Genomic DNA, 57,671 nt, shown 5'->3' on the forward strand with positions numbered 1-57,671 from the left:
CAGCGGCTGGCGCCCAAGTCGTGGTGAATTACGCCAGCTCCCCGGATGCCGCCGAAGCGGTCGTTGCTGAGATCACTGCTGCCGGGGGCGAAGCCTGGAGCCATCGGGCCGATGTAGCCGATGAAGAGCAGGTCGACGCCATGGTCAAAGCGGTGCTTGATAAGGGCGGCCGGCTCGACGTGTTGGTCAACAACGCCGGCATCACCCGCGACGGCCTGCTGATGCGGATGAAAACCGCCGACTGGCAGAGCGTGATCAACCTCAATCTCACCGGCGTGTTCCTATGCACCCGCGCTGTGAGCCGGGCCATGCTCAAGGCCCGCAGCGGCCGCATCATCAACATCACCTCAGTGGTGGCCCTGATGGGCAATCCAGGCCAGGCCAACTACAGCGCCGCCAAGGCCGGGGTGATCGGCCTCACCCGCAGCAATGCGGCCGAATTTGCAGCCCGGGGGGTCACCGTCAATGCCGTTGCCCCGGGCTTCATTGAGAGCGACATGACCGCCGAATTAGACAAGACACCAATCCTGGCTGCCATTCCCCTGGGAAGGATGGGAAGCGCCGCCGAGGTGGCCGGTGCAGTGCGCTTTCTAGCCGCCGACCCGGCTGCCGCCTACATCACCGGCCAGGTGCTGCAGGTGGATGGCGGCATGGTGATGCGTTAAGAGCTTGTGAGCGGCTGAGCCAACTCTTCGCGCAGTCGGCGAATCCGCTGCAGCAGGCGCAGGCGGCGACTGCGGGCGGTGATTGTCAAGAACAGCCTCACCGGCACATAAACCAAGGCCATCAACACCCCGGCCGCCGCCACGAGCACAAACACCATGGCGTTAGCAGGGGAGCCCGGATCCAGCGAAATAGCTTGGTCCGCGCTCTCCAGTGCTGTTTGCAGCAAGTCCTCCATTGCTGAACCCTATCGAGCCTGGAGCGAATCAGTAGCCCAGAGAAGCAGCTTGATTCGGCTTTCCCCACCCCGCTCCGTTGGCCTGGCGGTGGTCCGCTGTGGGACCCTGGCACCACTGAGTGTCCACCGTTTTCATGGCCAAGCTGATCAGCTTTTCGGATGCCTCCCGTAGTGCCCTCGAACGGGGTGTAAATGCCCTGGCCAATGCGGTGAAGGTCACCATTGGGCCCCGCGGCCGCAACGTGGTGCTGGAAAAGAAATTCGGCGCGCCCGAGATCGTTAATGACGGCGTCACCATCGCCCGGGAGATCGAACTTGAAGATCCCTTCGAAAACGTTGGCGCCAAGCTGATGCAGCAGGTGGCCAGCAAGACCAAGGACACCGCCGGCGACGGCACCACCACTGCCACCCTGCTTGCCCAGGCACTGGTCCGCGAAGGCCTCAGAAACGTGGCTGCCGGCGCCAGCCCGATCGGGTTACGCCGCGGCATGGAAAAGGCCACAGCCCAGATCGTGGCGGGCATCGCCGAGAGGGCCCAGCCCGTCGCCGGTGAAGCGATTCGCCAGGTAGCCGAGGTGAGCTCCGGCAACGACGAAGAGATCGGCCGGATGATCGCCGAAGCCATGGACAAGGTGAGCGCTGACGGCGTCATCACCGTTGAGGAGTCCACCTCCTTGGCCACCGAACTGGAGATCACCGAGGGCATGGCCTTCGACCGGGGCTACAGCTCCCCCTACTTCGTCACCGACCAGGAAAGGCGCGAATGCGTCTTTGAAAATGCCCTGATCCTGATCACCGACCGCAAAATCAGCACCATCACCGACCTGGTGCCCGTGCTGGAGGCGGTTTCCAAGGGCGGCAGGCCCCTGCTGATCCTGGCTGAAGAAGTGGAGGGCGAAGCTCTCGCCACCCTGGTGGTCAACAAAAATCGGGGCGTATTGCAGGTTGCAGCAGTGCGGGCCCCTGGCTTCGGGGATCGCCGCAAGGCCATGCTTGGCGACATCGCCGTCCTCACTGGCGCCACGGTCGTGAGCGAAGACCAGGCCATGACCCTGGACAAGACCGGCCTAGCCGAGCTGGGTCAGGCCCGCCGCATCACCATCACCAAGGACAGCACAACGATCGTGGCCAGCGGTGAGCACCAGACAGCGGTAGCTGATCGGGTGGCCGCGATCAAGCGCGAGCTCGACAACACCGACTCCGATTACGACCGCGAAAAACTGCAGGAGCGGATCGCCAAACTGGCCGGAGGGGTTGCCGTGATCAAGGTGGGTGCTCCCACCGAAACCGAACTCAAGAACCGCAAACTGCGCATCGAAGACGCCCTCAACGCCACCCGCGCTGCGGTGGAGGAGGGAATCATTGCTGGTGGCGGCTGCACCCTGTTGGAGCTGGCCGAAGGGCTGAGCAGCCTGGCGGCTAGCTGCCAGGGCGATGAGCGCACCGGCGTCGAGATCGTCAAGCGGGCCTTAGCCGAGCCCGTGCGCCAGATCGCCCACAACTCGGGCGCCGATGGCGCCGTGGTGGCAGCTGAGATCCTGCGGCTGGGCAAGGGCTACAACGCCCTAACCGGCGTCTACGAAGACCTCCTGGCCGCTGGCATTCTCGATGCGGCCAAGGTGGTGCGCCTAGCCCTTCAAGACGCGGTTTCGATCGCCTCCATGCTGATCACCACCGAGGTTGTGATCGCCGATAAGCCCGAACCCGAAGCAGCCCCAGCCGGCGGCGACATGGGAGGAATGGGCGGCATGGGAGGTATGGGCGGCATGGGCATGCCCGGGATGATGTGATCCCAGGCCGCTCAGCCGGCCAGCACATCCCGTACATAGGCAGCAACCTGCAAATCGACCCCGGTGATTGCCGTGCCCACAACCACGGCATCAGCGCCGAGGTCCAGGGCTTGGCGGGCCTGCTGGGGGCTTGATATGCCGCCCTCGCAGATCAGACTCACCTCGTTGGGTAATTGCTGCCGCAGCAGGGGCAATAGATCCCAGGCTGGTGGCTTCTGGCCTGAGGTTGACTCCGTATAGCCATAAAGGGTCGTGCCGACCCAGCTGCAACCCAGCTCGGCGGCACGCAGACCATTGGCAACGCTGTCCACATCCGCCATCAGCACAGCACCAAGCTCCCGCTGGGCGCGGGCGATCAGACCCTCTAAATTTTCACCCCCGGGGCGATAGCGCTCGGTGGCATCAAGCGCCACCACATCGGCACCAGCAGCCCAAACCGCACGAATCTCCTCCCACCCCGGGGTGATGTACACCGAGCTGTCTGGGTAGCTGCGCTTCCATAGGCCCACGATCAGGGCCGTTGGGCAGCGCTGACGAACAGCGCCGATATGCTCTGGGCTTTCCAGACGCACCCCAGAGGCGCCATTGCGCAAACTGGCATCAGCCATGGCGGCGATCACATCGGGATCGCGCATCGCAGATCCCTCGGGGGCCTGCACCGACACAATCAAACCGGAGGGTTTCACTCAGCTGGCCAGGGGAAGGTCAAAGCCATCGAGCTCTTCAGCATCCGGCAGCCAGGCCCGCAGGGAAGCGTGGGCGAAGGGCGCAGGAGCGGCATTGCTCGCTGCCGGAGCCAGAGCATCCTGCACAAGGGCCAGCACAGCCGGTTGCACAACTAGTTGCACAGTCGTTTGCAGAGTCGGTTGCACGCTCGGCTGAAGGTTGGTTTCCAGGCCAGCCTGGGAGCGCAGCCACTCAGCCGCCCCTACTCCCTGGCCGGCGCTCAGGGGGCCGGCGATCAGGGCTTCGAGGGCCGCTAGCCCCCGGCGGTGCGCCCACTGCTGCACCAGACGCTGGGCCATGGCCTGGTCCCGTTCTGCAACCGCAGCCAGCAAGCGGTCCCCTAGGTCGGGACGGTCGGACGGGGGGAATCTGGAGGGCTGCGTCACGAAAGGACTCGCTAGGTGAGCTTGCGATCCAAAAGCGGCCGAATCAGCAGGAACAACCCGGCGGCCAGCAAGGCGAGCACCCCTAGGCAGGTGGCGCTGTTGAGCTGGCCGTAGGGGGCCTCCAGCACCACTGCGGTGAGAGAGACCTGTCCCGCATAGGCGGCACGAATCGGTTCTATCGCGAAGGTAAGTGGATTAAGGGCCGCTAGCCAGCCCAGCCAGGCCGGCATGAACGACAAGGGAGCGAGAGCGGTGCTGGCAAACAGCAGGGGCAGGTTGGCCACAAAGATCACCGCAATCAGCTCAATGTGGCCTGGCAGCGCAAAAGCAAGCCCCAAACTCAAGGCCGTCACTGCAAAAACCAACAACAGCAAGGTGACCAATACCAGCAGCAACCCAGCGCCACCAGGCCAGCCGTAACCCAGCAAAGCGGCAGTGCCCATGATCGCCAGGCTCTGCACCAAGCTCAACGTGGTGATGTAGAGCACCGAGGCGAACACGATCGAGCTGCGCGAGCGCAGCGGCGCCACCAGCAACCGGTTTAGGAAGCCGAATTCGCGGTCAAACATCAACGGCAGGCCGGCGTTGAGGGCAGCACTGAAGGCCGTGAACACGATCACACCTGCGCCAAGGAAGCGGCCGTAGCTGATGCCGCCAGGCAGCAGGCCCGCGGGAGCCTTGGCAAACAGGGCCCCAAACAACACCAGCCAGATCAGGGGCTGCAGCACCCCCGCCACCAAGGTGGAAGGCCGGCGCTGCAGCTGTACGAACAAACGACGGGTGAGGGCCAGGGTTTCTTGACTGATCTCGGCCAAGGCGGAAGCCTCGGGTTGGGGTCCTGGAAGGGTTGTGGTCATCACATGCTCGCTTTGCGTTCAGCCTTGGGATCACGGCTGCCGGCCACCGCCAGCTCCGCGTCCATCAGGGTGCGGCCGGTGGCCTGGAGATAGACATCATCGAGGCTGGGGCGGCTCTGGGCGAGGGCGAAAACCGGCAGGTCGGCTGCCGCCAATTGGCGGCGCAGCTGCTCGACCACCCCGTCGTGCTCAATCACCAGATTCAGGGAGTAGCCCTGGGCCCGGTTCACCACCACCTGGCGTACCCCGGCGCAATCGTGCAGCAAGCTGCGCACCCGCTCAGCTTCCTCGGCATCACTGAATTCGCGCACCCTCAAGGTCACCCGATCGCCACCCAAGGCGGCCTTGAGCGCAGCAGGAGCGCCCTCGGCGATGACCTTGCCAGCCTCGATGATCGCCAGATGGTCAGCCAGGGCATCCACTTCCTCTAAGTAGTGGCTGCTAAGCAGCACGGTTGTGCCGGCATCGCGCAGCTGGCGCAACACGGACCAGATCGCAGCGCGACTCTCGATATCAAGGCCAACGGTGGGCTCATCGAGCACCAGCACCTGGGGGCTGTGCAGCAGGCCCGCGGCCAGATCGAGCCGGCGCCGCATCCCGCCCGAGTAGCTACCGCAACGCCGATCAATCCAGTCGGCCATGCCGAGTAGCTCGATCAGCTCGTCCATGCGCCGGTTTCGCGCAGCTGGAACCAGGTGATAAAGATCGCCCTGCAGCTGCAGCAGTTCGCGGCCGGTGAGGATCTTGTCGATTGCCACCTCCTGGGCCACGTAGCCCAACAAGCGACGCACCGCCCGGGGATCGGCCAGGGCATCAATGCCACCTACCCGCACGCTGCCGCTGTCAGGGGCCAGCAGGGTGCAAAGGATGCGCAAGGCGGTCGTCTTACCGGCACCGTTAGGGCCAAGCAGGCCATAGAGGCTGCCGGCCGGCACTTGCAGGGAAAGGTTGTCGAGGGCAACGACGGCAGTTGCCGCCTTCTTGCCCCCGTAGCGCTTGCAGAGCTGCTGCAGTTCGATCACCGACTCAAGCTGCTCCAATCAGCCGACCAATGTAGGCAAGGCAGCAAAGGGGACGTTGAACAGTTGGGGGCCCAGCAGGGCTGCCTGCGGTAGGCGGGCCAACAAAAGCAACGCACAGATGCCGAATAAATAGAAAATCGACCAGCGGAACATGGCCTTGGCCCGTTGGGGTTCGTCGGGCTGGCTGCGTAGCTGGGAGCTCAACTGCAGCAGGCGGGCGTTGAAAGGCAGCACCATCAAGCCATAGAGCAAGCCACCGGTGGGCAGTGCCACGATGCCAAGCAGGCTCAAGCCAACGGTGGCCCAGGCGTAGTGGCTGATGGCCCGAGTGGTGACCGTCACTCCCTTGACCACCGGCAGCATCGGGATGCCCACGGAGCGGTAATCGTCCTTGAGCAGCAGGGCAAGGGCCCAGAAGTGGGCTGGCGTCCACAACATCACCAGGGCAAACAACCACCAGGAAGCCCAGCCAAGGGAGCCGGTGGCAGCGGCAGCTCCCACCAAGGGCGGAATAGCCCCGGCCACCCCGCCAACCACGATGTTCTGACTGGTGCGCGGCTTGAGCAGGGCTGTGTAGAGCAGCACGTAGCTGCAGAGGCCCAGCAAGGAGAGGCTGGCAGCCAGAGGATTAACGCCAATAACCAGCACCACCACCGACAGGATCGTGAGGCCAATGGCTAGGGCAAAGGCCTGGCGCTGGGCCAGGCGACCAGAGGGAAGGGCCCGGCGGCTGGTGCGCTGCATGCGGCCATCGAGATCCTGTTCCCAAAGGCAATTGAGCACACCAGCTGCAGCCGAAGCCAGGCTGCCCCCCACCAGGGTGCAGATGATCGTGCTGGTAGAGGGTGCCTCGCCAGAGCTCAGTGCCATGCCACCTAGGGTGGTAGCGAGCAGCAGCGGTATGAGGCGGGGCTTGGCAACTTCAAGCCAAGCCGGCAATTTCACCGAGGGGCGTATCGCCGGGGCAACGGCGATTGGAGCTGTGATCGTTGCACTAACCATGAGCCACCTCGGAAGACATTGGAGACATGGGCAAGGTCTGGCCTGAGTTGCCAAGGGAGCGGGCAAGCACCGCTGCGAGTAAACCGACCAGCAGGGCTGCCAGCAGTTGGTGAGCGATCGTTACCAGCGGCGCCTGCAGCTGGAGCTTCAAGGTCCAAATGCCCAGGCTCACCTGGGCCAGGACCAAAACGGCCGCTCCCTGGGCGAGGCCGGGCAGCTGCCCCTGACCTGGGGGCAAAAGCAGGGCTGCTGCTGCTAATGCCAACACGGCAAGAGCTGCTGGCATGGCGAGCTGGCGGTGAGCAAGCAGCCAGCGGCAGCCATTGCCAGCACTAAAACACTGATCTGCCGCCCATTGGCTGGCCATGGTTCCACCCAGCAGGCACTGGGCGAACACCAGCACCAGGGCCAAGCTCGCCAGCAGCTGCCACCAAAGCGGAGGGCTGATCGAGGCCCTATTGGCCATGGCCAGGCGTTGGTAGAGGCCGCTTGTGAGGGCAACAAGCAGCAAGGCCGTGGCGAGATGGGCCGTAACTAAGGGAGCCGCCAGAAGCTGGGTGACGGTGAGAGCCCCCAGGGCGCCTTGAACCAGCACCAGAAAGAGCCCTCCGGTAGCCAGCCAGGGCAACCAGGCGGGCAGGCGCCGCCGCCAGAAAAAACTCGCTGCCGCAAGCACCAGCAGGGCCACTCCCACAACGAAAGCGTCAAGGCGGTGAAACCACTCCAAAAAAACCTGCAGGTTCATCTGACGACCTGGCAGGAGTCGGCCGTAGCAAAGGGGCCAGTCAGGGCAGGCCAGGCCCGCCTCCATCACCCTGGTGGCACCGCCGATGCCAACCAACGCCACCAAGGCCACCACTAGGTGGGAAGCAAGTAGGGCAAGCTTCTGGATCAGGACAGGGTCTGGCCTGCTGCGAACGCTTGGGGCTAGGGGTGGCTGGAGATTTGTCGTCACGGCAACGACCATCCCGGAGTCCAGAGAAGCTAACCAAGTTGTTCAAAACGAGCGACTCTTAATTGCCCAGATCACGAAGTGAAAACATCAGCCCTGCTTGCCAGAGGCTGAGGCGTTGATTTGCCAACTAAGACAAAGATCGACCCACACATCGCAGCAAGTGCCCATAGGGTGGCTGGAAGCTCAAACAGCATCGTGCCAATTCGCACCGCCCTAGCTGTGCTCACGGCTACCACAGCCCTTGTGCTGACAGGGTTGTGGGTTGGCAACAACGTCAACATGCTGCCGCTGGGTGCCAGCAGCAACGCCTCAACCTACGACGACCTATTTAAGGTTTTATTCAGCATTGGCACCGTGCTGTTTCTTGGCATCGTGATCCTGCTGGCCTACAGCTTGTTTCGATTTAGGCGCCGCAGCGGCGATTTCAGTGATGGCCTGGCAATAGAGGGAAATCTGCCCCTAGAGATCGTCTGGACGGCAATCCCTGCCGTGGTTGTTTTGTTTGTCGGGCTATACAGCTACGACATTTATGAGCGGATGGGCGGTATGGCCACGCTCAACGATCACATGGCTATGGATCACGGGGCCATGCAACAGGTAAGTGTCAAGGAAGGGGATTCAGCTGGCCGGGTTTGGGGGGGGATTGGCGTAGCCGGCATTGACGCAGCACCCGCTGGTCCGGTTTTACCTGTTGAGGTAACGGCTATGCAATTTGCCTTTATTTTTCACTATCCAGGCTCAGACATAACCAGCGGCGAACTGCATGTGCCCACCGGTCAACAGGTGGAGTTGCGCATGGAAGCCCGTGATGTAATCCATGCTTTCTGGGTGCCCCAATTCCGGCTCAAGCAGGATGTAATTCCAGGCCAGCCAACCGTGCTCTCCTTTACCGCCACTCGGGCTGGCACCTATCCGATCATCTGCGCCGAGCTCTGCGGTCCTTACCACGGCGGCATGCGCTCCAACGTTGTAGTGCACGAGCCCGATGCCTACGACACCTGGTTGCAACAGAACACTCCCAACCGCACCACCACCTGAGGAACCGCCATGACTCTCGCCAACCCAAGCGATTTCGACGGCAACCTGCAACCCCAGGGGTGGCTGCGCTACTTCAGTTTCAGCCTCGATCACAAGGTCATCGGGCTGCAGTATTTGGTTTGTGGCTTCATCTTCTATTTGATCGGCGGTGCCCTAGCTGGGGTTATCCGCACGGAACTGATCAGTCCAATTTCCGATTTCGTCAGCCGTGAGACCTACAACGAGGTGCTCACCCTGCATGGCACGGTGATGATCTTCCTTTGGATCGTGCCAGTCGTAAATGGCGCCTTCGGCAATTATCTGATTCCCTTTTATGTGGGGGCCAGAGACATGGCTTTCCCCCGTCTCAACGCTGTGGCCTTCTGGCTGATTCCCCCCGCGGGCATTCTGCTTATCAGTAGTTATTTTATCGCCGGAGCAGCTGCCCAATCCGGCTGGACCGCCTATCCGCCCCTAAGTCTCACCACCCCAGCCGCAGGCCAAGTGGTGTGGATATTGAGCGTGCTTCTGCTTGGTGGCAGCTCGATTTTTGGCGGCATCAACTTCATTGCCACAATCCTCAAGCTGCGGCGCCCTGGCCTGAAGCTGATGATGCTGCCCATGTATTGCTGGGCAATGCTTGGCACCAGCGTCCTAGTTGTGCTGTCAACTCCGGTTCTGGCAGGCACCCTAATTCTGCTCAGCTTCGACATCATTGCCCACACCGGATTTTTCAATCCAACGATGGGCGGAAACGTAGTTGTTTATCAACACCTTTTTTGGTTCTATTCCCACCCCGCTGTCTATATTATGGTGCTGCCAGCCTTCGGGCTTGTCAGTGAAATCCTGCCCATCCACGCCCGCAAACCTCTATTTGGTTACACCACGATGGTGTATTCGATCATGGCGATCGTTTTCCTAGGACTGATCGTTTGGGCTCACCACATGTTCACAAGTGGCACGCCACCCTGGATGCGCCTATTTTTCACGATTGCTACCTCCTTTATCGCCGTTCCAACCGGCATCAAATTCTTTAACTGGTTGGCAACTTTATGGGGCGGAAAGATTGCCCTTAATTCGGCGATGTTGTTTTCATGCGCCTTCATAGTTAACTTTGTATTTGGCGGCATCACCGGCGTAGCCCTAGCCCAAGTGCCTTTTGATATTCACGTTCACGACACTTACTTCGTGGTAGGCCACTTCCACTACATTGTTTACGGGGGCACTGTTTTTGTTATTTTCGGATCGCTTTATCACTGGTATCCGAAATTCACCGGTCGCCTGCTCAATGAGGATCTGGGGCGACTCCACTTCCTGCTCACCTTTGTTGGCTTCAATCTCTGCTTCGCCCCCCAGCACTGGCTCGGCTTAAACGGCATGCCCCGTCGAGTTGCCGAATATGACCCAGCCTTCACCACCCTTAATCAGGTGAGCAGCGTCGGCGCCCTGTTGATGGCGATCAGCACCCTGCCACTGCTTATCAATGTGGTTGTTACGGCCATAAACGGCAAAGTGGCTGGTGATAATCCCTGGAATGCCCTTACATCTGAGTGGCTCACCAGTTCGCCGCCACCGGTTGAAAACTGGCATGGCGAGGCGCCATTAGTGACCGAGCCCTACGGCTACGGCCAGCACCCGGAGGTAAAAGCGTGACCAGCACCACACCCCTACAGGATTCAGTCGCCGTTGAGGCTGGCCACGGCCCAGCTGGCGAGGGCCACGGAGATTTCCGCCTATTTGGCCTGGCCACCTTCCTGGTGGCAGATGGCATGACCTTCGCCGGTTTTTTTGCTGCCTATCTCACTTTCCGGGCCGTGAATCCACTGCCGGAAGGGGCCATCTATGAGCTCGAATTGCTGCTACCCACCATCAACACGGTGGTTTTGATCATCAGCAGCTTCACCTTTCACCGCGCTGGCAAGGAATGCCGGGCCGGACAGCTGGGGGCTAGCCGCCTCTGGCTGGCGATCACTGGCGGCCTGGGTGCGATTTTCCTGGCGGGTCAGATGGTCGAATATTTCAACCTGCCCTTCAGCCTCACCGACAACCTTTTTGCCAGCACCTTCTACGCCCTCACTGGCTTTCACGGCCTGCACGTGACTCTTGGGGTGATCTGTATCGCCATCGTTGCTCTGCAGACCCGCCCGGGTGGACGCATCAGCGCCAGCGACCATTTCGGCCTTGAAGCAGCTGAGCTCTACTGGCATTTCGTTGATGGCATCTGGGTTGTGCTCTACGGAATCCTCTATCTGCTTTGAGGCCCTAAGTCGTCAACTGCTGGCACGGATGGCGATTTCCGTGCACACCGGGCACAATTAGTTGATATATCTGCCTAGTGCAGGCGTTTCCCATGGCGGCCAGGAGCGGCGACAGCCCCGCGGACATGCTGGAAGGCAAGGCCCTTCTTGATCGGGCCCGCGCCCTGAGCAACCGCCCAGAGGATGAAATCGCCCGAGGCTGCGGCTATGTGGGACCTAGCGGCCGCGTCCTCAAAAAAAGTTTTTATCGCGCTTTGGTGGCCGCCAAGGGCTACCCGTTACCAAGCAGCGTTAGCCGAACCGCCAGCAGCGGCCAAGGCAAGGGACGACAAGCTGATTTCCGCACCCGGGTGCATGGCAACGGCAACCTGCTGATCGGCCAGGCCTACACCCGCAAGCTGGGCTTGGAGCCGGGCCAGGAATTTCGGATCGAGATCAACCCAGACAACGGTTCGATCAGCCTGCTGCCGCTCGAACCACTAGATCCCTAGGCCCCTTCCACTAGACCCCTCTGCCCTGGCCCCTCTCAGTCGTCGCCATGGAAGCTGGCGCTGAAGGCGAGCAGGTCGATACCGCTGAACAGGAAGCTGATTCCCACCAGCACCCCAATCACCCAGAGCAGACCCCAACCCTGCATGGTCACGATCAGCACGCCGAGGATCAGGGTGACGATGCCGTTGAGCAAGCCCCAACCCCAGCCACTCACCCGGGTGTGACCAAGGGCCACCAGCATCGAAACCACGCCTTCGAGAACGAAGACGATACCGATGGCAAAGGCCAGGCTGGACACCACCACGCCGCCCTCGAGCGGACCGCCGCGGAACTGCTGAATCATCCAAGCCCCCACCACGATGAAGAGGGTGGAAATCACCAGCCGCGAAAAGCAATACCAGCGTCCCAACTGGCGGGAGCGGGCCAGGTTGCTTACCCAACCCACGATGCCGCCCACCAGAAAGCCCACCGCCACGATCACGGTGATCCAGGCGGAAGCCAGCACCGGGAAGATCAGGGCCAGCACCCCAAGTACCAGCATCAACACCCCCTCAAACAGGGTGAAGGCCTTCAAGCCCTCGCCCTTGGACGAAAACAGACCTGAGCCCATCGCTATGGCAGCAACATCACCTCGACCGTAGGCACGCCAAGGGCAGACGTCAGATCCAGCCGTGATCAGCCAGCCAGGGGGCATTGATCGGCTCGGCCGCGCCGCTGGGGCCGGTGGCAGCCAGCAAACGCTCGGTGTATTTGGCCAGTAGGTCGGCCTCCAGGTTGACCCCATCCCCCACGGCCAGCTGCGCCAGGGTGGTGCTGGCCCAGGTGTGGGGAATCACGGCAATCCAGAAGCCGGCGCCATCGGGGTCGCAGCCGGCCACTGTCAGGCTGATGCCATCCACAGCCACGCTGGCCTTTTCGCACACATAGCGGCCGTAGGCGGGGTTCTGCCAGGCCAGCTCCAGGCGCCAGGAGGCGGCCTGGCGGGCGATGGCTCGCACCACCCCCAGCCCATCCACATGGCCGCTCACCAGGTGGCCGCCGAGCCGGTCGGCCAGGCGCAGGGCCGGCTCGAGATTCACCCTGCCGCCCCGGTCTGCCTTGGCGGCCAAGGTGGTGCGGCCCAAGGTTTCCTCACTGACATCGGCGCGAAAGCCATCGGCCAGCTGCCCCGCCACGGTGAGACAAACCCCATCCACCGCCACGCTGTCGCCCAGGGCCAGGTCCGCTGGGGTCCAGCTAGCCCCCGGGGCTGCAGCCCACTGCAGCTGGACCCCGTGGGGCGAGCGGCGAATCATGCCTGTGGCCTGCACCAGCCCGGTAAACATCAGCTGGCCAGCCCAGGGCGATTCATCCTCGCCATAATCGGTCAAAAGGCTGCGCCGGGCCATGGTTGAAATGCGCGTTGCCGGAATTGCCCTCGATGCGGCCAGTCGCAGCCCGATCGTGCTGCTACGCGATCCATCCGGCCGGCGCCAGGTGCCGATCTGGATCGACCAGGCCCAAGCCCAAAACATCCTGGCCGGCCTCAGCGAAGAACCGCCGACCCGCCCCCTCAGCCACGACCTGATGGCCGACCTGCTCGACGCTGGTGGTTTGCAGCTCGACCGGGTTGTAATCCACACAATCGAAGACAGCACCTTCCGCGCCGTGCTGAAACTCAGCCCCGCTAGCGATGGGGAAGGGGCGGCGCCTGGCGAGGAAACGCCAGCCTCCAGCATCGAGCTCGACGCCAGGCCAAGCGATGCCATCGCCCTCGCCCTGCGCACCGGCAGCAGCATCTGGATGCTCGAAGAGGTTGTGGCTGATGCGTCCATCCCGGTGGATGCGGAGGCCGACGCCCAGGAGCAGGACAATTTCCGCCGCTTCCTAGACAGCACCAGCCCCGCCGACCTGGTGCGCCACCTCAAACAGGCCCGTCCCGAAGCCGACCAACCTGGGGATGAACCAGCAGCCTGAAAACCAACTGCAGCGCCCCTACGGCGCCGGGCCGGCGGTGTCGGCCTTCAGCCTGGGCACGATGCGGGCCCTGGGCAGCCCCTCCCAGATGGAAGCGGTGCTTAGGGCAGCCCTGGCCGCCGGCATCAACCACCTGGAAACAGCCCCTGCCTACGGGCCCGCCGAAACCTTCCTGGGCCAGGCCCTAGCGGCCCTGCAACGGGACAACCTGGGCCCAGAGGGGGGCTGGCGCATCACCAGCAAACTGCTGCCCGGCCCCGACCTGGCCACTGGCCAGGGGCAACTGCTCTCGATCCTGGCGCGCCTTGGCGTGGCCCAGCTCACCAACCTGGCCGTGCATGGCCTCAACCGCCCCGAGCACCTGGAGTGGGCGCTTAAGGGGCCCGGCGCCGACCTGCTGGCCTGGGCCAAAGATGAAGGGCTGGTGGGTCAGGTGGGCTTCAGCAGCCACGGCACGCCCGAACTAATCGAGGCCGCCCTGAGCTCGGGGAGCTTCACGTTCTGCAGCCTGCATGTGCACCTGTTTGACCAGACCCGCCTGTCCATCGCCCGAGCCGCCCTCAGCGAGGGGATCGGCGTGCTGGCCATCTCCCCGGCCGACAAGGGCGGTCGCCTCTACGACCCACCAGCGGAGCTGCTGGCCGACTGCGCCCCGTTTCACCCCCTGGAGCTGGCCTATCGCTTCCTGCTCGATCAGGGGATCTCCACCTTGAGCCTGGGGGCTGAGCAGCCGGAAGACCTGGCCTGGGCCGCTGCCATCGGCGGGCCCTCGCCCTGGCTGAGTGCCGCACAACGCTCAGCCCTGCAGCGCCTGGATGCAGCCGGCCGCGAGCGCCTGGGGGCGGAGCGCTGCGGCCAGTGCCGCGCCTGCCTGCCCTGCCCCAACGGCGTGCCGATCCCCGAACTGCTGCGCCTGCGCAACCTGGCCGTGGGCCACGGCATGGAGACCTTTGCCCAGGAGCGCTACAACCTGATCGGCCGCGCCGGCCACTGGTGGGAGGAGCTCAATGCCGAGGCCTGCCGCGCCTGCGGCGCCTGCCTGCCCCGCTGCCCCCACGAGCTACCCATCCCCGAGCTGCTGGCCGACACCCACCGGCGCCTGAGCGCCGCCCCCCGCCGCCGCCTATGGGGCTAGGTGGGGCATGGTCTTGCCGGATAGCCCTGGCTGGGGATCGATCGCTGCAATGGGTTCCTAGTTCTGTACAAGCTGTACAGATTCCTCAACAGTGTTGATCCAGGTGCGCCCGAACCGCCGACATGCAAGGAGGTCGACATGGGTGTAAGTGGTGAAATCCGTGGAATCACGGGTTGGGCGGGCGGTGTCCATCAATCTGTACAAGCTGTACGGAAAGCTGACAGTTCCCCGCGACGACAGAGCCCCACAGCCAAGTGCCTGGGCTCAGGGTCTGGGCTCAGGGTCTGGGCTCAGGGTCTGGGGGCAGCGGCATCCCAGAGGTTTTGCTGGGCCAGTTGCTGGGGCACGGAAAGGGGTGGCAGGCTCCAGCAGCGGCCCAGGAGGGCATCTCCCGGCAGCAGCAACGCCGCCATCGCCGCAGGGAAGCGCCGGGCCACCGGGGCCAGATCGGCCTGGGGCAGGGGGGGCACCAAGCCCCGGGCCAGCAGCCCTTCCAGCAGAGGCTGCTCCAGCACTGCACCGAGCCACTCCAGTGGTGGTGGCACTGATGAGGCAGCTCCCGCAGGCCGCAGCAGCAGCTGCCAGCTGAGCGGCGCGCCGCTGTCGGGCCAGATCACCGCCAGGCGCTGGTCGCGGCGCAGCAGAGGAATCAGGCGCTGCAGGGGCAGCACCGCCGCCTCAGCATCACCGCTGAGCAGCAGATTGAGGCCGTCACGGTCGTCGTAGGCGAGGGCCTGGGCCCGCAAGCGCTCCAGACGCTCAAAATCGCCGCCCATGATCTCCAGGCTGATGCGGGGGCTGGAGGGCAGCACCAACCGGCGGCGCAGGCTGGGATCAAGCAGCAGCTGCCAGCCCTCCTGGCGACGGGCGGCCAGGTCGGGGCGGCTGCGCAGGGCGATCACCCAGGGGCTGTAGGCCCAGGGGAAGGCCAGCTGCGCCTCACCAACCGGGGCAAACAGGCGGGCCACCGGGGCACTGAAGGCGGCCAGGCGAGCCCACAGCCGCGGCGCCTCAAAGGGCTGGAGCTGCTGCCGGCTCAGGCCACTGGCCCAGCCGTCACTCAGGGCAACCAAACCAGGAGCAACCAAGCCAGGGGCCGGACGTTGGCCCAGCTCACGCACGGCTTTTTGCACAGCAGCGGCATCAGCTACTTGGCGTGTCCGCCAGGGGGCAGGCAGTTGCTTCAGCCAGGCGGCTGGTAGGTCTGCTTCTGCCAGCAGCAACTCGGGGCCAGCGGTGGAGCGGCAGGCGGCCAGCAGGCCAGCGCCAGCACCCACCCCTAGCTGCAGCAGCCGGCGACGGGAGAGCACAGCGGGAGTGAATGCCATGGCAGCGACCCTAGGCACCGAGCTCCAGCCGGCAGGCTGCATCGCAGGCCTCCGCCAGGGCCCCTGGCTGCCGGCCCGCCAACTGCCAGAGCAGGGCCAGGCCGCCGGCCCCCACCCCCTCCTTGACGTAGCCGCGCTCGTAGTCGCGTAGGGCGGCGCTGCTGCAGCCATGGAAGCGCAGGGCCGCCACCTCCAGCCGCGGCCGCACCTGCCAGCGGGCACCTATGCGCTCCAGCAGCAGGGCCAGGTTGCTGCCAGCTTCCTCGGCCACCCAGGCGGTGGTGGCCACCACCAAGCGATCCGCCAGGGCTGGCCGCTGCCCTGGCTCAGCCAGGGCTAGGGCCAGGGCCAGCACCGCCGCCATCTGGCTGCCACCGGCCAGCAGCACCGGCGCGCCGCGGGCCGCCGCCGCCCCCACCAGCCCTGCAGCGAAGGCCTGCATGGGATCCCCCAACGCCGCCAAGACGCTCAGGGGGTCCGCAACTGCAGCCAACTCTGCCGCCTCAAAACCTGCTGCCGCCAAACCCTGAGCCACCAGGGCCGATTTGAGCCCGTGGGCCGGTTGGCGCAAGCTGCCGCTGACTAGACCCGCCGCCGCCACCCCCAGGCCCTCGAGCACCCCCAGGGCCGTGGTGGTGCCACCGGGCACGCATTCGGCCAGCAGCAACGGCTCGGCCGGATCCCAGCGCCTGCCCCAGGCGCTGCCGCGCTGCACCAGGGCCGCCACCCTGGCCGGGGCAAGGGCCCGGCCCGTGCTGAGGCAGCGGGCCGGGCCCGCACTCTCCAGCCCCGGCAGGCGCAGGTGCGGCACCGCCGCCGCGATCGCACAGCCCAGATCGAGCACCCGGGTGCGCTCCAGCAGCCCCAGCTGACTCAACACCACATGGCTGATCAGGGCCGGGCTCACCCCCGCCGGCAGGGGCGGCAGGGCATGGCAGCGGCGACCACCGGGGCCCAGCAGCAGCAGTTCGGCATCGGCGGCCGCCGTGCCCAGCCGGGCCTGGGGCGAGGCCCCGGCAGCGGAAATCCCAGGCACCGCAGCCGTATCGGTGGCGGCGAGCAGCAGCAGGGTGCGGCTGCGGCGCCAGCCCTGCTCCAGGGCCTGGGTCCAGGAATCAGAATCTGGGGCCATCAGGCCACTCAGAGGGGGTCAAGGGCCACCAGGGCCCGAAGGGCATCCGGGGGCTCTGGGATGGGGGAATGGAGGCGCGGAAAAATCCAGTAGGCCACCGCATGCAGGGCCAGCACCACGATCAAGTTCTGCACCCACACCATTGCCAGCGCAGCCAGCTGCACCTGGGCCAGCTCGATCGATGCCGCCAGGCCCAGCCAGCCGGCCAGCTTCTCCAATAAACCAGCAGCCGCCGTGGTGATCAGCACCCAAAGGTTCTCACCCACCAACACCGAGAGCACCGCCACCCGCACCAGGAAGCCGGCTGCACCGATCAGGCTGCCCACGCCCCAGCTCAGCCACCAACTGGAACGCCAACCGACCCTGGCCCGCCAGCACCAGCCCAGCCACAGCGCCAGCAAGCCATAGGGGAAAACCACTAACGGCCCCCGGATCGGACCCATCAGGGCGACCAGCAATAGGGCGGTCACAACCAGTCCCTCCACGGCACAGCGCCAGCCATGGCGCAACTGCAACAGGGCCAGGGGCAGGGGCAGGGCCAGGCGAAATAGGGGGCTGCCCACCGGCAGGTAGTAGAGCGCTACCCACAGCAGGGCGGTGGCGGCGGCGAGATAGGCCGTATCCATCAACTGGCGGGCCTGGCCGCGGTTGAGTTGACGCCGGGACGACATCAGCGCGGTGCCGGCGCCGGTGTGACCGTGGGGGCAGGCGCCGGCGTAGCGGCGGCTCCGACCCTTTCGATCATCTCCACCTCAAAACTGACCCCCGCTGCCCGCAAGGCTTCTGTGACCGCTTCAGCCGGGGCAGCGGGATCGGCGGAAGGCAGCTGGATCGTGATGCGATAGGGGGCTGGCTTACTGGGATTGACGGCTGGTGGCTTGGCTTCTACCGGCTTGGGCTCAGCTTTTTTGGGAGAAGCCGCCGTGGGGGAAGCAGTTTTGGATGCGGGAGTGGCGGTAGCTGGATTAGGGGCAGGCGAGACCGGCTGAGCGGGCTGGGCCGGGGGCGCTGAGAAGCTGCGGGCCAGCTGGTCGCCGAAGCGGGTGCCACTGCAGCCAGCCAGCGCTAGGGCGCAAAGCAGCGACCCAAAGGTGCGGCCGGCGCCTGCCATCAGCTGTCCGCCGCCCTGATCACACGCACCGCACTGGCCCGCAGACGGCCGGTCTTGGTCGTAGCGGGAGCTTTCTTTGCCGCAGGATCCTTAGCTGCAGGAGCCTTTGCTGCTGGTTTTTTGGCTGCTGGCTTTTTCGCTCCCGGCTTCCTCCCCCCAGCTTTGCCACTAGCTGCCTTTGCGGCCAGCAGCTCAACCGCCTGCTCCAGCGTGATCGTGTCGGCCGTCGTGCCCTCCGGCAAAGAAGCATTCACCTTGCCCTGCTTTACATACAGCCCATAGGGACCGTCAAACAGTTGGATCGCCTCATCCGCGCCCTCCGGGACTCCGATCTCCTTGAGGGCCGTGCGGCCCCCGCGCCCCTTCTTGGGCATGGCGAACAGCTCCACCGCTCGCTCAAGGCCAACCACCAGTACGTCGTCCTCAGCCTTGAGCGAGCGGTAGTCCTTCTCGCCTTTGCCCTTGTGGTGCACAACGTAGGGGCCAAAGCGACCCAGACCCGCCTCCACCCGACCGCCCTCCGGGTGATCGCCAAGTTGGCGCGGTAGACGCAGCAGCGCAATGGCATCCTCCAGCGTCAGATCCTCGGGCTTGGCGCCCTTGGGCAGTGATGCTCGCTTCGGTTTCGGGTTCTCGTCACTCACCTGGCCACGCTGCACGTACGGCCCGTACTGGCCAAACAGCAAGTACACCTGCTCTCCGCTTTCCGGGTCATCACCAAGAGACTCAGGACCATCCGCCTTTTGCCTCAGGATCAACTCCGCCTTTTCGCCATCGAGATCGGCAGGGGTGATCTCCTGAGGCAGCGTGGCCTTGAGCAGCTCCTCGCTGCCGTCTTCAGCGACGCGCTTCGTTTCCAGGTAGGCACCAAAACGGCCGATGCGCACCACGCACGGCAGCCCCTCCAGCTCAACGGTCCGGGACACACCGGGGTCGATATCGCCCTCCCGCTGCTGCACCTGGGTTTCTAGGCCCTTTTCTCCCTTAAAAAAGCTCTCCAGGTAAGGCAGCCACTGCACCTGACCGTGGGATATCTCATCGAGGGTGTTCTCCATCCGGGCCGTGAAACTGGTATCCACCAGATCCGGGAAGTGCTCCTCCAGCAGGGCCGTCACGGCAAAAGCCGTGAAACTCGGCGTGAGGGAGTTATTGGCGAGCGTCGCGTACCCGCGATCCACGATCGTGCCGATGATCGAGGCATAGGTGGAAGGCCGGCCGATGCCCTCCTTCTCAAGCATCTTCACCAGGGCCGCCTCGCTATAGCGAGCGGGGGGCTGGGTTTGGTGGCCGAGCGCCTCCACCGACTTGCAGTCAGGGCTGTCGCCCACCTTCAGGGCCGGCAGCAGCAGCTCCTGTCCTTCAAGGGCCGCGTCGGGATCGTCGCTGCCCTCCACGTAGGCGCGAAAAAAACCAGCGAAGTCGATGCGCTTACCCGACGCACGGAACTGGGCTGGGCCCAGGGCCCCGCCATCGGCCTCCAGTTCCACCGCGAGCATCGTCAGGCGGGCATCAGCCATCTGGCTGGCCACCGTGCGCTTCCAGATCAGCTCATAGAGGGCCAGATCCTTGCCATCAAGTCCTGTGGCGTTTGGCGTGCGGAACGCCTCTCCCGCTGGACGAATCGCCTCGTGCGCCTCCTGCGCGTTGCGGGCCTTGGTGGAAAACTGGCGCGGGCTGGGGCTGAGGTAGTCCTTGCCGTACTTCTCACTGACGCAGCTACGCGCCGCGTTGATCGCCTGCTCGCTGAGGTGCACCGAGTCGGTGCGCATGTAAGTGATGAAACCGCGCTCGTAGAGACCCTGGGCCGTGCGCATGGTTTCCCGGGCCGAAAGCCGCAGCTTGCGGTTGGACTCCTGCTGCAGCGTGCTGGTGGTGAATGGCGGCACTGGCTTTCGCACCGTGGCCTTCTCCTCTACAGAGCCCACCTTCCAGGGGTTGGCCTGCACCTGCACCTGGAGCTGCCGCGCCTCCCCCTCGCTCAGCAGCCTCACCTTGCTGCCGTCCTTCAGGCCGCCGGTGCTCTCATCGAAGTCGGAGCCTCCCGCGATCCGCTCCCCTTGCAAATGGCTGAGCTTGGCCTCAAAGACACCTTCTCCCTCCTCCAGACGGGCCTTGAGGTCCCAGTAGCTGCCGCTGCGGAAAGCACGCCGCGCACGCTCGCGCTGCACCAGCAAGCGCACTGCCACCGACTGAACCCGGCCGGCGCTCAAACCCCACGCCACCTTTTTCCACAGCAGCGGCGAAAGGGTGTAACCCACCAAACGATCGAGGATCCGACGCGTTTCCTGCGCATGCACCAGCTCCATATCCAGCTCGCGGGTCTCCTCTAGAGCACGGCTGATCGCCTCTTTCGTGATCTCGTGAAACACCATCCGCTTCACAGGCACCTTCGGGCTCAGCAGCTGCAGCAGGTGCCAGCTGATCGATTCACCCTCACGGTCTTCGTCAGTCGCCAGAAGCAGCTGGTCCGCACCCTTAAGAGCATCCTTCAGCTCCTTCACCACCTTCTTCTTGTCCTTCGGCACCACGTACAGAGGCTCGAAGTTGGCGGCGGTGTTCACTCCCAGATTTGCCCACTTCTCACCCTTATGCGCCGCAGGTATCTCGCTGGCGTTATTGGGCAAGTCGCGGACGTGCCCCATCGACGCTTCCACCTTGAAATCCTTGGGAAGAAAACCCCGGATCGTGCGGGCCTTCGTCGGACTTTCAACAATGACCAGGGTGTGACCCACAGGCACGCGCCTTACCGCTTCCCTCTTTATCGCATCGGCGGGCCCAACGGCGGAACTCAAGCCCAGATGTCCAAGTTGACCTGAGCGCTCGACCAGAGTCCATCGAGCCGGGCGAGCACCGATTGACCGAGGGTGAGATCGGTGAACCCTGGGTCCTGATCCGAGGCCACGAAGGCCACATCACTTAGGGACTGGTGCTTGTCGAACACGTCGCGATGCAGCTCGATAAATTCGCCGGCCTGCAGATCGCGGATCCAGACCTCTCCATCTCCGGAGAGCCTGAAACGGTCAAGACCATCGCCGCCGAATAGGCTCAGATGGCCATCAGTCCCCGGGTCGATCAGCAGGTCGTTGCCGCCAAACCCATAGGACTCCCGCACACCCTCCGTGTCCTCGTCGGGAAGGCCCGTGAGCACATCCGCCGTCATGGTGCCAAATTCCTGACGAATTGTGGCTGCGGCATCGTCCTCATCGTCCTCATCGCCGAAGAGGCTGAAGGCCTTCAAGCTGGCATTACTGCCGGCACGGGTGCCAAGGATCTGGCCAAGCCAGTTGCCATCATTGAAATGAATGCCCCCGTACAGGCGTGAGAGGCCGGCCTGCTCAGCGGCACCATTGAGGTAATCCCAGGACAGCGTGATCGCAGTACCAGTGCCCGGCTGCCCGTCAAAGCCGTTGGGGTCAAAGCGAGAGGCATTGTCAGCCAATGTCACCGACTTTCCGAATACGTTGCTGCCCAGGAAATTACGAATAAAGGTTGAAGCTGCGCTGCTAAAAGCCGAGTGGCCCGAATTCACATCGGGAAAGTTTGGCGTCAACGCGGCAGGGTTCTGATATGGCTGCCAAGCCTGTCCATCAAGAGGGGTCTCACGCCAATCGGTTAGCTGTTCGCCCCAATCCGTAGTGTTGAGACCGTAGTAGTACTCACGAATCGCCGTAATCGGGCGAACGGAGTTGAATTCATACTTAGTTGCCCAGGAGCCTATGGCAGCATCCATCAGCGCCTGGCTGACCCCAAAGCTCAGCTTCATCGCCTGATCAAGCGACAGCTGGCGGTCCCGGATGAGGTCGTTGGTGAAACCCATCCAAACACCGGGGGGGAAGGCTGAGCCAGGGCCCGCCTCCCAGTATTCCGCGATGGCTTTCTCTGTAGCCATGAGATTCATGCTGTACTCCAACACCTGATTGAGTTCAGCCACAAACAAGGGGTTCAGACTGCCGTCACTTGTGTAGGGGGTGAGAACGGAGTCGGGCACCAGATCAGCCCCCGAAGCGAAGGGGGTCACTTCCCCCCAGTGCGGTGTCAGCGGGCGCTGGACGTTGCCGTCGGGCCGGGTGAGCGGCTGCCAGGTGGTGTCGAGTGTGTCCCTGGGGTTGGTGGGGTCGAAGCGGCTTGGAGTGGCCACATAGCCGGTGGTGTCGGCATAGTTGTTCTGCTGATTCGAGCCATCCAGCAGGGCATAGCTGTTGATGGACGCAGACACCTGCCCCCCCAGGTTCAGTGCAATAGCGCGCAGAGCGGCGCCCTCTGGTGTTCCAGGCTGAAGGGCAGCCAGCTGCAGCTCCATCAAGGCTGCAGAGCGATCCAGCAATGTCTGCGGCAGCACGCCACCACTGAACAGGGTGGCACCCACCGTGCGAATCACGGTGTCGGCAGCTACTGCCATCACCGCATCGCGCAGGCGCTGCAATCCAGAATCTTGATCTAAATCATCCGTCTGATCGAGAAGATCCTCAAGATCTTGTTCGGATAAATGATTGTAAATCGAGCCCTTAGCGTCCTCATCAAACATCGCCCAGCTGTCATAGAGAGCGGTGTTCACCAGGGAGTAGAGACGGGAGCTGATGGTGGGCCCCCTGCGAGCCGCAGTGGCCAGATCCAGGGCAAGCTGATTCCAGGCCAGCAGCTGATCGGGAGAGGAAGCAGTCTCAAAATCCCCATCGTCACCGCCCTGGTCGCGTCCATCAAACTCAGACGTCTGAGCCCCCCCTGGCGCGGGTTGGGGCGAGGGGGCCCCATCGTCATCGTCATCGTCATCGTCATCGTCATCGTCATCGTCAGACGGTGCAGAGTCATCGTCATCGTCAGACGGTGCAGACCTCACCGCCGCCAGCGTCTTAGGAAGATCCACAGAGGCCGCCACCAATGAGCGAACGATGCTGGCAGCCACTGGCACGGCGGCGGCGGCAGCCCAGCTCGCACCCGACAGCGCAGCGAAGGAAACACCAGAAGGCGTTGACGTCCCAGTCAGCACCAATGGGACCAGAGGGCTCTGAGAAACAGCGGTGGATGACGGTGCGCCTGCCACCAGTGACGATCTAGGGAACGAAGTCAGGCCAGCAGACCGTTCAGCAAGCGACACGTCAACGTTCAACGATGGCAAGGAGGAGCGCGAGCCCAGCTCCGCTAGATCCGTCAACACACCAGCATCAAAACTCTCATCTGAGCGGCGTCGCCAAAATTGCGAAAAGAGCACTGGCTTTTGTTACCGCAAAACATTGAGCTGATCAAAACGCACCACACACGCAAGGGTCAAGCAAACCCGCTGCGGACAAGGGCGACTTCGCGCAAAACGAACATTGACACCTCAACGAGTTACGCCAAGGAACAATCGCGATTGATTGCGAAAACTTAAGACGCGCAATCTTTCGCAACAATGGCAAGGCAAGCGGCTGCTCGAGCAAGGGCTATCAGAGGGCAACTTAATGAGATTTCGTTATCCACTATCAAACGAGTTTACGACCTTCAGCTATGACCAACCACACTGGGAAGCTCCGCGCTCGTGTTGCGGCCTAAGTCGGCATGGCTCGAGTACCGCTCTATCCCAAGTGGCCCTGTCAGTTGGGCAAGCGGGCCGTCAACTCCTGAATCAGGGTGCGGCGGGCGATCTCGAGGTAATTCAGACGGCGCTTGAGCTGGGTGATCTGCTCTTCGCAGTCGCGCACAGCCAGCACCAGCTTTTGGGCCTCGTCAGGAAGGCTGTTGATGGGGTAGTTGCGGTCACCGATGGTGAGAACAGGTTGCTGTTCGACAGCTGCTGGCGCCTCGCCAGCATTAGCAGGGATATCAGTCATCAGAGGATGTAAAGAATTAAAAACAACGGGGAGAGTGAGGATCGCGGTGCCTTCGCGCAACGAGCGAGAAGTCCAGATCAGCGGCGTTCGGTCATGGGCTTGAACAGGTCATTCACGAAATCAAACACGAGACTAATCATCGGTTTCTCCTCGAGAACCACCCGTGCCGTGATCCCCATACCGGAACGCAAGGACTCCGCAGGGAAGCGCGCTGGGATTCCGGCCGGAGGAATACGGATGCGTGCCATGTAGGCCGGAGCCTGTCCCTTGGCATCAGGGGTTGAGGTGGTGGGGGAAATAGATTCCACCTCCCCCTTGAGGGTGCCGAAGTCATTGGACGGGAACGCATCGACGGTGATCTCGGCCGGCTTACCTGGCGTGATAGGAGCGGCCAGACGCGAGGACACCTGCACGGAAGCGATCAGGCCTTCTTTAGGAACAACCGTGGCGAGTACATCTCCCGCCTGCACCCGCTCTCCCTTGGATTGAACTGCCATTCGCTGGAGAGTGCCAGCGATCGGCGCTTGAATATCGAAATGCTTGGAACGGCCCTGCAGCTCCTCCAGTTGGTTATTCACATCATTGAACTCGATCCGAAAGTTGGTTGATGCTTTTGCCATCTCGGCACGGAGGACCTGAAACTCCTGACGACTTTGAAACAACTGGTTTTTCTTCTCAAGTAGCTGGACCTCCTGAACAGATCCTTGCTTAAACAAACCCGCCAAGCGCGCAACGATATCTGCATTAAGTCGAATCTGGGCCTTGGTCTGGAGCAGGCGATTACGGAAAGAGAGCTGCTCCTGGGAGTTCCTCTGTTGCAGCATGGAAATCTTGCGTTTCAAGCTCTGCAAGCGTGGATCGAGATCCTCACGGCTCAGCACAAAAAGAACCTGTCTGGCGCTCACAGTCTGGTATTGCCGAACCTTCACCTCTGCCACCAAGGCAGTGTCAGGACTTTTAATGCTGACCTCGGAGCTCAATGTCTCAAGTTGGCCAGGCAGACTTGAGGTCTCTTCGAGTTTGTTCACGGAAGCCCAGACCACAAGAGAAACCGAACCGATGCTCAGCCCCCAGATCATGATCCTGGTCCAGACAGGTGGCGGAGTGAGCAGCAGCTGATGGTTCTTTTCAACCTCTCCTTCTGCAGAGGAGGACATGGATGATTGAACTCGATCTCCAGGGGTGAATAGGCGTGTAATGAGTGATTTCATCATCCACCCAACTGCTGCTGATAGAGGGCGAAATAACGCCCAGACTTAGCCATCAACTCATCGTGAGTCCCAACCGAATCAATTCGTCCTTCGTGCATCATCACAATCTGATCAGCCTTAGTGAGGGTTGACAAGCGATGGGTGATCATCAGCATTGTGCGGCCTTTGGCATGCCGGCGCAAGTTGCTTACGACCTGTTGTTCTGTATCAACATCCAAGGCACTGGTTGCTTCATCCAAAATGATCAGGCTTGGGCTCTGAAGCAGCATGCGCGCCAAGGCAATTCGCTGGCGTTGACCGCCAGAAAGACCTGCGCCCTTTTCCCCGAGAGGAGTGCTGTAGCCATAGGGAAGGCCCATGATAAATTCATGGGCACAAGCCATCTTAGCGGCCTCTATCACCTCACTGGCCTCGGCCTCAGGATCGGCAACGGCAATATTGGAGTATATCGATCCCTCAAAAAGAAGACAGTCTTGAGGCACAAAACCGAGCTGACGGCGTAGCGAATACAGTTCAACTTTACCGACGTCTAGATCATCAATCAGAACCTTGCCCTTGGTCGGCTCATAAAGACGCGGGATCAGCTTTAGAAGGGTGCTTTTGCCACAGCCACTCTGACCAACAATTCCCGTGAAGCTGCCGGCGGGTATCTCAAGACTGACACCAGCCAACTGCGGATTTGCCGTACTGCCGTAGCCAAAGCCAACTTGATCGAAGTTGATCCTCCCCTTGATCGGCGGCATCGCAATATTAGTCTCTTCATGATCACCTGTTTCCAGGGGCTGGTTAACTACATCACCAAGACGCTCCACCGCCATTGAAACTTCCTGAAAATTGTTCCAGGTACTAGCGAGTCTCAATATTGGCTGAGTAACGTATCCGCTAATGATTCTAAAGGCAATAAGGCCTCCCAGCGTTAGCTCATTTTCCAGAACCAACCAGGCCCCTACGCAAATTACAAGGATGTTCGTTGTTTTATTGATCAACTGAAGCGTATTCGAGCTGGCCGTATTGGCGAGAACGGTACGAAAGCCTTTGTTGATATCATCCAAATGCCGATCTTCCCAGTTCCGACGAGCAGTTAGCTCGCTATTCTGGAGCTTGACGGTCTGAATACCATTCAGAACCTCAACCATGTAGGACTGGGTTTTGGAGTGGGCTTCTGCCCTCTGGCGAATGAGCTTCTGAGTGACCGGCGTGAGCCCCAAGATAACTATCAGAAGCAGAGGAATACTTCCAAGGATAATACCCGAAAGCAGGGGAGAGTAAAAGAACATCACCCCGAAATAAAGCAGAGCGAAAATCGCATCCAAAACAACGGTAAGCGCAGTCCCGGTTATAAAGCTACGAATTTTATCGAGCTCATTCAGACGGCTGGAAAGCTCGCCAACAGGTCGCCTCTCAAAATAACGAGCATTGAGACGAAGCAAGCGCGAAATAATTGACGAGCCAATCGTTATATCAATGCGGTTTGATATTTCCATGAACTGAAAGGTGCGCAGGCTGCTGAAGACAAGCTCAAGCAGCATGAACAACACCATCAGAACAGCGAAACCTCCGAGTGCGCTCGAAGCACCCTGCCCGATCACCCGATCGATGATCTGCTGAAACAGCAAGGGTGTCGCCAAAGCGAAGAGCTGGGTGATGAAGCTGGCGATAAACACCTCCAGCAGCGGCAGCTTGTAATTACTCAAATAGGGCAGCATCCACCCCAGGCCAAAGCGTGCCCTGGGGGTATTCGAGCCCGCACTAACCACCACAACGCGCAGATTGGTGGCAGAGCTGGGTAGCAGCGACTCGACATTAATAAGCCCGATGCCAGCGGCAGGATCCAGGCACAGCAGACCATGGGCCGACGCTTCAACTATCAGCCGTGGCTGCTGATGCTCATCCAGAGCTATGGCTGGGGTGGGCAGCCGATTGGCATCAGCGGGACGGCAGGTGACAACCCGGCCAATCAGGCCGAGCTGATCAATCACGGTGATCAGCTTGTCCAAGGTGGGGCCACCCTTACTGGACACCAGAAACGTGCCAGCTTTGCGGAGGGTGTCTCGCCGCGTGGGGAGAGAGAAATGCTGGCTGATCATCGCCAGCACCGCCTCCTGTCGTTTTTCCGGGGTGCGCCCACTCACCGGCGCATAGCCCAGCTCCCGGACCCGTCGGCCAAGCTCCTGGCCGGTGGCGCTGCTAAGCAGGCCAAGGTCTGGCGCCAAAGAATCCTGCAATGGTCGTGCAGGCGGTGAGGCGGTTGGCGCAGGAAGCGATGGTGGTGTGGCTGAAGTTGGGCCAGCAATCGCAGTTGGCATGCTGGCCGCTCGCTCTCCATCCAGCTCAGACCAAACGAGCACCCGAGGTAGGGCGCTGTCGGACCAAAACTGGCGCAAGGTTGCGGCGCTGATCAGCTGACCATGTCGGAAGCCCCGATCAGGCCGATCCGCATAGATCAGGCCCGCGGTAGGGGCATCTAGATCCGAAGAGGTTGCCAGACGCCAGCGTCGCTGGTAAATCGCAGGGGTTCGCTGATCCAGCGGCACAGGCAGAGAACCCGTGGCCACCAAATGATGCAGCAGAGGTAGCTCACTGGGAGAAACCGCCTGATTCAGCAATGACTTCACCGCTGCCGCCAAGTCTGCCGGCAATGGAGTGACACCAAGCACTATCAGCTCACAGTTGGTGGAGGCGGTCACCTCCTCCACCAACTGCGTTTCCAAGAGGGCAAGGGCACCGCAGATGTAGGGAGCTTCGACACGCATCACGGTGAGGGAGCCGAAATGACGAGCGGGATCCAGCACACGGCAGGAGCCGGAGAGAATCAGCAGAATTTCTTGACTGGCGGAACGGGTCTGCAGAACGGTGCCAGGCGGCACCTCGCGCCGGGGGCAGCCATGCTGGCTGGCCAAAGCCTCAAGGGTCGCGAGCTGGGAATTAGAAATTTGCATGGTTCAAGACTTGCCGCTGTTCAACCAGCCGATCAGCGCTTGTAGATCACTCTGGATATCAGTACCAATCTGAGATTTGAAGCAAATCTCTTCAAGAAAACGCTTGGTATTGTCATCGTATTCGCTATCAAAGCGATACTCCATACGAATCAACGTATGCCATTCATCGGCCTGAAATGGTCCGATCAGATGCCCAGCCTGGGCAGTACGCAAACGCGCTGCCACCTCGGGGTGAGGGGTTGTGAGATCGACAGGACCAACAATGCCCTGTGTCTTTGCTTCCGGCCCGTTGGAGTACTGGGTCGCAGCCTCAGCAAAGGTGATCTCGCCGGCCTCGATGGCGTAGAAGAGCTCTTGGCAAAGCCCGGAATCAGCAACTCGTATCAAACCGTAGAGAACCCGATCTAGTTTGTCTTTGTACCGCAGATACAGACTTTCGCCAGAGGCCGTCACCAACTGCTCGCGGAGCTCGGCCCGGCGCCAAGCGTGGATGGCTTCGGAGACCAGATCTTCACTGGTCATGCCATGCGTGAGGCACCAGCGCTGACGATCCTCGAGAGTAGTCAGGCCATTCTCTTCACAGTACTGCTGAAGAGCAGCAGCATGGATCTGGTCGGGATCGGAAAGATCAGCATGGGCAAAAACCACCTCCCGCTCCTTGAGCTGGCGAACGAATGATTCGGCCATGTCAAAGCGGAACAGCAGTGAGATCAGATCCCTGCCACTAGCCTGTTCTAGCGCAAAGAGAACCGTGGTACCACTCACAGGCGAAGAAGAAGGTTCCAGAAAGCTTTAAGGCTATTCAGTGAAAATATTATCGCCAATAACTAAATGGGCAAGAGGGTAATCCCGCATCAAGCGATGGTTCACTGGGAGGACTTTCTCAACCAAGGGAGTCCGCCCCCTAGTCTCACATGGCAGTCAAGTAGTTGCATCGACATCAGAGCGTCTGCAAGCCCAGGGTCAACAGCCTGGGCTGCTACCAGATCACGGCGCAACATATCCAGACTATTCCAGACATGAGGATCTTCATCGTCTCGGCACTGCTTGCGGATCTCGTCCAGCCAAGCAGTCCAGACGATATCTATCTCATCGAGGGGGTCGTGCAGCAACTGATCCAAACGCTGGTTGATCTGGGCGATCAGCTCACCGGGCCTGCTGGCACAGCCAAGCAATTGCCAGAGAGCACCCCCCTGGTTCAGATCGAGCATGGCTGGGCTTCGGGGCCCAGCCGGGTCGGTTGGGTCGAAGATCAGCGGCTGAGACAGGAGGCTCAGACGTCCCTGGACCAGACGAAGCTGTAGCTGGATGGGATGCCCGTCTCGCTGTGGCAAGCACAACGGCCACTCGGCCTCCAGCTCCGGGTTGCGACGCTGGAGTTGGATAGAGCGGCCAAGACCCGACTCGAGCAGAGAGCGAAGCCCGCGTTCCACGCCACTGGGCATGACCAGCATCCCCATCATCAGACCGACCATGGTGGATGGTTCTCCAACTTTGCCCATCAACTGGTTGAACAGGCTCTGCAGCGGGTTGTCCGACTCGGGCTCACCATTGCGCTGGCGCCTGAATCCTGACCCAGCGGACCCAGGCGACGACAGATCCGGCCGATCAGATTGGCCAGCACCAAGGGGGGCTTGGCCGCGCCGCATGGGGCGGCCGGTCGCATCCTCGCCATCGAGAGAGGTGTCATCGGAGCCATTGCGACGGCCACCAGTCGGAGCTGTCTCACCACCACCAGTCGGAGCTGTCTCACCACCACCAGCGGAAGCCTGTGACCCAGCGGATCCAGGCGACGACAGATCCGGCCGATCAGATTGGCCAGCACCAAGGGGGGCTTGGCTGCGCCGCATGGGGCGGCCGGTCGCGTCCTCGCCATCGAGAGGGGTGTCATCGGAGCCATTGCGACGGCCACCAGTCGGAGCTGTCTCACCACCACCAGCGGAAGCCTGTGACCCAGCGGCCGTGTCATCGGCACCTGCACCACTTGATCCAATCGCATCGGCGTCATTGCCGGCTGCATCTGGGGCAGAACTCACGGCATCAACAGGGGGAGTGGAAGCAGGCTTTGGCGCAGGCGTCGGCGACGGGGTTTGTGCTGGCAGCGGAGCTGGCGTGATTGGTGCAGCCGTGATCTTCACTGGGGCACCCGGGTCATCGATCACGCCGAGGGTGAGATTGTTGTCGCCGAAGCCGTTATCCGTCAGGGTCAGCAAGATCTTGCTAATGCGCCGCTCGCCATCGATGCTCTGCACCACGAAGCGGGCGCCATCCCCCACAGGCCGCCCAGCGGCATCGAACCGTTGGGTGAAGTCGTACCAACCGGGCTGGGTGATCGGCCGTCCATCGAGATCCCGCAGCACCAGCCCCTGCAGTGCCGCTGCAGCCACAGTGTCTGGCGCTACGAACTTGCGGTAGGCATTGAGCTCGCCCTCCAGCAGGCCAGAACCGGATACATCCAGTTCAACCACCACCTGGGTACCGAGCCGCGAGGGATCTGCATCCAAAAAGCCATTGGCATCCGCCGCCTTGAGAAGAGTGAAGCTCAGGGGATCCCATGGCATTGCCATCACGGCCCCTTCCTCCAATCCCGCGTCCATGGCCAGACCCGCGAAGCGGTCGTCGTCCTTGGAGAGAACAGTCAACTCCCGGACCTGATAAGCGGCCTCCGCCTGGCTGTACAAATTCTGTGAAGCCGGATCGGTAGATGAGCGAACCCTCAGCATCACCACGGAGCGGTCATCCTCAAGGGTGCCCTCCACCGCCGACTGGAAATCCGCCTTGCTGCGCCAGGCCAGCAAGTGGGAGGCGCCCAGATTCGTGAGTTTTGCCAGGTCATCGTCGACGGCGAGGCGGCCTCCCTTGCGATTGAGCAGATCAGCAAGTTGTCGCTCCATCGCCGGCGTGGCCACATCAGGCGCCCCCTCCGAGCGGGTCATCAGCAGTGCCCGCTCCCACGGACTCTGGCTAAAGCCATAGCTGGCGCCTTCGTCATCGGATTCAACGCGGCTGCGCGTGGCCAGCTCGATGGCCACGGTGCTACTGGATTGACCGGGAGCCAAGATCTCAAGCCAGTTCAGATCAAACGCTGCCGCCTCCCGGGACACCAGTTTCGCCAGCTCGCTGATCGGGATGCGCCACTCCCGATCAGCGTCGTCGTTTCCAGCCATCGCAGCCAGCCAAGTGCTCTCCAGCTGAGTCGCCTGCTCGGCGTTCAGCCCGGCCAGACGACGAAACGCCGCCGAGAGGCGCAGCGTCAGGAGCTGATCGGAGCGCAGGTCGAGCTCGACACTGTCCTGGTCATCACCAAACTGCAGTGGAGGGGCGGCAAACAGATCGGCCAGACCCACCAGCTGACCGCCATGCACTGAAGAGTGATGGGGATTGGCATAGAGGGGAACCAGCTCACTAATGGGATTGAGCCGCAGCTGAATGGTCTGCGCGACGGATTGGAGACCATCGCTGGCGGCAATGGTCATGGCCGCCTGGATGGGCTGCGTCAGGCCTGGGATGGCGCATTCCAGAAGCGCACGCCCCTCGCTGTAGACGACCCGAATCGCCTCGCTCAGTAGGCGTTCCTGGTCCTGATCCACACCGCTGAATCGGAGGCTGTACCGCAGGGCATCTCCATCGGAATCACGGAACAGGCTGTCAAGTGCGTAGCGCTCCACGGTGCTGTCGTTCAGAGCCAGGCTCCCAGGCCTGGCAGCCAGGGCCGGGGCCACGTTCTTGTCGCTACCCACGTTCAAGCGGAAGATCTGGCTGACGGCATCGCCATCTGAGCCTTGTGCCTGAAGCCGCACGGCGTAGTTGCCGAGCTGCTCAACGCCTGGATCGAAACGCAACTCGAACAGGGGAGTGCTGCTCAGATCGAGCAGGTTCAGCACTCCATCGCCAGTGCTGCCATCGGCAAGCCCCAGGCCCAGTCCACCCTGCTTCTCGTCCTTGAGGGTGAGATCAATGCGAACGGGACGGCCAGGGTCGTCGAGTCGGAAGTTGAGGGTGAGGAAGGATTCACCGGGTTGATCGCCCAGGGCCTGGCCCAGGCCCATTGCCGGCAGGCTGGCGGCGCTGAAGCGCAGCCGTTGCTGGCCTAGACCGGTGAGATCGGCGCTGCGAAACAGCGGGAACAGATCGCTAATGGCCTGGCGGAGATCAGCTGGCTGATCCGGCGAGAGGGTCAGCCCCTGCCATTCCAGATCGAGATCGAGACCGATCACCCCAGGGGAGGTGCTGGCGTTGCGCAGATCGGCCACGCTGATGGCGAGCTGAACACCTGTACCGGCCCGCAGGTTGGCAAGATCAGCCGCGCTGATCAGCTCACCGGTCTCCAGCAGCCGCAGAACCGGCTCCACGGTGATCCGCTCCGATCGCTGCGGAGATTGGGCGCCTCTATCCAACAGGGTGATCCAGCCGGCCTGATCGGCGCTCACCGGTGTGAGACGGCCGTCGATGCCGGGACGCAGCAATTCGAAGCTGTAATCGAGCTGACCACCTCTGAGCTGCAGGAAGGCGTCAGCGATCTCCACAACGCTGGACTGGCCGGGCTTAAGTCGAAGGTCTTGCAGGACCTGGTTGACCTCCACCAGCCCATCGGCAGCCGTGATGCCGAGATCAAGCTGATACGTGCTGGTGAGGCCGCTGCGGTCGGCGGCTATGAACTGGAGGCTGAGCAAGCCGCGATCATCAGTGCCAGGGCTGAGGCTGAGTTCACCGGTCGCCGAATTCCAGCTGAGCCAGTCGGGTATACCCAAGCTGGAGGTGCTGCGGGCCTTCAGGCTGTAGCTGAGTGCGTCGCCATGGCGGTCATCGATATCACTAAATATCGTGTCGAGATCTAGTTGGAAGCGCGAGCCGACCTGCAGCAGAAGCCCCTCGCTCGCCGGAGCGAGGCGATTAGGCGCCTGATTCACGTTTTGCACCGTGAGCTGGAAGGTGCTTGCTGCCACGGCACCATCAAGATCCAGAGCGCGAAAGCTGACGGTGTGGGTGCCAACAGCGGCGTTATCGGCCAAGCCGCTGACGCGCCCCGTCTGAGGATCGAAGCTCAGCCAATCGGGTGCCTGCACCTCGAAACGGAGTCGATCGCCGATCAGTCGATCGTCATCACGGAAGAGGGAGGGGAGGTCAAAGCTCAGGCTCTCTCCCTCACGGATGGTGCGCTGCTGCGGCAGCTCGCCCACCTGATAGGGCGCTCTGTTGAAAGTCTGATCCACCACCTGAAGTTGCAGGCGGGTGCTGGCGAGGAGACCATCGCGGTCTGTGGCACTGAGGGTGAGGCTGACGGGCTCCCCGCCGGCAAGGGGCGCAACACCGCTGAGCAGGCCCGTGAAGGGATCAATCCGCAGCCAGCTGGCCAGGTCGGGGTGTCCTTCGAGATCGAGGCTGTAGTTGAGGCTGTCACCGGAATCCTGGTCGCCAAACAGATCCGTCGGCAGGGTGATGCTGAACTCCCGCTGCTCTCGCAGCAGGATCAGCGGCAGCTCCTCGCCACTCCACTGCGGGGCGTCGTTGACGTTCTCGATGCGCAGGGAAATGGTCTGAACCGCGCTGGCCCCGCTCTGATCACGGGCTTCCACCTGCAGCAGCCAGCTGCCCACCTGGGCCTGGTCGGGATTGCCGGTTAGCAGACCGGTGGTCGCATCCAGGACCAGCCAATCCGACTGAGCATCAAGCAGCCGGAAGCTGAGCCGATCGCCCACCCCGAGATCCTGATCGCGGAAGAAGGCGCTGAGATCGAGCTGCAGCGGCTGGTCCTCCAGAGCGGTGAGCGGCGGGGCCGGCAGGACTTCGGGGGCGTCGTTGACGTTGTTGATCACCAGGCTGAGCTGCTGCTGCCAGCGGCGTCCGTCGGCGTAGAGGCCTTCCGCCAGGAAGCGCTGCTCACCCACCTGGCCCTGGTCGGCCAGGCCATGGATCACCGGAATCAGCGCTGGATCACTGCCCACCGCCAGCACACGGGCGGGATCAAGGGGCAGATTGCGACTGGTGGGCAGTTTGTTGGGGCTGATCTGCAGATTCAGCCCCTCAGGCCCGATGCTGCCCACCTCGAATACCAAACTCGCGAACAGATCGCGCAGGCCATCCCCCAGCACGGACCCTGTCCCAGAACTAGGCAGTGCCGCGGCCCCCAGGCCGCTGAGGCGGCCGGCTGCAAGATCGAGATCACCCCTGTTCCGGAACAGGGGCAGGCTGGGGTCGAGGGTGACCTTCTGCAGGTTCAGGGCAGCCGGATCCCATTGCAGATCAAGATCCAAACCGATCAAGCCGGCACCATCAGCACGGGTGTCGGTGACCACCAGATCAGCCTGAACCAGGCTGCCAGGCTGCAGGGCGGCGATATCATCAGGGCTGAGCAGTTGTCCCCCTCCATCGCGGAAGAGGGTCTCGATCACCAGCCGTTCAGCCAGGGTGGCATCGGGGCGGCGCTGCTCCATTGCCAGCCAATCAACCGACCCCGTACTGAGCGGCTGGAGCTGCAGAGACACCAGCTGCCCATCCAGAGGGAACAGATCCGACAGCGCCAGGCTGAAGGGCTGATCCTCGTCCAGAACAAAACGGTGGTCAGCGCCCAGCTGGCTGAGGGGAGCCAGGGGAACGCCGGCGCCATCGACAGCCTGCCAGCGGAGCTGCTCCAGCCCACGCCACTGGTCGATCAGCGGAGCCTCACTGGCATGCACCGTGGCCGTATCAACGCCGGCACCGGTATCGATCCAGAGCTGATCGGGCTGGCCGTGCAGGAGAACGATGGCATCATCGCCATCACCGAGCCGCAGGGCCTCCAGGCCCGCCAGCAGGTCGATGTCGCCGCTGCCCTTGTGAACCAGCAGCTGATCGCTGTTGAAGGCATCCCACAGCAGTGGAGGCGGGTTGGCCTCCAGCAGCGTGGAGGGCAGCAGGTGGGGCTCGTCCACAACGGTCAGCCCCGTCAGCTGATCCAGATCCACCAAAGTGGAATAGTCGGCCAGATCCAGATCGGTGCTGCCCTGAAATACAGCGCTGCCGTGCTGGCCGTTGAGGCTGGCAACGGCAGCATCAATGCGCGCCCAGTCGAGGCCACTGGCAGACACTTCTGCCAACGGGAGATTGAGGGGTTCCGCAGCAGCGCCGAGCTGAGCAAGGGGGTCCGTGGCCGCCAGCACGGGCTGGCTCAAGAACCCGAAAGACAGCGGGTCCTGCTCCAGAGGAACAGACCACTGGCCGACGAGGAAGTCCTTTTCGATTGAAGTGGGAGCCATCAATGCGAACGTCACCTGCGAGGCCACTGCTGGACCTCAGCCCCCATGATGACCGGCAGGAGGCTTGCTTGGACAAGCGGGAGCCACAGCGACGTTTTGGGCACACTGGCGCCCGCAAAATGATGAGAACGCAAAAAAAAGCCCCGGGTGATCCCGGGGCTTGGGCTGCCGCTGATCGGCCATCAGCAGATCAGACGCTCGTGAGCGCGTACTGCTGGCTGTGCTGCTCTTCCCACTGGCTCACCACTGAGGAGTCGAGACCCGCAGCGCTGATCAGACCGTCGGACTCGTCCGTAAGCACGTTCACGTACGCCGAGCCCGCTTCATCGGCCTCGATCGCATTCTGATCTTCAAAGGCACTGCTATCCCAGCGGCGGCCGTTCTGGCGGAACAGCTCATCCATCGTGATGGAATCGCTGCCCATGAACTTGCCATCGCCACTATGCAGGCTCTTACCCCAGTCAGCATCGATCACCGCCAGGTCCAGCATGTCGATGCTGCCGCTGAAGTCAGCATCCACATCGTGGGGGGTGGTGCCCATCGCCGCTCCGGCGTTGAGGAAGGCAAGATCCTTCATCGTCACCGCGCCGTCGTAGTTCACGTCGCCCTGGTAGGTCACCAGATGCTTCACCTGGAACTGCTCCATCTGCGTGGTGTTCCACCCGTAGTCGCCGTAGGCGCTCAGGGCGTAGCCCACCGCACTGGTGTCCACAACGCTGCCGGCCTCACCGATGATGTGGAAGCTGGTGGTCACATCCATCACCCCGCCCTGGCCAGGCTGATCACTCCAGCCCAGGCTGGGCAGACTTGCGGTGTCGGTGAGATCGAAGGTGGCACTCACCTCAGCCACCGCATCGCTGATCGAGTCGAGACGCAGGTCGGAGAAGCTGACTTCACCATCGTTGCGCCAGCTGCTCGCCTGGAAAATGGTGTCGCCGCTACGCACCAGGTTGGTGTAAGAGCCCTCGCCAACTTGCACCACCTCGCGGTAAGTGCCCAGATCGAAGCTCGATGAAGTGGTCAGCACCGCCTCGGCCGCACGGGCCGTGACTTCCAGCTCAGGGTTCAGCAGCACATCAGCACCGCCTAGGTCGCTCAGCGATTCGAGATCGCTGAACACCACCTGGTCCACATTGGCATCAACCGTGAACAGCATCGGCACGCTGAAGGTTTCAGCGTTCATGAAGCCGTACTGATCCTCAACCCGAGCATCTTTGATCAGATCATCGATGTCGCCGCGGGCTACCAGTTCGATGTAAGCCAGAACCGTGTTATCGGCAATGGCAGCACCAGAGGCCAGTGCATCCAGTCCGGCTCCCTGGAAGCGGATGGTCGGACCGTTGTCGCCATTGAGCACCTGCACACGGCGTTGGACCGCCATGGCGTCGTTGAAGTGAATGTCGGCTGGATGCAGCTCAAACACCTCACCGAACGTCTCGCCCAGGTTCACCGACACATCGAGCGTATTGATCGATGCATCGCGCAGCGACGCTGCCGTGAGTGCCAGGTAGAACTTGCTGCCCTGCTCAACCTCAGTACCGAAGCGGCGCAACACCACATCGGTCTCGGAATCACCGGCAAACACCGGATCCTTCACGATGCTCAGACCCAACTGCAGCGCGGGGCTGGTCGATTCGGACGACACATCCTCAGAGCTGCTGTCCTCGTTCTCGGCATCCTCATTGGTGTCGCCGTCCTCGGCGTCCTCATTGGTGTCGCCGTCCTCGGCGTCCTCATTGGTGTCGCCGTCCTCGGCGTCCTCGTTGGTGTTGGCAGGGTGATCCTGCTCTGCATCCGGATCGGCACCGCCAGCCAACTCCTCATCAGCAGGCTGATCAGCAGGAGTGGCGGCGGCTACAACATCGAAGACCCGCTCGGGGAGGTCGGTAAGACCTGTGTTACGGGCCAGGATCTTGGCGAAGGTGGAATCTTCGACGAAATTGGCATAGAGGTCGAGATTTTCAAGGCGCGGGATGTAGTAGAAGCGATCTGCCTCTTGGAGGCGATCCAGTTGCTCATGCAGGATCACCCAGAAGGTTGGACCCACGAGGGCGTCACCGACCTTCCGCTCCACCAGGCCACCGACCCAGGCATCGACGCGATCAATACCCGGCACGATGAACTGATCACCATCCTGCAGAGCATTGATCTCAGGATTGAAGCGCTGGAAGTCGACCCAGGCTTCGCCGCTCAGCACAAGATCTGGATAAGCCTGCTGGAACTGGCCCAGCACGTCATCACTCAGGCCATTGCGGGTCTGAAACTCCTGCCAGCTGCCATAGGGCTCAAGGCTGGCGCCTCCCACGTAGCCGACAGCCTCCGACACATAGGGACTGGTGGACGCCAGCAGGCCCTGTTTGATCTGGTTGAGAGTCCCCATACCCAGATCCCAGCCTCTGGCAACGTTCGCCGAAAACAGGTCGGCCCGAACACGGACGAGATCGTTACGGACGGCGTCGACCATCTTGCCGTCCATCTCTTCCGCAGGCTGCCGAGCAATACCGCCAAGCACCGATGCGGTACCCAGCTCGGCATAGCCAGGCGCAGGCACATAGCCCATTCGAGCCAGAACATCGAGGGCTGGCTGACCGGTGAGTGGAGCCGTGTTGGGATTGCGATCGTGATCCACGCTGAAGGCAGACGGATCACTGGTCGGATTGAGGAAAAGGTCGAACAGCGGCCGAGGCTGCGGATTGCCATTGGCGTCGAGAACCCAGTAATCCTCGGGAATCATCGTATGGCCAAGCCTGTAGGCGATAGCCTGAAACTCCAGACTGATCTGGGCGTCGGCCGCAGGTGAGTAATCCTTGAAGCCATGGTCGCCCTCGCCTAGAAGACCAGGGCCACCTAGCACCTTCTGAGCAAACTCCGTGAAAACGATGCGCTGATACTCCGCTTCACTCACGATCTTGGCAGCCTGGAACAGCTCTTCAGAGCTCACACTGATCGCCTGATCGGCGTAGAGATCTTCCAGCTGCTCGGCGTGATAATTATGATTGCGAGCAAAAATTGTATGCAAGCCAGTCAGGCCAACATTCTCATTGGCACGTCCATCACCAGAGATCACATGATCCAGCAGATTGATCGCCGGATTGGCATCAATCAGTAGATTATAGCCAGAACCGAAGGCATTCGAGGCCAGCTGCTGGACGACAGCCGCGTTATAGTCGCCGCCAGCAAGTAACAGAGCCGGATAATACTCGATCAGTGTTTTCTCGCCCTGATCGGTGCTGAAACGGCTTCCAGCCTGCAGGTGATGATCCAGCAACTCCCGGAGATTGGGCAGAAGGAAATGCCCAGGCGCCGAAGGATCAGGCCTGTCTGAGCAGAGCAGCCTAGCTCCGAATCCGCCCTGCCCATCACTGCACCGCAGCAGCTGACCGACGACCTCAACGGGACCGTAGGCCTGGTTCTGATCGACATAGGGTGTGTCCTGATTGCGATAGAGCGGCACGCCATCAGACCAACCCAGGATGGTACCTCTGGTGAGGTCGGCGGGATTGTTGGCATCACCGGGAATCTGATTGCCAATCGCGATGGTTCCGTTACCACCTTTGGGCAGGAAATCGAGGCCGTGGTCGAAGTACTGACTGAAGGCCATGAACAGGTTACTGGCCTGCTCACTTGGCGGTGTGTCTGCAGACTGGGCACCGATCAGGTTGGAAATACTGCGAGGATCCAGATCCTTGAAAATCGGGTTGATCTTCGCCGAGTTCGTCGCCTGGTTCAGTTCACCAAAACGCGCAGGGGTGAGACGGACGAAGGGCTCATCGAGGGCGGCACGCGAAGGGTCTATCTGGTTATTACCGAAGCCCGAAAGGTTACGTACGCCAAGCGACAGCTCCGCATCGTCACCCTGTGCAGGTGGCAGCTCGCCACGCACCAACATCAGCAGATTCTGAGCATCGCTTGGGGTGAGTTGCGCGAGAACACCAGGGTCAACAACAGAAAGCACATCGCCGGGGGGCGGATCGGCCGGCTGGGCCTGAGGAGGAATGCTCGATGGGTCAGCAGAGGTGAATGGTTTCATGACAGGAAACAGGATCAATTAACTGCCAGTTCGGCAAGATCCACCATAAAGACAGCGCTATGGAGGCTTGAGGCAACAGAGCAGAAACAACCCGCAAGGAACAATCAGCACCCGAAAAATACATGCAGTGTAATTGCATTTACGCGCAGCACTGACGATCAAAAGCCCCGGGGGGGGAGCCGGGGCCAGGGCTGCCTGGTAATGGGCTATCAGCAGCTCAAATGTTCGTGAGCGCATGTGCTGGAGGAACTCCTTCTCGCTGAACGTGAGGGTCCTCGAAACAAGAGTCAAGCGCGAGGGCCGTGCATGACCTCATGCCACTGATGGCGGCAGGAGGTGTTCATGGAAGCCTGGCAACCGCAACGACATGGTCTGCACACTGGCGCCCGCAAAATGATGAGAACGCAAAAAAAAGCCCCGGGTGATCCCGGGGCTTGGGCTGCCGCTGATCGGCCATCAGCAGATCAGACGCTCGTGAGCGCGTACTGCTGGCTGTGCTGCTCTTCCCACTGGCTCACCACTGAGGAGTCGAGACCCGCAGCGCTGATCAGACCGTCGGACTCGTCCGTAAGCACGTTCACGTACGCCGAGCCCGCTTCATCGGCCTCGATCGCATTCTGATCTTCAAAGGCACTGCTATCCCAGCGGCGGCCGTTCTGGCGGAACAGCTCATCCATCGTGATGGAATCGCTGCCCATGAACTTGCCATCGCCACTATGCAGGCTCTTACCCCAGTCAGCATCGATCACCGCCAGGTCCAGCATGTCGATGCTGCCGCTGAAGTCAGCATCCACATCGTGGGGGGTGGTGCCCATCGCCGCTCCGGCGTTGAGGAAGGCAAGATCCTTCATCGTCACCGCGCCGTCGTAGTTCAGGTCGGCCTGGTAGGTCACCAGATGCTTCACCTGGAACTGCTCCATCTGCGTGGTGTTCCACCCGTAGTCGCCGTAGGCGCTCAGGGCGTAGCCCACCGCACTGGTGTCCACAACGCTGCCGGCCTCACCGATGATGTGGAAGCTGGTGGTCACATCCATCACCCCGCCCTGGCCAGGCTGATCACTCCAGCCCAGGCTGGGCAGACTTGCGGTGTCGGTGAGATCGAAGGTGGCACTCACCTCAGCCACCGCATCGCTGATCGAGTCGAGACGCATCTCGGTGAAGCTGACTTCACCATCGTTGCGCCAGCTGCTCGCCTGGAAAATGGTGTCGCCGCTACGCACCAGGTTGGTGTAAGAGCCCTCGCCAACTTGCACCACCTCGCGGTAAGTGCCCAGATCGAAGCTCGATGAAGTGGTCAGCACCGCCTCGGCCGCACGGGCCGTGACTTCCAGCTCAGGGTTCAGCAGCACATCAGCACCGCCTAGGTCGCTCAGCGATTCGAGATCGCTGAACACCACCTGGTCCACATTGGCATCAACCGTGAACAGCATCGGCACGCTGAAGGTTTCAGCGTTCATGAAGCCGTACTGATCCTCAACCCGAGCATCTTTGATCAGATCATCGATGTCGCCGCGGGCTACCAGTTCGATGTAAGCCAGAACCGTGTTATCGGCAATGGCAGCACCAGAGGCCAGTGCATCCAGTCCGGCTCCCTGGAAGCGGATGGTCGGACCGTTGTCGCCATTGAGCACCTGCACACGGCGTTGGACCGCCATGGCGTCGTTGAAGTGAATGTCGGCTGGATGCAGCTCAAACACCTCACCGAACGTCTCGCCCAGGTTCACCGACACATCGAGCGTATTGATCGATGCTTCGCGCAGCGATGCTGCCGTGAGTGCCAGGTAGAACTTGCTCCCCTGCTCAACCTCAGTACCGAAGCGGCGCAACACCACATCGGTCTCGGAATTACCGGCAAACACCGGATCCTTCACGATGCTCAGACCCAACTGCAGCGCGGGGCTGGTCGATTCGGACGACACATCCTCAGAGCTGCTGTCGCCGTCCTCGGCGTCCTCATTGCTGTCGTCGTTCTCGGCGTCTTCGTTCTCGGCGTCCTCATTGGTGTCGCCGTCCTCGGCGTCCTCATTGGTGTCGCCGTCCTCGGCGTCCTCATTAATGCTGGCGGCTTGATCCCCTGGGGTGGTACCGCCAGCCTCATCTTCGTCAGCCGTGCCAGTACCTGGATTTGCCACGGGCAGCTCAGAAACAACAGCAGGAGCCAACTGGGGCAGCTGATCCATGCTGGTGGTCACCGTCACCGAGTGGGTCGGCGAGGAGAAGGTCACCGTGCCGTCACCGTTGTCGGTGGCGGCGTAGTCGTCTGGGTTGGCACCGGTCGGGATGTCGATGACATCTTGCGGGCGAAGGTTGCCGACGACGTAATCGTTGCCGCCCTGGGTGAGGAAGTGGATGCGGTGGGCCGATTCGAGGGCCGAGATGTCGACAGTGGTGTCGTCTTCTGACCCCTGGACGGTGATGGTGTTGAAGGCCAGGCTGGTGGGTGTGAAGTCTCCGATCGCAAGCACGGTGTCATTGCCGGCACCGGTGTTGATGGTGATCTCTTCAATACCGCGCAGTTCGGCGATCACGGCGGCGTTGTTGGTGCCGTTGCGGGTGATGACGATCTCGGTGCCGGCATTTAGTGGAGCTGCTGCATTGCCTGCGACGGCCAGGTAGCTGGCGCGGGCATAGACGCGGTAGGTCTCCGCCTGGTTGTTGCCGTTCACCACGAAGGTGTCGAGGGTGCCGAGGCCGCCGTCGACCACATCGCGGCCATCACTGACTCCGTTCCGAGCGAAGAAGACCGGGTTGCTCACACCCCAGGTGATGACATCGTTGCCGGCGTTGCCGTTGACGGTGTCATTGCCCCGGCCGCCGCTGAGGGCATCGGCATAGGCGGTGCCAGTGAGGGTGTTGGCGAAGAGGTTGCCGGTGATGCGGTCACCGGTGCCATCGGTGGCGGTGGTGAACAGGGTATTGGCGAAGCCATCGCTGTCGGTGAAGCTCACCTGAACCCGTAGGGCATTGTTCACCTGGGCATTGCCGGGCGTGAAGTTCACGCCGGTGGCGCCGGTGATGTTGGTCCAGGCGTTGGCATCGGTGCTGGTGGCCAGGCGCTGCTGCCACTGGTAGGTGAACACCGGGCTGGCAGGCATGCCGTTGGGGTCGCTGATGGTGTTCTGGCCCTGCACCGTGACCTGCTGGGTTTCGGTGGGGGTGCTGTCGCTCACCACCAGGCCGGTGGCGCTGGGAGCGCCGTTCACCGGATCAGCGGTGCCGGTGAGCTCCAGGGTGACCACCTGGTTGGTGATCCCGCCGGCACCGTCGCTGAGGCGGAGCACAAAGGTCTCGGTCGCCGTTTGTCCCGCAACGAGAGGGTTGAGGCCCAGATCGGTGACCTGGTAGGTCCAGCTCACAGAGCCCGTGCCGTCGCCGTTGGTGTTGTCGGTGATGGTCGGCACCAGGGTGCCGATCGGGGTGGTGCGGCCAGGGAAGTTGCTAGTGCTGCTGACGACGTCGACACTCAGGATGTCGGCGAAGTCGGGATCAACGACTCCGAAGGAACCGGTTGCCGTGTGGATGAAGTTGTTGGCCAGCGGAGCGTTGCGATCCAGCTCAGTGATGGCAGCGGCAGCGTTGATCGGTTCCACCACGCTGGGGGCTTCGTTGGGGTTGACGCTGCTGAAGTTGGAGAACACGGTTTCGACCGCGCCAGCGGCGTCGGTGAAGCGGCCCATCACGCGGATGGCGAGGCCGGCTTCGGCAGCCGTCACCGTCATGGAGGGAGCACGAAGCGGCGAGGCGGTGACGTTGAAGGTGGTCTGGATATCCGTGAAGATGCCTGACCCTGGGGCCGTCTCAACCTGCCAGGTGTACTCCACAGGAGCGGCTACACCAGAGAGGGGATTGGTAGCGGAGCGCTCATCCCAGTCCTGAAGAACTTCGGAGGAGGCAACGAGCACTTGACCCACTTCCCCAGTCACCGTGCCGTCTACGGCTGCGACACCGTCGACACTTAGGGAGACGCGGCCTTCAGCCATGCGGTTGGCATGCTGAGCGATCTTGATGCTGCCATCGTTGAACAACGCACGCTCTACCGCCTTCACACGGTCCACACCATCGGTGGGGTTGACCTGGTTATCAGTGATGGAAATCCAGCCATCAGAATCGAGATCAGCAGCAACACCAGTGGCGGCGTTGTAGCCCTCAATGATGTAGTCACCGCGGTTTCCACTGAACTGAACAACGTCAACGTCAGAGACGCTGCTGCTGTCCTTGATCTCACGCCAGATGCTGAGCTGGCTGGGCAGGATTTCACGGCTGAACAGCTGCTGCTGAATCTCTGCGAGCCGGCTGACGAGATAGGGAGATCCCTCGGTGGGAGTCACCTGGATCTTCACATCCAGGAAGCTGTCACCCTCGATCAGATCATCGCCGGCGCGGCCCTCGATCAGGTCGCTGCCGGCGCCGCCGATCAGGATTTCACCCGTGCTGAAGCGAATGGCGCCAGCCTCATCAACGCCAGCCAGGAGTTCCTGCAGGCCATTGATCAGGTCGACATCCGCATCAAGCAGAACGTGATCAACACCTGCTGCAGTGCTGGTACCGCGAATGTAGTCGTTGTAAGCAGAACCAGAGACGGCCTCAGTGAGTTGATATTTGTCCATCGAGGCGCCTGGGGAACCGGCAGCCAGAGGAACAATCAATGTCCGAACATCCATATCGGCATAGATGCCGTAGGGATCATCCTTATGGGTTGCCCAGTCGAAGCCGAGCTGGCCAAAGAACTTATCGGTGCCGAGGCCACCCACCATTACGTCGTTGCCAGATTCGGCGTCATGATCAATGTTGCCACCGGTGTTATATGTCACGTCGTGACCAATGACCGTGCTATTAACACTGCGCTTGGTGGGAATGCCCTGAATGAGGTCGCCGTTGTCGCCCAGCAGCAGACCGTTTTCCAGGCCGGACTCGAGCCAGTCGTTACCCTCTCCACCGAAAATCGCTTCAACACCGGCACCACCATCAGCGAAGTCGTTGCCCTGGCCGAGCAGGAACTCCTCATCATCTAGACCACCAAACACCACATCGCTGCCGGTGTCGGTGATGATCAGGTTGAGGCCGGGGCCACCGTTAACAACGTCGTCACCACCGCCGGAGCGAATTTCGTCGTCACCGAAGGTATCGGTGATCACATCGCTGCCATCGCCACCGAAGATGAAGTCGTTGCCGATACCACCTTCGAGGTTGTCGTCGCCGCCGTCACCCCAGAGGGTGTCGTCGCCGTCGCCACCGATCAGGGTGTCGGCTTCATCCGTGCCACCAAGCACCACATGCTCGCCGCCAACAAACTGGAGCAGATCATTGTCGAGATCTCCATCCAGGTCAGCGCGCAGCACCTTCTGGTCGCCGGTCATGGCGGCGAGGAAAGGATCGAGGCCGTTGACTGCACCCTGCGGATCATCAAGGCCTAGACCTTGATTGAATTGGCGGGACTGATCCACTTCCAGCGTGTAATCCATCGCCTTGAACACGTTGCCAGGCAGGTGCTCGACAGGTGTGTTGCGATGGATCATATCGGCGAACTTGTTGTTCTCCAACTGAGCCGTGAGGTTCAGATTGGCGAGGCGAGTTAGGTAGTAGAAGCGGTCAGTATCCTGCAGCTTCTCCATCTGCACTTCGAACACGAAGTTGAAGGTGGTGCCGAGCATGCCACCGAAGGGCATCGTCTTCTCGAGCAGTCCACCCACCCAGAAATCAACCTCGTTGAGGCCGCCCAGGTTGGCGTCGTTGGCATAAGCGCCGTGGGCATTGAGGAAATCGAGGCGATCGCTGGGAGCACCGGCTCCGCCCATCACCAGATCCCAGGCGGCATCGCGCTTGGCTTCGGAGGTGGTGGCGCTGGTGATGGACTCGTGGGAGCCGTAGGCGGCGATAACATTGACGATCGACGCCGGGTTGCGCAGGTTGAGCGAGAAGTCGCACCAGCTGGAGTAGGGCTTGATCGCTGAATCGTTGGAGCCGCGGAAGAACTCCTCACGGGCGTTGTTCAGCGACGGCACGCCGCGCTCGCGGCCGCGGGTGATGTTGAGAGTAGCCAGGTCGAGCGGAATGCCCTCTAGGCGGTTGCGGAGATCGCTCACCACGAACTCATCGATCTCCTGACCCACCTGGCGGGTCATCCCGCGGGCCACGGCCGCAGCGGCCTCAGCCTGGGTCATGCCACCGTCGACTTCATCAAGTTTGGTCCACTCCACGGGGTTGAGGAAGGCTTCGAACAGACTCACCTGTTCCTCATCCAAACCACGCACGCCATTGCTGCCAATCACCTTAAAGTTCGGATCGAAGCGATCCACGCTTTCGCCCAACATCGAGTGGCCGAAGCGGTACACCACATCGGCGAACTCGCTAACGATCGCTCCATCAAGCTCAGCTTGGTAGCCGTTGAACACGTTGAGCATCGGCTGAAGCGTGCGGCCGAATTCCTCGAACACCAGATGCTGATACTGCATCTCGGTGGGGATCTTGCCAGCTTGGAACAGCCGCTCACCGTTCCAATCGAGGCTTGCCTCGCTGGCTGTGGCCAGACCCGCTTCGGTGATCGGAGTATTCAGCCATTCATTCAGGAACGACAGGTTGGCAGCGGGGTCGGCGATGGCTTCCGTCAGCACCAGGTCCTTCACCAGATCCACCTGGCGGTTGTGCTCGGAGTGGAAGATGTAGTGGAGGCTGGTCAGACCGTAGTTTTCGTTGCCACGACCATCACCGACGATGAAGTGGCGATCGAGTAGTTCGTTGTCGTAGGTGCCGGCGGGCTGCAGGTCGGTGGCCGAGCTGATGGCGGTATCCGTGTCTGCCGTCTTGCCGGCACTGGGATTGGCGTTGCGGGCGATGTCGACGAGGAAGGCATGGCCGGTGGACACGAAGCCATCGGCGGTGCGTACGGGAGCTGTGGGATCGCCCTCTACGGCTGTGACCACACCGTTGGCATCGATGGAGCGCACCAACTGCACGCCGCCATTGGCGCCTGGGATAAAGTTGCCATAGGCATCAACGAGCACCTCCGGGATGTCGTGCACGTTCATGTCGTTGAGCTCGATGCCCAGCAGATTGCGGGCCTGAGCCTTCACATCCGCCCAGTTGGCCAGGCCACCGCCAGCACCAGCACCTTCCAGCAAATGACCGGTGGCCTGGAGCTTGCCATCCACGAGCTCATACTCGCGGTGAAACACCTGGGCTGAAGCGTCGGAGGTGTAGGTCTGGTTCTGGTCGACCCAAGGAGTGGTCTTGTTGATGGCTTTGCCGTCCGCATCCACCGAGGCGCGGGTCAGCGCCATGAAGTTGGTGGGGCTGCCAGGGACGTACAGCTTGTCATCCGGCTGGAGGGGGATGTAGACGGTGCCTTTGCCGCCCTTATCGAGCAGGTCGAGGCCGTGGTCGAAGAACTGGCCGAACAGAGTCATCCAGGAGCTGAACGGCGACGAGAGGCCTTCATCGGGGGCCACGTTGGGCAGATCCACCGTGGCCCGGGTGAGGTCGCCCAGGGTGTCGAACACGTTGATGCCCTTGGCGCTGAGCTCGGTGCGCAGAGCAGCTTCTGCACCGGCAATCGCAACGGCATCAGTGCCTGCTTTGGCGACTTCGAGCGCATCCACCGCGGCGGTGATCTCCGCCAGATCAGCCATGCGGTCGGCGGAGCCAGCCAGCACAAGGGCTCTGTAGATAGCGGCAGGGTTCTCGAGGCTCTGATCCACCACCAGGTTGGAGATGATACGCGGATCGGCATCCACCACATCGCCGGGCTGGATGCCGCGGGTGATGGCGGGGTTGTTTTGGGCGTTGACGGCGTAGTCGTTGTTCGTGAGCAGGGTCTGGCCAGGGATGGCAGGTGTGCTAGGAGGGCCAAACAACATGCTGTCGTCGCCCTCGTTACGGAACTGCGGAGGCAGCAGGGAGGGGAAAAGCTGGTCGGCGGCGCCGAAGTTTTCCCGTTCGGGGCGCAGGTTGTTGTTGCTGCCGTCAACGCGGCGCAGGCCCCAGGGCAGGGTTGTATCTGGGATGTAGGTGGATAGGTCTTCGCCGCGGGAGTCGGCTTCGGCGATCAGGATCTGCTTGAGAATGAAATCCAGATCACCGCGATTCATCATGACCATGATGGGTTAATTCCTCGAATTAAAGGGAGAGTGGCGGTAATGAAGTTGAGGTCCGGGGATCTGGACCCTCACGAATCGACCTTATGCAGAGCAACCCAGGCGGACATCCCAACCCACCCAACACCGCCACCCACGAACAACCACGCGCGTCAACGACGCAACGAAGGTAATTCCATTTACAAGCAGGGGCGCTCTTGGCGGCGGCGCGGGTTCGCCGACTGAGCGGGACCGCTTCAGGCTGAGGGCCGAAGGGGAAGATGCATCTCTGCCCTGAGCCCGCCATGAACGGAACGCAACAGGTCGAGGGACCCACCATGGGCTTGGCAGAACTGCTCGACGATGCCCAGACCAAGGCCGCGGTGACTGGTTTCGTGGCGATCGCCGGATGCAGGCATGCGTGGCATCAGCAACTGGGTGGCTGGCTGAAGCCCATGGCCGTGATCGTCCACGCTGATGATCAACGTATCGTTGCCGGACCTAGCGCAAACCAAGACCGGCGGCAGGCCGTACTCAAGGGCGTTATCGATGAGATTATTGAGACTCCGTTTCAGCGCAAGCGGGTTCAGCCGCATGATCCTCCGTTCGGCCTCCAGCTGAACGTTGACACTGTTGTAGCTGTTAACCACCTGGCCTAACAGCTCAGCGATCTCCAAATCAATGCGATCGTGCTGATCGGCCAGACTATCGGCGTAGGCATACAGCTTGTTGGTGAGTTCACAGAGCTGATCTACATCGGCATCCATCTTCAGCACGTCATCCATCACCTCATCAACAGGAACCAACCCAGCGGCCAGTTGTTCACTGCGCAACTTGATCCGACCCAGCGGCCCACGAATGTCATGGATGAGGCCCCGCAACAGGGTGCGCTGCCGCTCATCATTGCTATTCATGCAGACTTCCCCGTTCCGGCAGCAGATTCATCTGCAGCGTGGCCACGGCGGGAAGTTCGCGTAGCGACTGCCTGAGGGGCGAAAGCAGTTTCTGGCGGAGGGAGAGATTCTCGTCCACACCGCGCACCAGATGGGCTTCGCCATAGAACCAGGCCATGGAAAGGAAAATGGCGCTCAGCGAGCTGGTCCAAACAAACCAGACGCAGATGTCACGAGCCCCCTGCCGTTGCCGTTGCCTGCACTGAAGAGCGGAGCGCTCCATGCAGCCTCAATGGGTTGGTGTCAGGCGGAGGATCTCAGCCATCAGCCTGTAGCCGCGCCCTCGCACGGATTCAAGTTGATCCCCCAAACCTGGCCATAAAATGTTGAGTTGGCGTCGCAACTTTGACACACGCATGTCGAGGCTGCGACTGGAGCCGACATCGACGATACTGCCACTGCCACGGGCTAACTGTTCTCGGCTGAGAATCAGACCGGGGGATTGGCAGAATTTACTCAGCACGACAGCCTCTCCGCGGCTGAGGCTAAGGAGCTCATCACCGCAGCTCAAACTGAGCTCTGATGGATTGAACAGCACCTCGGCAATCTGAAAACAATTCTGGGAGGGATCAAGCCCTGCCCATCTAGGACCGGCGTGGCCCAGAAGCCGTTCGATCCGCAGCACCAGCTCCTTGGTTGTGAAGGGTTTGCTGAGGTAGTCGTCGGCGCCGACCTCCAAGCCGTGAATGCGATCATCGGGAGCCCCGAGCGCAGACAGCATCAGAACAGGGAAATGATGGCCAGCCTTGCGCAGACCTGTGAGGATCTCGGTGCCGGTCTGGTCGGGCAACATCTGGTCAAGCACAAGAAGATCTGGATAAATATCTGCAAGAAGCCTGTCAAAATCAGTGGCTGTGTGAATGGCCAAGGGAAACCAACCACAAGCCTTGAACTGACGCATCAGCAACTGACACAACGACGTATCGTCATCCAACACCCACACCTTGGCTCCGGGTGACTCTGTTGAAATCGTGGCGGCGGTGGTAACGACCTGATCCGACGCCGCTGTAGCCATTTCCAGCACTAATGACTCGCCAGAACTAAAGTCAACCCGAACGCCAAGTTCAGACGGTGAGGCATTCTGGTATTGCATCGTCGATATAAGCGTTAGGTCCTTGCAGTTCCCATGATTTGGTGGACACACACACCACGAGAGTCCGCTCAGTCGAGTGTACGGGCAGCAATCGCATATTGGGAATCATCGATCAAGCTCAACTCTCCAGCAGGATCTCCAGGGGTCGAGACTGGAGTTCATGGGGTCCTAATCCAGCTTTGGCTGGCAATCCGAGGCTTGTCGGCTGGCTGGCCTTGTCCCTGCTGATTAATCAAGCGAAGCAGCCAAGGCCATTCTCAAGCCGATGCTCCATGCCCTGAGGCTTTTCTTGGGATCAGCAGCAGGCTTCAGAACGCTGTAAGTAGATCGACACATGAGCCCCCGCGAGCCGAGGCACGTGCCTTGCCACTTGGGTGTTTCGAAAGCGCAACGCTGTTCAGGGCTGGTTGCGGCGGCCTCACATCTGGCTGCTGTTGCGGCTCCATCGGCGCTGCAACCGAAACAAAAGACCTCATCTGAGGACGGTAGGTGAAACAGAGAGCCATGGCACCAAACGTGAAGAGAGGCAGAGCCAGCAGTGGATCACCGCCGGTATGACTCAACTTATGGACGACCTCCACGGGCCAACGGGCAGGTGCTCGAAGACCTCTCAATATGAACACTGCCGTCGCGCATGACGAACAGATGGCCCTGGCCAGGAGGGGTTACCAGGTGGGACAGGTGGGACAGGTGGTCAGGTGGTCAGGTGGTCAGGTGGTCAGGGAGCAGCACCAGCCTCTGTCGCGAAAGGAGCCCAGCCGTTAGCATCACTGGATTAGTCCGCACTAGCGCTTGTTCGTGACTGTCAATCCGAACATATCAACTGACGCCACCTTGGAGCGGTGGATGGGGACGACTAAAACACATGTAGATCCCCTCAAGCCCAATGGGAAGACTCCAAGCCTCTGCGGCGTGGACTTCAGAGGCTCCTCTCTTGGGTTGCTAAAGGCCAAGATTGAGGAAGCCGGGAGGGTCCTGGCCCGCAACCCTGCCGACAGCATCACCATCTGCATCGCTGAAAGTGGTCAATGTCGTGGTGCAGCAGCAAAGCGGGAAATCAGGGTGATTCCCAAACGCCTGGCCTTCATCCTGCTTCCAGGCGAGGTACTCAACCTCGAGATAATCTCGAACCAGGTCAGCGGACTGCTGTTGCAGGTACCAGCCACGATCCTCTTGCGAGAATGTGAGCTACACGGCACGGAGGACCCAGACCTCCTCTCTCTCCAGGAAACAATTCCCGGCCACGAAACTCTAATCCTTGCCTGCGCTCAGCAACTGCTCGACCTTGCCGCTAAAGAGGAAGGTCCGGCAAAGTCAAGGCTGATCACTCCTCTGGAAGCCTCGATCCTCTCACTGTTAGCAAGCCTGGTGGGCACCACTAAAGGCTCCTCCGCTGCAGGCAATGCATCAGAGCCCAGCCAGTCAGCCCACGTGCAAACTGCTCTGGCATTCATGGAGAATCACATGGCCGGAACAATTACCCTCGCCGACCTCTGCAAAGCGTGCTGTATCTCAGCCCGCACCCTGCAGGTTGCCTTCCAAACGGTGACGAACCGGTCACCGCTTCAGGTTCTGCAGGAATTGAGATTTACTCGTTTTCGCGATCTACTTCTGCAACGAATGGATGTCCGCAGTGCGTGTATACAAGTCGGCCTCCAACCCACGGGGCGAATGGCAGCCAATTACAAGCGCCTGTTTGGCCAACTCCCCCGCGAGACAAAGCCTCAGAACACCTAGTGATAGATCTAGGGATCCAAAGTGAGTCCAGCGCAAATGATTTCCAGGGCTTCAATCCCGCGATTATCGACAATAGTAGAAACAAATTTCCAGAAGCTCAAATCGCTTTTTTCTATCAAACGGGCTCGCGCCTGCGCGCGGCCAGCAGCATTGGCAACCCGTGACGCTAATTCAAGCGCCATGAACGTATTCCACGCAGCACATAAGAGCCCAAATCGCTCCGGAAGACACTTGCCAATCCGAGCATCCAACGGCCATAATGCTTGTAGATGATAAATTTGCAATGGATACCGTTGGCACAAATCGCACTGGCGCGAACGCCAAGGTTGCCGTGGTGGACGATGATCCGCGCATTAGACGCCTGCTGGAAGACGAACTGATAGACCTCGGTTATGCGACCACATGTTACAGCAATGCTTTCGATCTGCTTAATGAGCTGGACACAAATCCACCTACAATATTACTGCTCGACCTGCTGATGCCTCAGATGGACGGCATCGAGTGCCTTCGTCGCGTTAGAAGCGCCGGATTTGAAGGCCCCGTGATTATTTTTACGGCCCTAAGTGATAACGAAAAACGCAGAGAAGCAGACCTTGAGGGAGCCACAGAGTACATCCTCAAGCCAGATCTATTCGAACACCTCGAGACGATCATATCCAAATACCTTTAAGTCGTAAGCGTCCAACACTGCTAGATTGGCTGTTCAGTTGAGAGCTTGAACGTAATTCAAAACTCTCATGCAACTATCACTATCAGCCTCATCTATCAAGAGAATACTGGGGTCTAGCTCCGGCAAATAATCTTGCTTCTTGATCTTAAGCAGCGGCAGAAGCACCATCATCACAGTTTTCGGCTCACCCTCAAGTGATACTTCCGAAGATGATGGCAAGAGGGTGATCTGTCCGTTCATGACCCCCAAAACAGCTCGACAGACTGCTAGACCAAGCCCGGCACCATCAGCACGGCTTGGATCTCGGTGCTCCTCTAGCCGATGAAATCGGTCGAAAACACTTTCCTTCTTAGTCTCAGGAATACCAACACCCCAATCGGCCACACAAATCCTAAGACAACCATCTTGAGCAGCAAAAAGCACAACCACGCCAAGATCTGGGGAGCTATAACGGAGTGCATTATCCAAGATATTGTTCAGAACAAGATTAAGAGCCTCTGGGTCAACTGAGATGTAGTTACCCCCCACCTCATCCGACAAATGGAACGCAACTCGGGCTCGGGAGACCTCTGGCAACTGGTGATGCCAATCTTTGAGTTGCTGACAAACCAAGACCGACCGCATTTTCCAACGATTGCTTCCAGCATCCAGATCGGTGAGCACGCTCAAATGATCAATGAGCCGCTGCATACGTTTAAGCTCCTGACTCACCATATTTAGGTATTCTCCTGACGCACTAAGCGAACTATCCAGCTTGATGCCGGCCCGGCGCAAACTAGCTTGGGCAATAGCGAGGGGGGTGCGCAGCTCATGAATGAGCTGATTCATGAAGATCTGTTGGCTACGCAGAGATTGTTCAGCCGGTCCTGGATCAGTACGCCTTCTAGCGAAATGCTGAATCGTGATTAGAGTGTATTGCTCCGATGACTCAGACAAGCGCTTCCAGCGAATCAACATATTACTCGCTCCAACATCATCAGGATCCTGCTGCGGCAGCCTCCATGACACTTGACCTACCGGTAACGTTGATATCTTCCGCCTGAGTCTCAGTGCACGTTGCGGTTGAAAGTAATCTGCCATTGGATGCACATCGGCGAGAAACTCCTCAAGACCGCGGCCAGGTGCCCGATAGTGCTCTTTAACGGCAGCGAGATTTGCCCAGGCGATAATGAGCTTGCCATCAATAATGAGCATTGGCTCGTTGCTGGTCTGGAGCGCAAGCTCCAGGATCCGATCATCAAGATTGGACATGACAAATCGGCAACTCGAACTGAAGTGTGGTGCCGGGCTGTTCTTGGTCCACAATCTTCACTTTACCACCCATTCTTTCAATCAGCAGGCGGACGATAGCAAGGCCAACACCGGTGCCACGAACCTCTTCCCCTGTTGCGAGCTTCGATCGATAGAACGGCTCAAACACCAATTCCCTCTCGGCCTCAGGGATGCCAGGACCACGATCTTCAACCCTGATGCGCACCAATTCAGGAGTACTGTCAATCAACATATAAATCGGCTGATCTGCCTGCGAATACTTGGAGGCATTCTCTAACGCATTGAGCACACATTGACGCAGTCGCTCACCATCACCTTGGATGGTGGCATTAACAGCGGGATCAGCTTGGTCAAGGTCTTGCCATTGAAGGCGGCTTCCCCAAGGCAATACCTGCACATCCGCATAGATTTGCTGCAACAGCCGATAGGGATTTATAAGAGTGGACTGAAGCGAGAGGTTATTGGAATCACCTCGAGCAAGATCGAGAAGACTGGTCACCAGACTATTAACGCGCCCAGCCTCTGCCTGCAGAGATTCAACCAGCCGACTCTGATCAGCAGGAAGATCGCCAGCGCGACGAGCGAGGCGACGGGCGTTGCTACTGATCAGGGTGACCGGCGTGAGCAACTCGTGACTCATGGAGCGCATCAACAAGTTCTGTTGTGTCCAGGCTTTCTGCAACCGATCCGCCAGAGAGTTGTAAGAGGCTGCAATTCCATGGAGCTCCTTCGGTTGCCCATCGGTCAAAACCCTCTCACCACCCACCACCCCCGATGGCCTCAGGCTGAGATCATCCATGACCCGCTCGAGACCCAGCAGGGGATTCAGGGCGAGAGCCGTAACCTGTCTAATCAGCAGGGTTGCGATCAACACCAACACCAACCAGATCCCGAACAAGATGATCAGGTTTTCCTGCCGGCTGGCAGGACTGATGCCCACATCTTCCAAAAAGCGCAACACCCCCTGACCATTCCCCAGGGGCATCGAGCAGGTGAAGTAGATCTCCCCTCTATAGGTAAACGTGCGGGGTTTCTGCATACCGGGTGCATTCAAGCCGGCCGCAATGAGCAGCTTGGGATCGTTGAAAAACTCCTGCACAGACGCTGAATTTGGGAAAACCGGCGGAGCAGATGGGCGACTCAGCCAGACAAGCACGCGCGTGGCTGAAAATTCATTGAGAACTTTCCTGATGTCCTGTTCACCAAGCCTCGATAGCGCCGGGATTCCCTGCTTGCCTCTGATCGCGGGGTTCTCATTGATAGCAGCGGTTGTAGCCATCACAAGACGCTCATGACGCTGCAAGCGGTCTCGCTGGATCACAACCTCCGTTGTCACCAGCAATATCCCGTAGCTGACTGAAATCAGGGCAACCAGTGACAGCCACAGTCGCTGTCGAATCGAGACAACACCCTTGGCCATCGAATGGAAAAAATTCAGACTAGTTCTACTCCGGCATCCCCCCTTGCCAAGCTCCAGTGGGCGCCGGCGGCCGGGCCGGCGCCTGCCATCAGCTGTCCGCCGCCCTGATCACACGCACCGCACTGGCCCGCAAGCGGCCGGTCTTGGTGGTGGCGGGAGCTTTCTTTGCCGCAGGAGCTTTAGCTGCAGGAGCCTTTGCCGCAGGAGCCTTAGCTGCTGGCTTTTTCGCTCCCGGCTTCCTCCCCGCAGCTTTGCCACTAGACGCCTTAGCGGCCAGCAGCTCAACCGCCTGCTCCAGCGTGATCGTGTCGGCTGTCGTGCCCTCCGGCAAAGAAGCATTCACCTTGCCCTGCTTTACATACAGGCCATAGGGACCATCAAACAGTTGAATCACCTCGTCGGCGCCCTCCGGGACACCGATCTCCTTGAGGGCCGTGCGGCCCCCGCGCCCCTTCTTGGGCATGGCGAACAGCTCCACCGCTCGCTCAAGGCCAACCACCAGTACGTCGTCCTCAGCCTTAAGAGATCGGTAGTCCTTCTCACCCTTCCCCTTGTGGTGCACCACATAGGGGCCAAAGCGACCAAGACCAGCCTCCACCCGACCACCCTCCGGGTGGTCGCCAAGTTGGCGCGGTAGACGCAGCAGCGCAATGGCATCCTCCAGCGTCAGATCCTCGGGCTTGGCGCCCTTGGGCAGTGATGCTCGCTTCGGTTTCGGGTTCTCGTCACTCACCTGGCCACGCTGCACGTACGGCCCGTACTGGCCAAACAGCAAGTACACCTGCTCTCCGCTTTCCGGGTCATCACCAAGAGACTCAGGACCATCCGCCTTTTGCCTCAGGATCAACTCCGCCTTTTCGCCATCGAGATCGGCAGGGGTGATCTCCTGAGGCAGCGTGGCCTTGAGCAGCTCCTCGCTGCCGTCTTCAGCGACGCGCTTCGTTTCCAGGTAGGCACCAAAACGGCCGATGCGCACCACGCACGGCAGCCCCTCCAGCTCAACGGTCCGGGACACACCGGGGTCGATATCGCCCTCCCGCTGCTGCACCTGGGTTTCTAGGCCCTTTTCTCCCTTAAAAAAGCTCTCCAGGTAAGGCAGCCACTGCACCTGACCGTGGGATATCTCATCGAGGGTGTTCTCCATCCGGGCCGTGAAACTGGTATCCACCAGATCCGGGAAGTGCTCCTCCAGCAGGGCCGTCACGGCAAAAGCCGTGAAACTCGGCGTGAGGGAGTTATTGGCGAGCGTCGCGTACCCGCGATCCACGATCGTGCCGATGATCGAGGCATAGGTGGAAGGCCGGCCGATGCCCTCCTTCTCAAGCATCTTCACCAGGGCCGCCTCGCTATAGCGAGCGGGGGGCTGGGTTTGGTGGCCGAGCGCCTCCACCGACTTGCAGTCAGGGCTGTCGCCCACCTTCAGGGCCGGCAGCAGCAGCTCCTGTCCTTCAAGCGCCGCGTCGGGATCGTCGCTGCCCTCCACGTAGGCGCGAAAAAAACCAGCGAAGTCGATGCGCTTACCCGACGCACGGAACTGGGCTGGGCCCAGGGCCCCGCCATCGGCCTCCAGTTCCACCGCGAGCATCGTCAGGCGGGCATCAGCCATCTGGCTGGCCACCGTGCGCTTCCAGATCAGCTCATAGAGGGCCAGATCCTTGCCATCAAGTCCTGTGGCGTTTGGCGTGCGGAACGCCTCTCCCGCTGGACGAATCGCCTCGTGCGCCTCCTGCGCGTTGCGGGCCTTGGTGGAAAACTGGCGCGGGCTGGGGCTGAGGTAGTCCTTCCCGTACTTCTCACTGACGCAGCTACGCGCCGCGTTGATCGCCTGCTCGCTGAGGTGCACCGAGTCGGTGCGCATGTAAGTGATGAAACCGCGCTCGTAGAGACCCTGGGCCGTGCGCATGGTTTCCCGGGCCGAAAGCCGCAGCTTGCGGTTGGACTCCTGCTGCAGCGTGCTGGTGGTGAATGGCGGCACTGGCTTTCGCACCGTGGCCTTCTCCTCTACAGAGCCCACCTTCCAGGGGTTGGCCTGCACCTGCACCTGGAGCTGCCGCGCCTCCCCCTCGCTCAGCAGCCTCACCTTGCTGCCGTCCTTCAGGCCGCCGGTGCTCTCATCGAAGTCGGAGCCTCCCGCGATCCGCTCCCCTTGCAAATGGCTGAGCTTGGCCTCAAAGACACCTTCTCCCTCCTCCAGACGGGCCTTGAGGTCCCAGTAGCTGCCGCTGCGGAAAGCACGCCGCGCACGCTCGCGCTGCACCAGCAAGCGCACTGCCACCGACTGAACCCGGCCGGCGCTCAAACCCCACGCCACCTTTTTCCACAGCAGCGGCGAAAGGGTGTAACCCACCAAACGATCGAGGATCCGACGCGTTTCCTGCGCATGCACCAGCTCCATATCCAGCTCGCGGGTCTCCTCTAGAGCACGGCTGATCGCCTCTTTCGTGATCTCGTGAAACACCATCCGCTTCACAGGCACCTTCGGGCTCAGCAGCTGCAGCAGGTGCCAGCTGATCGATTCACCCTCACGGTCTTCGTCAGTCGCCAGAAGCAGCTGGTCCGCACCCTTAAGAGCATCCTTCAGCTCCTTCACCACCTTTTTCTTGTCCTTCGGCACCACATAAAGCGGCTCGAAGTTGGCGGCGGTATTCACTCCCAGATTTGCCCACTTCTCACCCTTATGGGCCGCCGGTATCTCGCTGGCGTTATTAGGCAAGTCGCGGACGTGCCCCATCGAGGCTTCCACCTTGAAATCCTTGGGAAGAAAACCCCGGATCGTGCGGGCCTTCGTCGGACTTTCAACAATGACCAGGGTGTGACCCACAGGCACGCGCCTTACCGCTTCCCTCTTTATCGCATCAAGCGCCCAAGTTGACAGCCAGGCGCAGCTACAGTCACCCCATCACAGCTCCCACCTCGCGGTCCCCTCGCTGATGTTCCTGCTGGGCGCCCTCTCCTCCGTGGCCGATGCGATCGGCAGTGGTGCCGGAACGGGAGGCTTAAATCTCCAGCTCAATGCTGGCGCCATCGCCCCGGAGGCGGCGGTGCTGATCGCACTGCTCACCTGCCTGCTGGTGGATCTCGCTGGCGAAAAGGCGGCCAGCCGCTGGGTTCCACCGATTTGTTATGCCGGCCTGGGCAGCGCCCTAGTGCTGCTTGCCCTGCAGTGG

The 57,671-nt window shown here is 61.1% G+C and carries 40 protein-coding genes (2 of these 40 only partly in view); 11 read left to right on the forward strand and 29 right to left on the reverse strand.

Features of this window, described 5'->3' with window-relative positions; all coding sequences use genetic code 11:
- Positions 1-665: the 3' portion of a 3-oxoacyl-[acyl-carrier-protein] reductase gene (fabG, locus tag U9970_RS08970; RefSeq protein ID WP_322763947.1), read on the forward strand. The gene continues 88 nt to the left of window position 1, outside the view; only the last 665 of its 753 coding nucleotides appear in the window; the start codon falls outside the window, past its left edge; its stop codon occupies positions 663-665.
- On the opposite strand, the gene U9970_RS08975 is transcribed toward fabG, so the two are convergent.
- On the reverse strand, positions 662-901 hold the full coding sequence (locus U9970_RS08975) for a hypothetical protein (protein WP_322763948.1): 240 nt from the start codon (positions 899-901) through the stop codon (positions 662-664). The genes fabG and U9970_RS08975 overlap by 4 nt on opposite strands.
- Before the next feature lie 134 nt (positions 902-1,035).
- Here U9970_RS08975 and groL point away from each other — a divergent pair, with 134 nt between their 5' ends.
- Entirely contained in the window at positions 1,036-2,691 is a 1,656-nt protein-coding gene (gene groL / locus U9970_RS08980) for a chaperonin GroEL (protein ID WP_322763949.1), read from the forward strand.
- 11 nt (positions 2,692-2,702) lie between these two features.
- Here the strand turns inward: groL and U9970_RS08985 are convergent, their stop codons facing one another.
- The 6 genes from U9970_RS08985 to U9970_RS09010 are packed head-to-tail and all read right to left on the reverse strand — an operon-like array spanning position 2,703 to position 7,651.
- On the reverse strand, positions 2,703-3,326 hold the full coding sequence (locus tag U9970_RS08985; protein WP_322766084.1) for an N-acetylmannosamine-6-phosphate 2-epimerase: 624 nt from the start codon (positions 3,324-3,326) through the stop codon (positions 2,703-2,705).
- Between the two features lie 51 nt (positions 3,327-3,377).
- Positions 3,378-3,803, reverse strand: a complete 426-nt coding sequence (locus tag U9970_RS08990; RefSeq protein ID WP_322763950.1) for a hypothetical protein — start codon at positions 3,801-3,803, stop codon at positions 3,378-3,380.
- An 11-nt stretch (positions 3,804-3,814) separates the two neighbouring features.
- Positions 3,815-4,660 carry an ABC transporter permease gene (locus U9970_RS08995; protein ID WP_273331660.1) on the reverse strand — a complete coding sequence of 282 codons (846 nt, stop codon included), beginning with the start codon at positions 4,658-4,660 and terminating at the stop codon, positions 3,815-3,817.
- Complete coding sequence (locus U9970_RS09000) at positions 4,660-5,700, reverse strand: ABC transporter ATP-binding protein (RefSeq protein ID WP_407653029.1); 1,041 nt, start codon at positions 5,698-5,700, stop codon at positions 4,660-4,662. Before U9970_RS09000 ends, U9970_RS08995 begins: the two co-directional genes overlap by 1 nt.
- The gene (locus tag U9970_RS09005; RefSeq protein WP_322763951.1) at positions 5,701-6,684 is read right to left on the reverse strand and encodes a heme o synthase; all 984 of its coding nucleotides are present in this window, start codon (positions 6,682-6,684) and stop codon (positions 5,701-5,703) included.
- Positions 6,677-7,651: a COX15/CtaA family protein gene (locus tag U9970_RS09010; RefSeq protein ID WP_322763952.1), complete on the reverse strand. Its 975-nt coding sequence runs from the start codon at positions 7,649-7,651 to the stop codon at positions 6,677-6,679. The genes U9970_RS09005 and U9970_RS09010 overlap by 8 nt, the downstream gene beginning before the upstream one ends.
- 183 nt (positions 7,652-7,834) lie before the next feature.
- Here U9970_RS09010 and U9970_RS09015 point away from each other — a divergent pair, with 183 nt between their 5' ends.
- The 4 genes from U9970_RS09015 (at position 7,835) to U9970_RS09030 (ending at position 11,405) form a co-directional block, all read left to right on the forward strand.
- Positions 7,835-8,677, forward strand: a complete 843-nt coding sequence (locus tag U9970_RS09015; RefSeq protein WP_322763953.1) for a cytochrome c oxidase subunit II — start codon at positions 7,835-7,837, stop codon at positions 8,675-8,677.
- A gap of 9 nt (positions 8,678-8,686) precedes the next feature.
- Complete coding sequence (ctaD, locus tag U9970_RS09020; protein ID WP_322763954.1) at positions 8,687-10,309, forward strand: cytochrome c oxidase subunit I; 1,623 nt, start codon at positions 8,687-8,689, stop codon at positions 10,307-10,309.
- Positions 10,306-10,914, forward strand: a complete 609-nt coding sequence (locus U9970_RS09025; protein ID WP_322763955.1) for a cytochrome c oxidase subunit 3 — start codon at positions 10,306-10,308, stop codon at positions 10,912-10,914. Before ctaD ends, U9970_RS09025 begins: the two co-directional genes overlap by 4 nt.
- A gap of 125 nt (positions 10,915-11,039) precedes the next feature.
- Complete coding sequence (locus tag U9970_RS09030; RefSeq protein ID WP_322766086.1) at positions 11,040-11,405, forward strand: AbrB family transcriptional regulator; 366 nt, start codon at positions 11,040-11,042, stop codon at positions 11,403-11,405.
- Between the two features lie 35 nt (positions 11,406-11,440).
- Here the strand turns inward: U9970_RS09030 and U9970_RS09035 are convergent, their stop codons facing one another.
- Both U9970_RS09035 and U9970_RS09040 read right to left on the reverse strand, forming a co-directional pair.
- Positions 11,441-12,016: an HdeD family acid-resistance protein gene (locus U9970_RS09035; RefSeq protein ID WP_322763956.1), complete on the reverse strand. Its 576-nt coding sequence runs from the start codon at positions 12,014-12,016 to the stop codon at positions 11,441-11,443.
- A 49-nt stretch (positions 12,017-12,065) separates the two neighbouring features.
- Positions 12,066-12,731: a riboflavin synthase gene (locus U9970_RS09040; protein ID WP_322766087.1), complete on the reverse strand. Its 666-nt coding sequence runs from the start codon at positions 12,729-12,731 to the stop codon at positions 12,066-12,068.
- A 61-nt stretch (positions 12,732-12,792) separates the two neighbouring features.
- Between U9970_RS09040 and U9970_RS09045 the strand changes: the two genes are divergently transcribed.
- Positions 12,793-13,362, forward strand: coding sequence for a bifunctional nuclease family protein (locus U9970_RS09045; protein ID WP_322763957.1), 570 nt, complete (start codon positions 12,793-12,795; stop codon positions 13,360-13,362).
- A 61-nt stretch (positions 13,363-13,423) separates the two neighbouring features.
- Complete coding sequence (locus U9970_RS09050; RefSeq protein ID WP_322766088.1) at positions 13,424-14,497, forward strand: aldo/keto reductase; 1,074 nt, start codon at positions 13,424-13,426, stop codon at positions 14,495-14,497.
- 290 nt (positions 14,498-14,787) lie between these two features.
- Here U9970_RS09050 and U9970_RS09055 read toward each other — a convergent pair whose 3' ends face one another.
- The 16 genes from U9970_RS09055 to U9970_RS09130 form a co-directional block, all read right to left on the reverse strand.
- A complete protein-coding gene (locus tag U9970_RS09055; RefSeq protein WP_322763958.1) occupies positions 14,788-15,825 on the reverse strand; it encodes a type 2 periplasmic-binding domain-containing protein in 1,038 nt (345 codons plus the stop codon).
- Positions 15,826-15,835: 10 nt separating this feature from the next.
- On the reverse strand, positions 15,836-16,957 hold the full coding sequence (locus U9970_RS09060; protein ID WP_322763959.1) for a nicotinate-nucleotide--dimethylbenzimidazole phosphoribosyltransferase: 1,122 nt from the start codon (positions 16,955-16,957) through the stop codon (positions 15,836-15,838).
- An 8-nt stretch (positions 16,958-16,965) separates the two neighbouring features.
- Positions 16,966-17,628 (reverse strand): DUF2232 domain-containing protein, encoded by a 663-nt coding sequence (locus U9970_RS09065; protein ID WP_322763960.1) that lies wholly within the window; start codon positions 17,626-17,628, stop codon positions 16,966-16,968.
- Complete coding sequence (locus U9970_RS09070; protein ID WP_322763961.1) at positions 17,628-18,068, reverse strand: hypothetical protein; 441 nt, start codon at positions 18,066-18,068, stop codon at positions 17,628-17,630. The genes U9970_RS09065 and U9970_RS09070 overlap by 1 nt, the downstream gene beginning before the upstream one ends.
- Positions 18,068-20,800 (reverse strand): type I DNA topoisomerase, encoded by a 2,733-nt coding sequence (gene topA / locus U9970_RS09075; RefSeq protein WP_322766089.1) that lies wholly within the window; start codon positions 20,798-20,800, stop codon positions 18,068-18,070. The genes U9970_RS09070 and topA (U9970_RS09075) overlap by 1 nt, the downstream gene beginning before the upstream one ends.
- A gap of 56 nt (positions 20,801-20,856) precedes the next feature.
- Positions 20,857-22,944, reverse strand: coding sequence for a vanadium-dependent haloperoxidase (locus tag U9970_RS09080; protein ID WP_322763962.1), 2,088 nt, complete (start codon positions 22,942-22,944; stop codon positions 20,857-20,859).
- Between the two features lie 694 nt (positions 22,945-23,638).
- The gene (locus U9970_RS09085; protein WP_254962048.1) at positions 23,639-23,875 is read right to left on the reverse strand and encodes a DUF6447 family protein; all 237 of its coding nucleotides are present in this window, start codon (positions 23,873-23,875) and stop codon (positions 23,639-23,641) included.
- A gap of 77 nt (positions 23,876-23,952) precedes the next feature.
- Complete coding sequence (locus U9970_RS09090) at positions 23,953-25,032, reverse strand: HlyD family secretion protein (protein WP_322763963.1); 1,080 nt, start codon at positions 25,030-25,032, stop codon at positions 23,953-23,955.
- A 53-nt stretch (positions 25,033-25,085) separates the two neighbouring features.
- Positions 25,086-27,986, reverse strand: coding sequence for a peptidase domain-containing ABC transporter (locus tag U9970_RS09095; RefSeq protein WP_322763964.1), 2,901 nt, complete (start codon positions 27,984-27,986; stop codon positions 25,086-25,088).
- Between the two features lie 42 nt (positions 27,987-28,028).
- Positions 28,029-28,790, reverse strand: a complete 762-nt coding sequence (locus U9970_RS09100; RefSeq protein WP_322763965.1) for a peptidylprolyl isomerase — start codon at positions 28,788-28,790, stop codon at positions 28,029-28,031.
- Positions 28,791-28,891: 101 nt separating this feature from the next.
- Positions 28,892-35,260 carry a putative Ig domain-containing protein gene (locus U9970_RS09105; protein ID WP_322763966.1) on the reverse strand — a complete coding sequence of 2,123 codons (6,369 nt, stop codon included), beginning with the start codon at positions 35,258-35,260 and terminating at the stop codon, positions 28,892-28,894.
- Between the two features lie 190 nt (positions 35,261-35,450).
- Positions 35,451-39,290, reverse strand: coding sequence for a peroxidase family protein (locus U9970_RS09110; RefSeq protein WP_322763967.1), 3,840 nt, complete (start codon positions 39,288-39,290; stop codon positions 35,451-35,453).
- A gap of 464 nt (positions 39,291-39,754) precedes the next feature.
- Positions 39,755-47,374 (reverse strand): peroxidase family protein, encoded by a 7,620-nt coding sequence (locus U9970_RS09115; protein WP_322763968.1) that lies wholly within the window; start codon positions 47,372-47,374, stop codon positions 39,755-39,757.
- Between the two features lie 242 nt (positions 47,375-47,616).
- Positions 47,617-48,144: a sensor histidine kinase gene (locus U9970_RS09120; protein ID WP_322763969.1), complete on the reverse strand. Its 528-nt coding sequence runs from the start codon at positions 48,142-48,144 to the stop codon at positions 47,617-47,619.
- A 121-nt stretch (positions 48,145-48,265) separates the two neighbouring features.
- On the reverse strand, positions 48,266-48,535 hold the full coding sequence (locus U9970_RS09125; RefSeq protein WP_322763970.1) for a hypothetical protein: 270 nt from the start codon (positions 48,533-48,535) through the stop codon (positions 48,266-48,268).
- 6 nt (positions 48,536-48,541) lie between these two features.
- Positions 48,542-49,405 carry a response regulator transcription factor gene (locus U9970_RS09130; protein ID WP_322763971.1) on the reverse strand — a complete coding sequence of 288 codons (864 nt, stop codon included), beginning with the start codon at positions 49,403-49,405 and terminating at the stop codon, positions 48,542-48,544.
- A gap of 798 nt (positions 49,406-50,203) precedes the next feature.
- On the opposite strand from U9970_RS09130, the gene U9970_RS09135 reads away from it, so the two are divergent.
- Positions 50,204-51,142, forward strand: coding sequence for an AraC family transcriptional regulator (locus tag U9970_RS09135; protein WP_322763972.1), 939 nt, complete (start codon positions 50,204-50,206; stop codon positions 51,140-51,142).
- 8 nt (positions 51,143-51,150) lie between these two features.
- Here U9970_RS09135 and U9970_RS09140 read toward each other — a convergent pair whose 3' ends face one another.
- On the reverse strand, positions 51,151-51,324 hold the full coding sequence (locus tag U9970_RS09140; RefSeq protein WP_322763973.1) for a hypothetical protein: 174 nt from the start codon (positions 51,322-51,324) through the stop codon (positions 51,151-51,153).
- Between the two features lie 77 nt (positions 51,325-51,401).
- On the opposite strand from U9970_RS09140, the gene U9970_RS09145 reads away from it, so the two are divergent.
- Complete coding sequence (locus tag U9970_RS09145; RefSeq protein WP_322763974.1) at positions 51,402-51,812, forward strand: response regulator; 411 nt, start codon at positions 51,402-51,404, stop codon at positions 51,810-51,812.
- 33 nt (positions 51,813-51,845) lie between these two features.
- Here U9970_RS09145 and U9970_RS09150 read toward each other — a convergent pair whose 3' ends face one another.
- The 3 genes from U9970_RS09150 to topA (U9970_RS09160) all read right to left on the reverse strand — a co-directional run bounded on the left by U9970_RS09150 (position 51,846) and on the right by topA (U9970_RS09160) (position 57,325).
- On the reverse strand, positions 51,846-53,063 hold the full coding sequence (locus U9970_RS09150; protein WP_322763975.1) for a sensor histidine kinase: 1,218 nt from the start codon (positions 53,061-53,063) through the stop codon (positions 51,846-51,848).
- Complete coding sequence (locus U9970_RS09155) at positions 53,050-54,504, reverse strand: sensor histidine kinase (RefSeq protein ID WP_322763976.1); 1,455 nt, start codon at positions 54,502-54,504, stop codon at positions 53,050-53,052. The genes U9970_RS09150 and U9970_RS09155 overlap by 14 nt, the downstream gene beginning before the upstream one ends.
- Before the next feature lie 88 nt (positions 54,505-54,592).
- Complete coding sequence (gene topA / locus U9970_RS09160) at positions 54,593-57,325, reverse strand: type I DNA topoisomerase (RefSeq protein WP_322763977.1); 2,733 nt, start codon at positions 57,323-57,325, stop codon at positions 54,593-54,595.
- A 109-nt stretch (positions 57,326-57,434) separates the two neighbouring features.
- Here topA (U9970_RS09160) and U9970_RS09165 point away from each other — a divergent pair, with 109 nt between their 5' ends.
- Positions 57,435-57,671, forward strand: partial view of an NAD(P)H-quinone oxidoreductase subunit N gene (locus U9970_RS09165; protein WP_106501433.1) — the beginning only. 1,323 nt of this gene lie beyond the right edge of the window; 237 of the gene's 1,560 nt are visible here — the first part of the coding sequence; its start codon is at positions 57,435-57,437; its stop codon lies beyond the right edge, outside the window.

The organism is Cyanobium usitatum str. Tous (assembly GCF_963920485.1).
Lineage (GTDB): Bacteria > Cyanobacteriota > Cyanobacteriia > PCC-6307 > Cyanobiaceae > Cyanobium_A > Cyanobium_A usitatum_A.

Bases quoted from the DNA above. Each gene is read 5' to 3' on its own strand.
- U9970_RS09120 (WP_322763969.1), bottom strand. From the start codon at position 48,144: ATGGATGACGTGCTGAAGATGGATGCCGATGTAGATCAGCTCTGTGAA.
- U9970_RS09030 (WP_322766086.1), top strand. From the start codon at position 11,040: ATGCTGGAAGGCAAGGCCCTTCTTGATCGGGCCCGCGCCCTGAGCAAC.
- U9970_RS09050 (WP_322766088.1), top strand. From the start codon at position 13,424: ATGCGGGCCCTGGGCAGCCCCTCCCAGATGGAAGCGGTGCTTAGGGCA.
- U9970_RS09125 (WP_322763970.1), bottom strand. From the start codon at position 48,535: ATGGAGCGCTCCGCTCTTCAGTGCAGGCAACGGCAACGGCAGGGGGCT.
- groL (WP_322763949.1), top strand. From the start codon at position 1,036: ATGGCCAAGCTGATCAGCTTTTCGGATGCCTCCCGTAGTGCCCTCGAA.
- U9970_RS09040 (WP_322766087.1), bottom strand. From the start codon at position 12,731: ATGTTTACCGGGCTGGTGCAGGCCACAGGCATGATTCGCCGCTCGCCC.
- U9970_RS08995 (WP_273331660.1), bottom strand. From the start codon at position 4,660: ATGACCACAACCCTTCCAGGACCCCAACCCGAGGCTTCCGCCTTGGCC.
- U9970_RS09045 (WP_322763957.1), top strand. From the start codon at position 12,793: ATGGTTGAAATGCGCGTTGCCGGAATTGCCCTCGATGCGGCCAGTCGC.
- U9970_RS09115 (WP_322763968.1), bottom strand. From the start codon at position 47,374: ATGAATCGCGGTGATCTGGATTTCATTCTCAAGCAGATCCTGATCGCC.
- U9970_RS09035 (WP_322763956.1), bottom strand. From the start codon at position 12,016: ATGGGCTCAGGTCTGTTTTCGTCCAAGGGCGAGGGCTTGAAGGCCTTC.
- U9970_RS09055 (WP_322763958.1), bottom strand. From the start codon at position 15,825: ATGGCATTCACTCCCGCTGTGCTCTCCCGTCGCCGGCTGCTGCAGCTA.
- U9970_RS09060 (WP_322763959.1), bottom strand. From the start codon at position 16,957: ATGGCCCCAGATTCTGATTCCTGGACCCAGGCCCTGGAGCAGGGCTGG.
- U9970_RS09145 (WP_322763974.1), top strand. From the start codon at position 51,402: ATGCTTGTAGATGATAAATTTGCAATGGATACCGTTGGCACAAATCGC.
- U9970_RS09065 (WP_322763960.1), bottom strand. From the start codon at position 17,628: ATGTCGTCCCGGCGTCAACTCAACCGCGGCCAGGCCCGCCAGTTGATG.
- U9970_RS09150 (WP_322763975.1), bottom strand. From the start codon at position 53,063: ATGTCCAATCTTGATGATCGGATCCTGGAGCTTGCGCTCCAGACCAGC.
- U9970_RS09005 (WP_322763951.1), bottom strand. From the start codon at position 6,684: ATGGTTAGTGCAACGATCACAGCTCCAATCGCCGTTGCCCCGGCGATA.
- U9970_RS08975 (WP_322763948.1), bottom strand. From the start codon at position 901: ATGGAGGACTTGCTGCAAACAGCACTGGAGAGCGCGGACCAAGCTATT.
- U9970_RS09090 (WP_322763963.1), bottom strand. From the start codon at position 25,032: ATGTCCTCCTCTGCAGAAGGAGAGGTTGAAAAGAACCATCAGCTGCTG.
- U9970_RS09085 (WP_254962048.1), bottom strand. From the start codon at position 23,875: ATGACTGATATCCCTGCTAATGCTGGCGAGGCGCCAGCAGCTGTCGAA.
- U9970_RS09105 (WP_322763966.1), bottom strand. From the start codon at position 35,260: ATGGCTCCCACTTCAATCGAAAAGGACTTCCTCGTCGGCCAGTGGTCT.
- U9970_RS09155 (WP_322763976.1), bottom strand. From the start codon at position 54,504: ATGGCCAAGGGTGTTGTCTCGATTCGACAGCGACTGTGGCTGTCACTG.
- U9970_RS09140 (WP_322763973.1), bottom strand. From the start codon at position 51,324: ATGGCGCTTGAATTAGCGTCACGGGTTGCCAATGCTGCTGGCCGCGCG.
- U9970_RS09070 (WP_322763961.1), bottom strand. From the start codon at position 18,068: ATGGCAGGCGCCGGCCGCACCTTTGGGTCGCTGCTTTGCGCCCTAGCG.
- U9970_RS09130 (WP_322763971.1), bottom strand. From the start codon at position 49,405: ATGCAATACCAGAATGCCTCACCGTCTGAACTTGGCGTTCGGGTTGAC.
- ctaD (WP_322763954.1), top strand. From the start codon at position 8,687: ATGACTCTCGCCAACCCAAGCGATTTCGACGGCAACCTGCAACCCCAG.
- U9970_RS09110 (WP_322763967.1), bottom strand. From the start codon at position 39,290: ATGAAACCATTCACCTCTGCTGACCCATCGAGCATTCCTCCTCAGGCC.
- U9970_RS09010 (WP_322763952.1), bottom strand. From the start codon at position 7,651: ATGGTCGTTGCCGTGACGACAAATCTCCAGCCACCCCTAGCCCCAAGC.
- U9970_RS08985 (WP_322766084.1), bottom strand. From the start codon at position 3,326: ATGCGCGATCCCGATGTGATCGCCGCCATGGCTGATGCCAGTTTGCGC.